At 41.9% G+C, this 57,671-nt stretch carries 55 protein-coding genes and 1 riboswitch; of the genes, 52 read left to right on the top strand and 3 right to left on the bottom strand.

Annotated elements, in window-relative coordinates:
- The first annotated feature begins 22 nt into the window (after positions 1-22).
- Positions 23-547: a hypothetical protein gene (locus KQI87_RS00455; RefSeq protein ID WP_055199793.1), complete on the top strand. Its 525-nt coding sequence runs from the start codon at positions 23-25 to the stop codon at positions 545-547.
- A 70-nt stretch (positions 548-617) separates the two neighbouring features.
- Positions 618-2,336 carry a leucine-rich repeat domain-containing protein gene (locus KQI87_RS00450; protein ID WP_216458433.1) on the top strand — a complete coding sequence of 573 codons (1,719 nt, stop codon included), beginning with the start codon at positions 618-620 and terminating at the stop codon, positions 2,334-2,336.
- Between the two features lie 402 nt (positions 2,337-2,738).
- On the opposite strand, the gene KQI87_RS00445 is transcribed toward KQI87_RS00450, so the two are convergent.
- Entirely contained in the window at positions 2,739-3,098 is a 360-nt protein-coding gene (locus KQI87_RS00445) for a helix-turn-helix domain-containing protein (RefSeq protein WP_216458432.1), read from the bottom strand.
- Positions 3,099-3,229: 131 nt separating this feature from the next.
- Between KQI87_RS00445 and KQI87_RS00440 the strand changes: the two genes are divergently transcribed.
- The 26 genes from KQI87_RS00440 (at position 3,230) to KQI87_RS00315 (ending at position 25,683) form a co-directional block, all read left to right on the top strand.
- Positions 3,230-3,496, top strand: coding sequence for a hypothetical protein (locus tag KQI87_RS00440; RefSeq protein WP_216458431.1), 267 nt, complete (start codon positions 3,230-3,232; stop codon positions 3,494-3,496).
- A 97-nt stretch (positions 3,497-3,593) separates the two neighbouring features.
- Positions 3,594-4,037 carry an IS200/IS605 family transposase gene (tnpA, locus tag KQI87_RS00435; protein WP_216458430.1) on the top strand — a complete coding sequence of 148 codons (444 nt, stop codon included), beginning with the start codon at positions 3,594-3,596 and terminating at the stop codon, positions 4,035-4,037.
- Between the two features lie 32 nt (positions 4,038-4,069).
- Entirely contained in the window at positions 4,070-5,395 is a 1,326-nt protein-coding gene (locus tag KQI87_RS00430) for an IS200/IS605 family accessory protein TnpB-related protein (RefSeq protein ID WP_216458429.1), read from the top strand.
- 250 nt (positions 5,396-5,645) lie between these two features.
- Positions 5,646-5,945 (top strand): hypothetical protein, encoded by a 300-nt coding sequence (locus tag KQI87_RS00425; RefSeq protein WP_216458428.1) that lies wholly within the window; start codon positions 5,646-5,648, stop codon positions 5,943-5,945.
- A gap of 361 nt (positions 5,946-6,306) precedes the next feature.
- Entirely contained in the window at positions 6,307-6,795 is a 489-nt protein-coding gene (locus KQI87_RS00420; protein WP_216458427.1) for a sigma-70 family RNA polymerase sigma factor, read from the top strand.
- Positions 6,792-8,237 (top strand): hypothetical protein, encoded by a 1,446-nt coding sequence (locus tag KQI87_RS00415; protein WP_216458426.1) that lies wholly within the window; start codon positions 6,792-6,794, stop codon positions 8,235-8,237. Before KQI87_RS00420 ends, KQI87_RS00415 begins: the two co-directional genes overlap by 4 nt.
- Before the next feature lie 78 nt (positions 8,238-8,315).
- A complete protein-coding gene (locus KQI87_RS00410) occupies positions 8,316-8,486 on the top strand; it encodes a hypothetical protein (RefSeq protein WP_216458425.1) in 171 nt (56 codons plus the stop codon).
- 365 nt (positions 8,487-8,851) lie between these two features.
- Positions 8,852-9,913 carry a sulfate/molybdate ABC transporter ATP-binding protein gene (locus KQI87_RS00405; RefSeq protein ID WP_216458424.1) on the top strand — a complete coding sequence of 354 codons (1,062 nt, stop codon included), beginning with the start codon at positions 8,852-8,854 and terminating at the stop codon, positions 9,911-9,913.
- 16 nt (positions 9,914-9,929) lie between these two features.
- Positions 9,930-10,730: an ABC transporter permease gene (locus KQI87_RS00400; protein ID WP_216458423.1), complete on the top strand. Its 801-nt coding sequence runs from the start codon at positions 9,930-9,932 to the stop codon at positions 10,728-10,730.
- Positions 10,731-10,869: 139 nt separating this feature from the next.
- A complete protein-coding gene (locus tag KQI87_RS00395) occupies positions 10,870-11,940 on the top strand; it encodes an ABC transporter substrate-binding protein (protein ID WP_216458422.1) in 1,071 nt (356 codons plus the stop codon).
- A 21-nt stretch (positions 11,941-11,961) separates the two neighbouring features.
- Positions 11,962-12,276 (top strand): thioredoxin family protein, encoded by a 315-nt coding sequence (locus tag KQI87_RS00390; protein WP_216458421.1) that lies wholly within the window; start codon positions 11,962-11,964, stop codon positions 12,274-12,276.
- Positions 12,277-12,326: 50 nt separating this feature from the next.
- The gene (locus tag KQI87_RS00385) at positions 12,327-13,829 is read left to right on the top strand and encodes an aryl-sulfate sulfotransferase (RefSeq protein ID WP_216458420.1); all 1,503 of its coding nucleotides are present in this window, start codon (positions 12,327-12,329) and stop codon (positions 13,827-13,829) included.
- 13 nt (positions 13,830-13,842) lie between these two features.
- Positions 13,843-14,742 carry an NAD(P)/FAD-dependent oxidoreductase gene (locus KQI87_RS00380; protein ID WP_216458419.1) on the top strand — a complete coding sequence of 300 codons (900 nt, stop codon included), beginning with the start codon at positions 13,843-13,845 and terminating at the stop codon, positions 14,740-14,742.
- A gap of 210 nt (positions 14,743-14,952) precedes the next feature.
- Positions 14,953-16,188 (top strand): O-acetylhomoserine aminocarboxypropyltransferase/cysteine synthase family protein, encoded by a 1,236-nt coding sequence (locus KQI87_RS00375; RefSeq protein ID WP_216458418.1) that lies wholly within the window; start codon positions 14,953-14,955, stop codon positions 16,186-16,188.
- A 101-nt stretch (positions 16,189-16,289) separates the two neighbouring features.
- On the top strand, positions 16,290-17,159 hold the full coding sequence (locus tag KQI87_RS00370; RefSeq protein ID WP_216458417.1) for a 4Fe-4S binding protein: 870 nt from the start codon (positions 16,290-16,292) through the stop codon (positions 17,157-17,159).
- Between the two features lie 12 nt (positions 17,160-17,171).
- Positions 17,172-17,423 (top strand): sulfurtransferase TusA family protein, encoded by a 252-nt coding sequence (locus KQI87_RS00365; protein WP_216458416.1) that lies wholly within the window; start codon positions 17,172-17,174, stop codon positions 17,421-17,423.
- Entirely contained in the window at positions 17,423-17,740 is a 318-nt protein-coding gene (locus tag KQI87_RS00360; RefSeq protein ID WP_216458415.1) for a thioredoxin family protein, read from the top strand. Before KQI87_RS00365 ends, KQI87_RS00360 begins: the two co-directional genes overlap by 1 nt.
- A gap of 30 nt (positions 17,741-17,770) precedes the next feature.
- Positions 17,771-17,977, top strand: coding sequence for a sulfur carrier protein ThiS (thiS, locus tag KQI87_RS00355; RefSeq protein ID WP_216458414.1), 207 nt, complete (start codon positions 17,771-17,773; stop codon positions 17,975-17,977).
- Positions 17,978-18,814 carry a HesA/MoeB/ThiF family protein gene (locus tag KQI87_RS00350; protein ID WP_216458413.1) on the top strand — a complete coding sequence of 279 codons (837 nt, stop codon included), beginning with the start codon at positions 17,978-17,980 and terminating at the stop codon, positions 18,812-18,814. It begins immediately after the preceding gene.
- A gap of 97 nt (positions 18,815-18,911) precedes the next feature.
- Positions 18,912-19,343 (top strand): M67 family metallopeptidase, encoded by a 432-nt coding sequence (locus tag KQI87_RS00345; protein ID WP_216458412.1) that lies wholly within the window; start codon positions 18,912-18,914, stop codon positions 19,341-19,343.
- Between the two features lie 250 nt (positions 19,344-19,593).
- Positions 19,594-20,535: a DMT family transporter gene (locus KQI87_RS00340; RefSeq protein ID WP_216458411.1), complete on the top strand. Its 942-nt coding sequence runs from the start codon at positions 19,594-19,596 to the stop codon at positions 20,533-20,535.
- 2 nt (positions 20,536-20,537) lie between these two features.
- On the top strand, positions 20,538-20,999 hold the full coding sequence (locus KQI87_RS16900) for an NUDIX domain-containing protein (RefSeq protein ID WP_216458410.1): 462 nt from the start codon (positions 20,538-20,540) through the stop codon (positions 20,997-20,999).
- Between the two features lie 78 nt (positions 21,000-21,077).
- Entirely contained in the window at positions 21,078-21,347 is a 270-nt protein-coding gene (locus KQI87_RS00330) for a hypothetical protein (protein WP_216458409.1), read from the top strand.
- 368 nt (positions 21,348-21,715) lie between these two features.
- Entirely contained in the window at positions 21,716-23,176 is a 1,461-nt protein-coding gene (locus KQI87_RS00325; protein ID WP_216458408.1) for an ABC transporter substrate-binding protein, read from the top strand.
- A gap of 73 nt (positions 23,177-23,249) precedes the next feature.
- Positions 23,250-23,549, top strand: a complete 300-nt coding sequence (locus tag KQI87_RS00320) for a response regulator (protein WP_216458407.1) — start codon at positions 23,250-23,252, stop codon at positions 23,547-23,549.
- 445 nt (positions 23,550-23,994) lie between these two features.
- Complete coding sequence (locus KQI87_RS00315; RefSeq protein ID WP_216458406.1) at positions 23,995-25,683, top strand: two-component system response regulator; 1,689 nt, start codon at positions 23,995-23,997, stop codon at positions 25,681-25,683.
- Positions 25,684-25,888: 205 nt separating this feature from the next.
- On the opposite strand, the gene KQI87_RS00310 is transcribed toward KQI87_RS00315, so the two are convergent.
- On the bottom strand, positions 25,889-27,472 hold the full coding sequence (locus tag KQI87_RS00310; protein ID WP_216458405.1) for a glucose-6-phosphate isomerase: 1,584 nt from the start codon (positions 27,470-27,472) through the stop codon (positions 25,889-25,891).
- 371 nt (positions 27,473-27,843) lie between these two features.
- Here KQI87_RS00310 and KQI87_RS00305 point away from each other — a divergent pair, with 371 nt between their 5' ends.
- The 9 genes from KQI87_RS00305 to KQI87_RS00265 all read left to right on the top strand — a co-directional run bounded on the left by KQI87_RS00305 (position 27,844) and on the right by KQI87_RS00265 (position 36,675).
- Positions 27,844-28,794 carry an ABC transporter permease gene (locus KQI87_RS00305; protein ID WP_025579672.1) on the top strand — a complete coding sequence of 317 codons (951 nt, stop codon included), beginning with the start codon at positions 27,844-27,846 and terminating at the stop codon, positions 28,792-28,794.
- 2 nt (positions 28,795-28,796) lie between these two features.
- Positions 28,797-30,155, top strand: coding sequence for an ABC transporter permease (locus tag KQI87_RS00300; protein ID WP_216458404.1), 1,359 nt, complete (start codon positions 28,797-28,799; stop codon positions 30,153-30,155).
- A 15-nt stretch (positions 30,156-30,170) separates the two neighbouring features.
- On the top strand, positions 30,171-31,178 hold the full coding sequence (locus tag KQI87_RS00295; RefSeq protein WP_216458403.1) for an ABC transporter ATP-binding protein: 1,008 nt from the start codon (positions 30,171-30,173) through the stop codon (positions 31,176-31,178).
- A gap of 1 nt (position 31,179) precedes the next feature.
- Positions 31,180-32,193 carry an ABC transporter ATP-binding protein gene (locus tag KQI87_RS00290; RefSeq protein ID WP_025579675.1) on the top strand — a complete coding sequence of 338 codons (1,014 nt, stop codon included), beginning with the start codon at positions 31,180-31,182 and terminating at the stop codon, positions 32,191-32,193.
- Between the two features lie 261 nt (positions 32,194-32,454).
- Positions 32,455-34,119, top strand: coding sequence for a peptide ABC transporter substrate-binding protein (locus KQI87_RS00285; RefSeq protein WP_216458402.1), 1,665 nt, complete (start codon positions 32,455-32,457; stop codon positions 34,117-34,119).
- A gap of 296 nt (positions 34,120-34,415) precedes the next feature.
- On the top strand, positions 34,416-34,919 hold the full coding sequence (locus tag KQI87_RS00280) for an NUDIX hydrolase (protein WP_216458401.1): 504 nt from the start codon (positions 34,416-34,418) through the stop codon (positions 34,917-34,919).
- A gap of 146 nt (positions 34,920-35,065) precedes the next feature.
- The gene (locus KQI87_RS00275; protein WP_216458400.1) at positions 35,066-35,398 is read left to right on the top strand and encodes a hypothetical protein; all 333 of its coding nucleotides are present in this window, start codon (positions 35,066-35,068) and stop codon (positions 35,396-35,398) included.
- A 4-nt stretch (positions 35,399-35,402) separates the two neighbouring features.
- Positions 35,403-35,591, top strand: a complete 189-nt coding sequence (locus KQI87_RS17435; RefSeq protein ID WP_216458399.1) for a diguanylate cyclase domain-containing protein — start codon at positions 35,403-35,405, stop codon at positions 35,589-35,591.
- A 64-nt stretch (positions 35,592-35,655) separates the two neighbouring features.
- A complete protein-coding gene (locus KQI87_RS00265) occupies positions 35,656-36,675 on the top strand; it encodes a M42 family metallopeptidase (RefSeq protein WP_216458398.1) in 1,020 nt (339 codons plus the stop codon).
- A 214-nt stretch (positions 36,676-36,889) separates the two neighbouring features.
- On the opposite strand, the gene thrH is transcribed toward KQI87_RS00265, so the two are convergent.
- Positions 36,890-37,492, bottom strand: a complete 603-nt coding sequence (thrH, locus tag KQI87_RS00260) for a bifunctional phosphoserine phosphatase/homoserine phosphotransferase ThrH (protein WP_216458397.1) — start codon at positions 37,490-37,492, stop codon at positions 36,890-36,892.
- Positions 37,493-37,898: 406 nt separating this feature from the next.
- On the opposite strand from thrH, the gene KQI87_RS00255 reads away from it, so the two are divergent.
- From KQI87_RS00255 to KQI87_RS17080, 15 genes are all read left to right on the top strand, one after another.
- Positions 37,899-38,402 (top strand): MarR family winged helix-turn-helix transcriptional regulator, encoded by a 504-nt coding sequence (locus KQI87_RS00255; RefSeq protein WP_294693155.1) that lies wholly within the window; start codon positions 37,899-37,901, stop codon positions 38,400-38,402.
- Positions 38,403-38,487: 85 nt separating this feature from the next.
- Positions 38,488-40,221, top strand: coding sequence for an ABC transporter ATP-binding protein (locus tag KQI87_RS00250; RefSeq protein WP_216458396.1), 1,734 nt, complete (start codon positions 38,488-38,490; stop codon positions 40,219-40,221).
- Positions 40,214-42,097, top strand: a complete 1,884-nt coding sequence (locus KQI87_RS00245) for an ABC transporter ATP-binding protein (protein WP_216458395.1) — start codon at positions 40,214-40,216, stop codon at positions 42,095-42,097. The genes KQI87_RS00250 and KQI87_RS00245 overlap by 8 nt, the downstream gene beginning before the upstream one ends.
- Before the next feature lie 599 nt (positions 42,098-42,696).
- A complete protein-coding gene (locus KQI87_RS16895) occupies positions 42,697-46,809 on the top strand; it encodes a DUF7604 domain-containing protein (protein ID WP_216458394.1) in 4,113 nt (1,370 codons plus the stop codon).
- A gap of 136 nt (positions 46,810-46,945) precedes the next feature.
- Positions 46,946-48,688, top strand: a complete 1,743-nt coding sequence (locus KQI87_RS00235; protein WP_216458393.1) for a SpaH/EbpB family LPXTG-anchored major pilin — start codon at positions 46,946-46,948, stop codon at positions 48,686-48,688.
- A 92-nt stretch (positions 48,689-48,780) separates the two neighbouring features.
- The gene (locus KQI87_RS00230) at positions 48,781-49,650 is read left to right on the top strand and encodes a class C sortase (RefSeq protein ID WP_253292278.1); all 870 of its coding nucleotides are present in this window, start codon (positions 48,781-48,783) and stop codon (positions 49,648-49,650) included.
- A 3-nt stretch (positions 49,651-49,653) separates the two neighbouring features.
- Complete coding sequence (locus KQI87_RS00225) at positions 49,654-50,541, top strand: class C sortase (protein WP_216458391.1); 888 nt, start codon at positions 49,654-49,656, stop codon at positions 50,539-50,541.
- Positions 50,542-50,565: 24 nt separating this feature from the next.
- The gene (locus KQI87_RS00220) at positions 50,566-52,080 is read left to right on the top strand and encodes a hypothetical protein (protein WP_216458390.1); all 1,515 of its coding nucleotides are present in this window, start codon (positions 50,566-50,568) and stop codon (positions 52,078-52,080) included.
- A 152-nt stretch (positions 52,081-52,232) separates the two neighbouring features.
- A riboswitch (cyclic di-GMP riboswitch) is annotated at positions 52,233-52,358 on the top strand.
- 154 nt (positions 52,359-52,512) lie between these two features.
- Entirely contained in the window at positions 52,513-52,797 is a 285-nt protein-coding gene (locus KQI87_RS00215; RefSeq protein ID WP_216458389.1) for a DNA repair protein, read from the top strand.
- A complete protein-coding gene (gene lepB, locus KQI87_RS00210) occupies positions 52,784-53,386 on the top strand; it encodes a signal peptidase I (RefSeq protein WP_216458388.1) in 603 nt (200 codons plus the stop codon). The genes KQI87_RS00215 and lepB overlap by 14 nt, the downstream gene beginning before the upstream one ends.
- A 46-nt stretch (positions 53,387-53,432) precedes the next feature.
- Positions 53,433-54,167: a hypothetical protein gene (locus KQI87_RS00205; RefSeq protein ID WP_216458387.1), complete on the top strand. Its 735-nt coding sequence runs from the start codon at positions 53,433-53,435 to the stop codon at positions 54,165-54,167.
- 193 nt (positions 54,168-54,360) lie between these two features.
- Positions 54,361-54,780, top strand: a complete 420-nt coding sequence (locus tag KQI87_RS00200) for a MarR family winged helix-turn-helix transcriptional regulator (RefSeq protein WP_216458386.1) — start codon at positions 54,361-54,363, stop codon at positions 54,778-54,780.
- A gap of 30 nt (positions 54,781-54,810) precedes the next feature.
- Complete coding sequence (locus tag KQI87_RS00195; RefSeq protein WP_216458385.1) at positions 54,811-56,145, top strand: MATE family efflux transporter; 1,335 nt, start codon at positions 54,811-54,813, stop codon at positions 56,143-56,145.
- Positions 56,146-56,391: 246 nt separating this feature from the next.
- Positions 56,392-57,405, top strand: coding sequence for a GTP-binding protein (locus KQI87_RS00190; RefSeq protein WP_216458384.1), 1,014 nt, complete (start codon positions 56,392-56,394; stop codon positions 57,403-57,405).
- A 114-nt stretch (positions 57,406-57,519) separates the two neighbouring features.
- A partial coding sequence (locus tag KQI87_RS17080; RefSeq protein WP_216458472.1) for a transposase occupies positions 57,520-57,671 on the top strand: 152 nt, incomplete at its 3' end.

Here is a 57,671-nt window from a genome sequence, read left to right as displayed (position 1 = left end):
CTTGATAAGAGAGGAAACAGACATGAATGATTTTTTGACAGAAAAAAATAAAAAAGCAGGGGTGTTGGGAAAACTGAAGTGGGTTCTTTGTGGCTTCTGCATACTTTTATCCCTGGGAGCCATTGGTGCATCGGAGAAGTATATTGGTGAAGGACGCTGGGGAATGGCAGCAACAGAGATCCTGCTCTGTCTGTTATTTTTATATCCGACTTTCAGGGAAGTTCAGAAAGCATTACGGAAGAAAAAAGCCAGGGAAATTGCCTGCTGGTTTGAATCTTATGCCCAGAATACGGTCTCATTTGAGAAACTTGAGCAGGAGCTGGGAAAAGGTGCAGTAAAAAAACTGGAAAAATTTATTGCCAGGGGATATATCCGGAATATCCAGATAGACAGAGAAGGAAATTATATTATGATTACTGCACCAAACAGACGTGTAAATGAAAAGATTTATATTACAGTTACCTGTACCAGCTGCGGTGCAAAGAATCAGGTAATAAAAGGACGTCTGAGCAATTGTGAATATTGCGGACAGCGTCTTAATTCATGATAAAAGCTCTATGAGTGGGAGGAGGAAAATGGTTATGTAACTAAAAGAAGGATTCAGAAAGGAGAAAGCTATGAAAAGTTTAAAAAGAGTGATGCTTCCGATTGTATTTTTGTGTGTTTGTCTTTTGTGTGCATGTGGTGAGAAAAAAACTGAAGAAGCAGCGCCTACGGCAACACCCACACCACTGCCGGAGTATAAAGAATATGATTATGGGGAGGGAAAATTTACGGTTACTCTTCCCTATGAAGCAGAAGAACCGACAGAAAAAGAGGGGTATCTGGAATTTGCAGATCCAGACGGGAAATGGACAATGACACTTGCACCCATAACAGCAGGGCAGATTTCAAATCGCATTACGGAACTTGAATATGCACAGAACGCCCGCGAAGGAGGAGCAAAGCAGGGAAAAACAGAAGAAACCACCATCAGCGGTATGAATGCAATTGTATTCAGCTCTAATCTGGATGAAGCTAAAAACGGACCGGATCAGACAGCAGTATATCTGGGAAGCGGAGAATATGCTGCAATTCTGAAATATGAGGATCATTATGTGGGAAACTGGGATGGTCTGAAGATTGAAGTAAAAACAACAGAGCGTTTTGATGATATCTATACTGTGATGGAAGATAAGCTGATACAGACTGTGATGAAGGGAATAAAATTCCAGGAAGGAATTGAGTATGAACAGGTGACTGCCAAAGGAATTTCCGTGAAACTGCCAACCCGGTGGCAGGGCAGAGAATATGCAGAGCTCTTTGTGAATGGAAAGATCCACTGTGCTTATGAGGGAAACCTGAATATTCAGATCGTCCACTTCCCGGATGCAAAGAAAAATGCAGAAAGAAAGGCAGACGGAGAAATAAAAGAAACAGATGTGGGAGAAAGCCATTATTATGTGGCATGCCGAAGGGAGGAAGGGGACATTACCCTTTACAGGGATCTGACAGATCAGTATATTATAAGCATACTGGTGAGCATTCCTGATTGTCCGGAAGAAGAACTCTGGAAATTCCTGGACAGGGAAGAGATGAAAACATTGCTGGAAAGTCTGGAGATTGACCTGGAACAGCTTGAGGAGGAACAGCAGGATAATGGCGGCTATGAGAAAAATGGCTATGAGGAGCTGAGTGGTTATACAGGAGAAGGAACGGAGCTTGTTCTGCCTTCCAGCATTGAAGACACGGTAATGAATGGTGTTGCTAGACTGGCATTTAAGGATAATACAAAGATTACTTCTGTTGAAGTTCCGGAAGGAATGCGCTATATTGACGTTTCAGCATTTGAGGGCTGCACCGGTCTGAAAAAAATAACACTTCCGGATTCTCTGACCTGGATTGGAGGCTATGCTTTTTCAGGCTGTACCAGTCTGGAAACTGTGGTTTTCGGTAATCAGGCAGTAGAAATTGACGGATCTGCATTCAGAGATTGTGTAGCCTTGAGAGATGTGGAACTGCCTGCCAGTGAAAATTATCTTTGGGATTCCGCTTTCAGTGGGGCAGGAGCCGGGGGATACATACATATAGGAGATGGTTCAACAGTAAAAGGCTGTTGCTTCATGGACACTGGATTTGAGGAAGCTGTCTTTGGAAAGGAATGTATTTTCGAAGGATTCGGAACCTTTTCCGGATCAAAAATCAAAAAGATCACATTGGGTGAAGGGATAACGGAATTACCGTCAGCATTTGCTTCCTTCTGTGATAATCTGGAGCAGGTAGATATGCCGGAAAGTCTGACGAAAATACCGGATGACTGTTTTTCGGCAAGTCCAAAGATGGAAAAAGAACAGTAGATTTATCAGATGTGCTCAATCAAAAATAGCGGCAGTGCTGCCGCTATTTTTACTTTATAGGAAAGACCGCCTGCGGCGCTCTCTTGAATTGAAAAATGCCCGCACGGAGGCGGGTACGACGACAAGACGGCTATTGGATCAGAAGATATAAAAGCCGCGAAATACTTAATGAGGAATATGGAAATGGATTTGCAGAGTTTTTGGTGCGGGCAATTCAGAATTTCTATAATAATAAATAATATGATGCGGCGGAGCTGTCAGTTTATAGTGGCTTAATGTTTTACATGTAGGTGTCAGATTAATCTGGCACCTTTATTAGGTTATCCACCAAAAGTACGCTTTAGAGCGTGTTTGAAAAATCCTTCCTGCAATCTGAAACACACTCTGGCGGGTGTAATTTTTTTATCTTTCGTCATCAAGAGTAACATCTGATAACGTCCTTGCATAAGCTGTAAGTCGTGCTAATTGGGTCGTGTTTAGATTCTTGCATGTTTCAATGAGAAAAAACAGAGATGGAGATTCACTTTGTTCAACGACTATTCTATTTGGAGATGGATCAGCAGATTTTCCAATAAGATAATCTGTAGATGTTGAAAAAACTTCAGCCATTTTAGAAATAATCTGTATAGAAGGGTTACGTGAACCAGCCTCGTATCGAAGATATGCAGGTTGCGAAATTTGTATTTTTTTAGCGGCCTCTTGTTTGGTTATTCCCAGTCTTAGTCGGCATTCTTTTAACCGTTCTTTATCTAAAATATCCATTGATCTTACTAATACTCCTATTATTGTTGAAATTATAATATTTTACATTGTAGCATAAATATATTGACAATACCATTGGTATATGATAAAAGATAAATATACCAATGGTATATTTGAGGGAGTGAAGGATAATGACAAAAGAAGAGATTGAAAAATTGATCAACAGTAAAAAATTCAGTAAAACAATTCGTTGTTATGGAGATGACAAGCTTGAGAATATTATTAAAGAAATATATTATGATGGTATGAGGGAAGGGTATGAATTGGCTAAATTTAGATTGAATTTGCTTAATGGTATGCCTTTTGGAGCAGCGGATGAATATTGGGATGATAATGCGGAAAATATCAGAAGCATTTTGGATTTATGTAAACAATATGAGAATTGTGGAAAACGGTAAAACGTGTAGTAGTAGTGATGAGTTAGACGCGCAAATTTTTTTATAAAACACCAGAACAAATGTTTACATAAGTAACTACATATGGTATGATGTTTATATGGAAAAAGATATATTTAATATAGATAAAAACAAACTTTCATATGGTAGGGGATATGTTTATTCTTTACAGTATCATCTTGTATGGTGCACAAAATACAGAAAAAAGGTCTTAAAAAATGGAATCGATACAGAATGTAAAGAAATGTTACAGAACCTTGCAGAAGAATATAAATTTGAGATCCTGGCAATGGAGGTGATGCCGGATCATATCCACCTGCTTGTGGACTGTAAACCACAGTTTTATATTTCCGATATGATCAAGATCATGAAAGGAAATCTTGCACGCCAGATGTTTCTTGTACATCCGGAGTTAAAAAAGGAACTGTGGGGTGGACATCTGTGGAATCCGTCTTACTGTGCCGTAACGGTCAGTGACAGGAGCAGAGATCAGATACTTGCTTATATCAAAGGACAAAAGGAAAAAGAAAAGAAGAAGGTCTGACAGAAGAAATTATTTAGTGGAGAGGAAAGAAGATGCGGACAGTATCCAGTTATGGCGTAGAATTACGAAAACAGAATATCCCGATCTGCCAGACACTGAAGATCTATAGGTCTGCGGTCAGTTATCTGACAGAAATATATGAGCAGGTGTGGGAAGAACTGAAAGAGATCCCTGATGCAAAAAGGCGGTTCAATGCCGCGGAGCATCTGGTACATACTACGAAAAAGAATTCTGCCTGCTTTGATTTTGATCTCCGTTTTCCAAAGATGCCATCCTACCTCAGAAGATCTGCAATCCAGCATGCATTGGGAAGCGTATCTTCTTACAAAACACGGATGGAGTTATGGGAAATGTCAGGGAAAAAAGAAGGAAAACCCCGGCTTGTATATGAGAACCATGCCATGCCCGTTTTTTACCGTGATGTAATGTACCGGGAAGGTACACAAGGAGATGAAGCATACCTGAAACTGTATGATGGTCATGACTGGAAATGGTTCCGTGTGCGGTTAAACCATACAGATATGGAATACCTCCGGAAGAACTGGTCCAGTAAAAAGGCATCTGCTCCGGCACTGGAGAAAAGACACTATAAATATTTCCTGCGTTTTTCCTATACAGAAGAAGTGATACTTACAGAAACACCGGTAAAAGAACAGATCATCTGCAGCGTGGACTTAGGAATCAATACCGATGCGGTCTGTACCATCATGCGGGCAGACGGAACTGTCCTGGGGAGAAAATTCATCGATCATCCCAGTGAAAAAGACCGGATGTACCGCACACTGGGAAGAATCCGGAGATTCCAGAGGGAACACGACGCTGCACAGTTACGGGGAAGATGGGCATATACGAAACGTCTGAATATAGAACTGGGAAGAAAGACTGCAGGTGCGATTGTAAAATATGCCGAAGAGAACCGTGCGGATGTGATCGTATTCGAATATCTGGAAATGCAGGGGAAGATATCCGGAAAGAAAAAACAGAAACTGCATCTGTGGAGAAAACGGGATATCCAGAAGCGTTGTGAACATCAGGCGCACAGAAGAGGAATGCGTGTATCCAGAGTCTGTGCGTGGAATACAAGCAGGCTTGCATACGATGGCTCCGGAAGCGTATCCCGTGACCCGAAAAATCACAGCCTTTGTGTATTCCAGACAGGAAAAAGATATAACTGTGACCTGTCGGCATCGTATAATATCGGAGCAAGATATTTTATCAGAGAACTTTTAAAACCCCTTCCGGAAACGGAAAGGTCTTTGCTGGAGGCAAAAGTTCCTGCAGTAAAGCGTAGAACCTCATGCATTTATGCGGATTTAAGAGAATTACATTTACAAATGGAAGCCTTAAAAGCAGCATAATTGCAGGCAGATATACAGCGGACTACCTGTATAATGTGGGAACCTGCCATGTCTGGCATAGTAAAATGTGCATAACTGCACTGGCCTAAGTTACAGGCGTATCCGCCGATATTTAGTCTGACGCCTAAAGCGTCTGGAAGCACGTGACTTCAGTCATGTGAGGAATTCACAAAGTAATAAGAGGTGAAATCTTGAGGGTTCATGGACAAAATTTCAGTGGGCAGATTTGGATTGTGAATATAATCGTGATATGGGAGAAACTAAAACAATATATATTAATGATTTTGAGTATAGTTTTGTTCCAGATCTGATTATTCATAGAAGAAAGAGTAACAAGAATAATCTTCTTGTAATTGAGTTTAAAAAGGAAAATGCAAGAGAAGAAGATAAAGAGTATGATAAAAAGAAATTAATAGCTTTGACTAGTGAGGAAAAATTCTTTAAATATAATTTTGGCTTATATGTTGAACTAGGAAGAAATAAGGTAAAGGTATCTGTTTATCAGAATGGAAATCTGTGTGAGGACTTAAGCTATAGTATTTCTTATTAGAAAATATTGGGAACAGTAACCATAGGAAAACAGCTGGGAAATTGAACATTTGATACTGCATCTGGAGAATCTTTCTATAGCGTAATAGGCGGACCATATAATTAAAATTACAAATATCATGTAAAGCATGAAATGCAAGTTGGATTAAAGAATGACCTTGATGGTCTGGTTTCCCAGACTATCAAGGATTTTTTTATAGAAGGGATATCTGGAAGATATAAAATCTTTGTACAATTGCACGGTGTTTTTATAGAATAAAAAATTTTTAAAATAATTTATCTAAACCAGGGATAATTTACAGCGCTGTCCGTCTAATCTATGTAAAAAGAAATGCCGGCAGACCAAAGAAGGTGGTGTTAAAGTGACCAGAGAACAATTAGGAACATTAATTCTCGACTCCGAGAGACAATTGTATTCCACTGCCAAAACAATTTTATCTGATGATCATGATTGTGCGGATGCAATTCAGGAAACGATTGTTAAGGCGTTTTCCAAGATTGAGACATTAAGAAATGATAAGTATGCCAAAACATGGCTGATCCGTATATTGATCAATGAGTGTTATACCCTTTTAAGAAAATCGAGTAGACTGGTACCTCTGGAAGGGATGAGTGAAATGGCGGAAACGAATGCAGATACGAATACGGACTACAGTGACCTGTACAAAGCACTGAACTCTCTGAAAGAAGAATTGCGATTGCCAGTTATCCTCTATTATATCGAAGATTTCAATATAAAAGAGATAGCACAGATCCTTGAGATAAGCGAAGGGGCAGTCCAGAAAAGACTTGCGAGAGCACGGGGAAAACTTAAGCGTGATTTACAGGAAAGTGAGGGACTGATCATATGAGATTAGAATATATGAAAAATAACATTCCTGAAACTCCGGAATTTATTCATCTGATGATCCAGGATGAAGTAAAAAAACAGCTTCAGGATATAAAAGTAATTAATATTCGAACAGGAAGAAAGAAAAAATGGACAGGCAAAAAAGTAGTTGCGGCAGTAGCAGCAGGCGCACTGGCTGCCTCAACAATAGTCTATGCAGGTACAAATTTATATCATATGTTTATAGAAAAACAGGGAAAATACAGTATTTCAATCGGACTTGAGACAGATGACAAAAATGGAAAGATTGATCTTCCGGCAGAAATCCATGACATAGATATTTCAACGGGATATATTCCGGAAGGTATGGAGTGGATCGACGAATTTCATCTGCAGTATCCAGAACATATAAATAATGGAGGATTCAGTTTTTCATCTGTACTTTTGGACAATGATGATATGGGAAAAGTAATACAGGACAAAAATGTGGTCGATTATGAAAAAAGGACTTTTGGCAGTTATGAGGGCGTATATCTTAAATTTAATAAACTCTGGGAAGAGTCTTATGATCAGAGAATTTATCTTTTTTGCCCGGATATATATCGTGTAATTACGATTTATATAGGTGACGATGTATTAAAAGAAGATGCTGTTAAAGTAGCTGAGAATCTTGAGATCACAGAAAATGAGACAATGATAGAAACTGCTGATCTGTATACCTGGAGTGAACTGGTGTCACCTGAAGAAACATTGACAGACGAAGCAATTACTTCTATTGAAGATGATAAACTGCCGATACATCAGATAGGTGATGAATTCACCATATCAGGAACAGGAGAAGACAGCAATGGCAACTATATAGACGACAGTAAGATTTCAGTTTGTGTAGATTCTATTCAGATAGCGGACGACCTGCAGCTGTTTGACCAGGATCATGTGCCGGAAAAATTGCTGGCTGAAGTTGGAGAAGATGGAAAACTGATAGATAATACGTTATCCTATGTTAAATCCGGCGACGGTATTAATTCTGTAGATGAGATCGTAAAAACAGAAAATGTGAAACAGAAACTTATTTATGCGACAGTTACTTATACAAACAGGTCAGACGAGGAAATCACTCATATGCTGTATCTTGGATCATTGATGTTGCTGAAGCATGAGAATGGAATTTATGAGATTTATGATCCGGGAGATCAGTCTGGCAATGGATTCGACCGTGTTATCTGGAGTGGCGGGGAAAAAACACCCGAAATGCAGTATTATAGTGTGTCCGAAGATTATGGAAATGGAGGAAACTATATTTCTTCCCTGAAACCTGACGAAAGTGTGCAGGTGGATATGGCCTGGATCGTGAATGAGAGTGATCTGGATCATATGTATCTTAATATCAATGGAGACGGAGCAGCATATGAATTTTCGGATGCTACGTTAAAGATGGGACTGGTAGATATTTTCCAGCAGTAAAAACTATATTATGGAATATTGAAATGTAATTTTCGAGACCTTTGTAACCGTACGGGAATTCCTTTTCAAACATATAGAATGGGAATCCATGAATTAAAGCAGTATGAATCATATACAAAGAAATTGACTGCAAATGATCAGCGGAGACTGGAAGTTCTGTTGGAAAAGAAAGAATATGAAACTGTATGGCCAGTATTAAAGTATATGAAAGAACATGGAAAAAAGCTGGAACAGGAAAGTATTTCTTAACTTTGTTGCAACGTTAAAGTGTAAATTTAAAGAACAGTTTGTTTTGATGGAACTATATGTCATTAAGGCAGGCTGTTTTTTTATATCGCTGAAGTACTCCGTTGCAGTTACAAACGCCAATAAATCAAGCAGCACCCCTGCCTGTTTTATCTCCTTAACAGTCAGCAAAACTAAAGTTATACAGCCTCAGAACTCTTGGCTATAGTTTAAAACAATAACTAACCCTACAAAACCCTTATAACCATATTTATTGACATTATAATTCATTAATGCTATTATTTTCCAAACAGAAAACATACTAATTCGATAGGAATAATAGGTAGAGTAGACAATAAAGCACACGCGAGAACAAAGGACGACGAGATATGTATATTGAATTAAAACACATCAATAAATCTTTTGGAGATTTTCAGGCTTCCAAAGATGTGAATATTGCAATTGAAAAAGGAAAACTGGTTGGTCTTCTTGGACCGTCAGGAAGTGGAAAGACAACGATTCTCCGAATGCTTGCAGGGCTGGAGCATCAGGATTCCGGCGATATCTGTATTAATGGAAATGTGGTAAACGATCTCCCATCCAGTCAGAGAGGAATCGGATTCGTATTTCAGAACTACGCCTTATTTCCTTATCTTACTGTATATGACAACATTGCTTATGGCTTAAAGATTCAGAAGAAAGATAAGAAATTTATCAAAAACAGAGTAGGAGAACTTCTGGATCTGGTAGGACTTCCGGGACTGGAAAAGAGATATCCGGATCAGCTCTCCGGTGGCCAGAGACAGCGAATCGCACTTGCAAGAGCACTGGCACCGAATCCTGAGCTATTACTTCTGGATGAGCCATTTGCAGCAATCGACGCGAAAGTACGACAGGAACTTCGAACCTGGCTGAGAGAAACCATTGATAAGATCGGAATCACAAGTATTTTCGTAACCCACGATCAGGATGAGGCCATTGAGGTAGCGGATGAGATCATCATCACCAATGAAGGCCGGGTAGAGCAGATGGGAGATCCGGTAGAGATTTATCTTCATCCGAAGACTCCATTTGTTGCGCAGTTTATCGGAAAATCCTCCATCATCGAAGAATACGGAAAATTAAAAGGATTTGATTCCATCGGACCTGGTACAAAAGCAGTCATCCGACCGGAATTTATAGAGATCAAGAATTCCAAAGATGTAATAGAAGAGAGTGCCATTTACGAACATGCAACAGTAGAACAGAGTATTTTCAGAGGTAATTACTTCGAAGTACTGTTAAATATCAAAGGAATCACCGTAAGAACTAATTCCCCTCTGGTCAACGGACCATTAAAGAGTGGCGATAAGGTATGGGTGCTCATCAATCAGATGTATGTCTTCGATGACAAGACAACAACAACACTGACAAACAAAGGACTGGATGCATCCAGCATGTACTATATCTAGGAAGGCGGCAGAGAATATGGCAGCACAGACAGTAAGCACAAAGAAAAAAGGCAATTGGGATCTGCCTCTGAAAATTATCAAAACAGGGATTGTATCCTGGCTGATCGTTTTTCTGATTTGGGGACTTGGATCCCTGCAGTATGATGAAATTTTTCTTCCGAGTCCGGCAGAGACCTGGGAGGCATTAAAAACACTGATAAAAGACGGAACCTTATGGGCGGATGTGGTAGCATCTATAAGCAGAGTATTAAAAGGCTGGGGACTTGCAGTTGTCACGGCAGTGCCGATCGGATTGGTAGTCGGACATTTCAAACCGATCCGCTGGATCGTAGAGCCGATCTTAAGCCTGTTTCGTTTCATTCCGGCCATTGCACTGACTTCACTGTTTCTGATGTGGTTTGGTGTGGATGATACTTCAAAAGTAGCACTGATCCTGTATGCAGCATTTTTCCAGGTGCTGGTCAATACAATCGCAGGAGTAGTTGCTACTGATCCATCTCTGATGGAAGCTGCATCCTGTATGGGCGCCAGCCGATTGAGAGTGTTTTTTACAGTGGTTCTGCCGTCCGCAGTTCCGAATATCTTCACAGGTATCCGACTGGGACTCAGCAGCAGTATCATTTGTGTAATTGCGGCAGAGATGCTGGTTGGCAACGATGGTCTTGGTTATCTGATCCAGAGTTCCAAGATGTACTATAAAACAGCCTGGGCATTTGCAGGAATCGTTACCCTGGCATTGATCGGATTCGTAGCAGATCGTCTGCTTCAGCTTTTCGGAACGACATTTTTAAAACATTTTGGTGTGAAAAAAGCGTAATGAAAAACGCAGTAAAAAAGTGTAATAAAAACGCTGAAAATGCAACGTAAAGAGGCGTAATGAAAGAAAAGCAGCCGCTGTAAAAGTCAGGAGAGCTGCGGTATATAAAATAAGAGGAGTACACAGGAGGGACGTTATTATGAAGAAAAGAGTTATCAGTCTGGCAGCTACAGCAGTGTTTATTCTTGGAGCACTTTCCGGCTGCGGCAGTACATCATCTTACAACAGCACACAGACAACAAAAGAGACAACAGAAGAAACCGCATCCTCCGATGCATCTACATCTGACGGGGATCTGGTAACAGTAAGAGATGCAGTCATGACCGGTCAGCTTGATCAGTATGCTACGGAAGTAGGATTATGGCAGGGGATTTTTGAAAAATATGGAATTGACCTGAAAACAACAGAATTTGTAGCCGGTATCAATACCATTGATTCTGTAGTCAGCGGAACTGCTGATATTGGAATGATGGCAGATTATGCGGCAGTTAACCGTCTGGGTAATACTCTTGATGCCACAGACCTGAAGATTTTTTCACAGCTTTCCGGTGGCGGCACAGCACAGTCAGGCGGATTGTATGTGGATCCGAAATATGCCGATGATCTTGAGAGTCTGGATGGTTCAGCAGGATTCATGTATCAGGAAGGAACAGTAACTTACTATTATGCAAGTAAGTGCATCGAATATCTGGGACTGGATGAGAGCAAACAGAATCTGATCAATACCGATTCTTCTCAGACCCGATTGGCACTGATCCAGAAAGGAAGCGCATCCGCAGTATATGCGAATGGCTCCGAGGCAAATTATATTGAAGATGCCGGATGGGTTCTGGCAGCAACTTCTCAGGAAATCGGCATCCAGACAGGAACCTACTTCCTGGCAACAGATAACTATATTACCGAAAATAAAGAGGTGCTTGCAAAATTCCTGCAGGCGATCGACGAAAGTACACAGTATATCAATGACCATCTGGATGAAACCGCAGAATATCTGGAAAGTGATCTGGGAATCAAAGCAGATGATTTTAAGGCAAACTGGGAGAACTACAGCTTCACACCTGGATTTTCAGAGGAAGCAACACAGCATCTGGAAGATATTGAGAAATGGGGCTTCGAACATGGAAGTTTCCCGAAAGATTACAATGTTCGTGATTTTATCACTACTGAAGCAGTAGACATTGCATATCCGGACCAGGCAACAGCTGAATAAGCAGACAAAGGAGAAATCATTATGATACAGGAACTGAACGTAAACAATTTTGATCAGGAGATTCAGAAAGACAAACCAGTGGTTGTAGAATTCTATACCACTGCATGCAGCCATTGCAAAAAACTGGCAGGTGCATTAAATAAACTTTCCGAGGAAAAGGGAGACGATGTTTTCTTTGGTAAATGCAATATTGACCAGGAAGCACTGTTGCAGAGCAGATTTGATATTTCAGCAGTACCGACATTGTTATTTATCAAAAACGGAGAGATTAAAAACAAACTGGTGGGTGAAGTTCATCCGCTGATCATACAGGAAGAAATTAAAAAACTGGCATAGAACAAAAAAGACAGAAGAAATAAAGATTAAGAAACAGGAGGCAAAAGATCATGGGTTATCCAAGCGTATTTCCAACAGGAGTTTTAGTATATAACAAAGAGAAAGCATATAACGGTTACACAATTTATCCATCAGCAAAGGGAGCACTTCTGATCGACATGAACGGAAATGAAGTGAATCTGTGGGCAGGTCTTGGCGGATTTCCAAACAAGATTCTTCCGGGTGGCTATGTAATGGGAACTACCGGAGAACGTGGTGGAAAATATGCATATCAGGATCAGCTGGATCTTGTGCAGGTAGATTATGACGGAAATATCGTCTGGAAATTTGATCATAATGAACTGATCGCAGACCCGGGAAAAGAGCCGACCTGGCAGGCAAGACAGCATCATGATTATCAGAGAGAAGGAAACACTGTTGGATATTATTATCCGGGCGGAGAGCCAAAAACTGACAGTGGAAACACAATTATCCTGACACATGAGAATGTATACAATCACGAAATTTCAGATAAAAAACTGATTGATGACAAGATTATCGAAGTAGACTGGGAAGGAAATATCCTCTGGAGCTGGCGTGCTTCTGATCATTTTGAAGAATTTGATTTTGACGAATCTGCAAAGAATGTACTGTCCCGTAATCCGGGACTTCACGGAGAAGCCGGCGGCGACTGGATGCATATTAACTGCGTATCCGTACTTGGAGAAAATAAATGGTACGATGCAGGCGATGAGAGATTCCATCCGGACAACCTGATCTTTGATGCGAGAAATGCAAACATTCTGGCAATCATCAGCAAGAAAACAGGAGAAATCGTATGGCAGATCGGACCTGATTTTTCCAAGACAAAAGAGCTTAGAAAATTAGGCTGGATCATTGGACAGCATCATTTCCACATGATTCCAAAAGGTCTTCCGGGAGAAGGAAATCTGCTGGTATTTGACAATGGTGGAGAAGGTGGTTACGGAAATCCAAACCCATCCGCACCAACCGGAAACAACAACGCACACAGAGATTACTCCCGTGTTCTGGAATTTGATCCGATCACACTGGAAATCATCTGGCAGTATACGCCACTGGAAGCAGGAAACCTGTTATTCACCGATGCTTCCAAATTCTACAGCTCCTACATCAGTTCCGCGCAGCGTCTTCCAAATGGAAACACACTGATCACAGAAGGTTCTGACGGACACCTGATCGAGGTAACACCGGAGCATGAGATTGTATGGGAATATGTAAATCCTTACTTTAAAAATATCGGTGGAAACTTCAAGATGAACATGGTTTACCGTGCATACCGTGCACCGTATGAATGGGTACCGCAGGCAACTCATGGTGAAGAAGTGTCAATTGAGCCGCTGGATGTGGAAACTTTCCGTGTGCCGGGAGCATCTAAGGGAGCAGGAACCGGAAAAGTGACCGTAGTTGCAGGAGTAGATCCAAATCGTTCCAGTGTAACCGGAATGAACGGAGATGATGACGACAGTGATGATGAGAGACTTGATTTCTGCGTAGCTTCTGTAAAGAAGGGTGATCTGAAAGAAGAGAAATAAGGGAACGAAAGATATGACATATGACGTAGGTATCATCGGCAGCGGTCCGGCAGGTTTAAGCGCAGCCATCTATGCAAAACGGGCAAATCTGTCAGCCGTAGTGATAGAAAAAGAATATGAGGGAACCGGACAGATTGCGGAGAGCGGCCAGGTAGACAACTACCTGGGACTGCCGGGGATCAGTGGATATGATCTGGGAGAACAGTTCCGGGAACATGCAGTAAAATTTGGAGTATCTTTTCTGGAGCAGGAAGTAACAGAGATAAAAAAAGAAGACTCTGCAGTTTTTACAATTATATTTGAAGACGGATCGTCAGTAGAAACCAAAACTGTAATCTATGCAGCAGGGGCGACACCGCGAAGAGCGAATATTCCGGGAGAACAGGAATATTCAGGAAAGGGCGTTTCCTATTGTGCAATCTGTGACGGATCTTTTTACAGGGGTAAAAAAGTCGCTGTTCTTGGCGGCGGAGATACAGCACTTGATGATGCTGTTTATCTGGCAGATCTGGCAGAACAGGTATATGTGATCCACAGAAGAAAAGAATTCCGCGGTGCAGCCACAACAGTGGAAAAACTGAGAAAAAAAGAAAATGTTACGTTTGTACTGGAACATCAGGTAAAAGAAATTACCGGAGCAGAGAAAGTAAACGGAGTGGTTCTGGAAGACGGAACTGCGATAGCAGTGGATGGTGTATTCGTAGCTTACGGATCAGTACCGCAGACAAATCTGGTGAAAGAACTTGTGATACTGGATGCAGCAGGTTATGTGAAAGCAGAGGAAACAGGAGAAACCAGTCTGGCAGGTCTGTATGTGGCAGGAGATGCACGAACCAAGAAACTTCGCCAGGTAGTAACCGCAGTTTCGGACGGTGCCAATGCAGCAACTGCAGTGGTGGAATACCTGAAATAAAGTTATAGTTGAACGAAAATATTATTACAATTACAGCAGGTAATTTAACCAGATCAAATAGCGAAGTGGATTACAAATATCTGCCAGCTAATTGATTCTGGTTCGTAACTGTAAAGAGAATAAGCAGTTACAGATCAAAGACAAAACAGGAAAGTAACGATCTGCGGGAATGATCCGAAAAGACACGTTACTGAGAGAGGAAAAAAGAGTATGAGTTTTAATACAGACCTCCTCCATGCAGGAGTGGATCGGGAAGCAAAGGGAGCAACTCTTACCCCGATCTATCAAAGCAGTGCGTTTGAACAGGATACCGCCGCAGATCTGGAAAAAATATTTGAAAATAAAGCGCCGGGATTCTGTTACACCCGTGTAGGGAATCCAACAGTAGCTGCATTTGAAAACAGGATCACAAAACTGGAGGGTGGCATGGCTTCTATCGCCTGTGCTTCCGGTATGGCGGCTATTATGAATGCTATTTTAAATATCGTGCGAAGCGGAGATGAGATCGTATCTTCCGCAAGCCTTTACGGAGGATCCATTGATCTGTTCCGTGATATTGAAGAGTTCGGGATTACAACACGGTATGTAAAGAACAATGACTGGGAGGCAATCGAGGAAGCAATTAATGAGCATACGCGCCTGATTTTTGCAGAGACGATTGGAAATCCCTGTTTAGACGTAACAGATGTGGAGCGATTGGCACAGATTGCTCATGAACATAAGATTCCGTTGATCCTGGATAATACCACAGCAACGGCTTATCTTTTTCAGGGAATTAAACACGGTGCAGATATTGTGGTCAATTCTTCTTCCAAATATATCAATGGAAGTAGTAATTCCATCAGTGGTATCCTGACCTACAGCGGAAAATTCAAATGGGATCCTGAGATGTATCCGCAAATTGCAGCTTACAAAAAGTTTGGCTCACTTGCATATATCGCAAGACTGCGAAACAGTCTCTTCAGAGACACCGGAGCATGTCTGGCACCGATGAATGCTTACTTAAATCTGATCGGTATGGAAACTCTGGGATTGCGAATGGAGCGACAGTGTGATAATGCGCTGGCGCTGGCACAGTGGCTGGAGAATACTTACTCATCTATTACCGTTAATTATCCGGGATTGAAAAGCAGCAATTGGAATGAAATCGCAGAGAAGCAATTTACCAGAGGATATGGAGCAATCCTGACTCTCCGGGTGGGAAGTAAAGAAAAAGCATTTGCATTGATTGATGCACTGAAAATTCCGTATACACTTTCAAATATCGGAGATACGAAGACACTGGTGATCCATCCGGGATCAACGATCAGTCTTCACAGTTCAGAGAAAGAAAAAGAAGATGCTGGTGTTTTTGAAGACTTGATCCGTGTGAGTGTGGGAATCGAAGATATTGAAGATCTGAAAGCAGATTTCGCTCAGGCAATTGAAAAAATCTGGGAGTTATGATACATTTCGCTCAGGCGATTGAAAAAATCTAAGCGTTATGATACATTTCACTCAGACGATTGAAAAAAACTGAGAGGTATGATACAAAGGAGAGAGAAAAAATGGCACAGAAAGTAGATTATGCAGCCTTAAAAAAGGGCGGCTATATGAGACAGAAACAGAAAGGTTATGGCTCCTTGCGATTGGCAGTGATCGGCGGTAATCTGACTGCTGAAAATATCAAAGCTGTAGCAGAAGTAGCAGAAAAATACGGTCGTGGTTATGTACATATGACATCCCGTCAGGGAATAGAGATTCCGTTTATCAAAGTGGAAGAACTGGCAGAAGTTAAAGAGGCACTGGCAAAAGGCGGCGTTGGAACTGGTGTATGCGGTCCTCGTGTCCGTACTATCACGGCCTGTCAGGGATCAGAAGTCTGTCCGAGTGGATGCATCGATACTTACACACTTGCAAAAGAACTGGATGCCAGATATTTCGGACGTGAGCTTCCTCACAAATTCAAGTTCGGTGTTACCGGATGTCAGAATAACTGTCTGAAAGCAGAAGAAAATGATGTCGGGATCAAGGGCAGTATGAACATCGAATATAAAGAAGACGACTGCATTTCCTGTGGCGTATGTGTAAAAGCCTGTCGACAGGACGCACTGAAGATGGTGGACGGTAAAGTAGAACTGGACACCCAGAAATGTAATCACTGCGGCCGCTGTGTAAAGAGCTGTCCGGTGGATGCATGGGAAGGAACTCCGGGATATATCGTATCCTTTGGAGGAACTTTTGGAAATAACATCTATAAAGGAGAAGAATTGCTTCCTCTGATCCCGGATAAGGAAACTTTGTTCCGTGTAACAGATGCAGCAATTACTTTCTTTGAGAAAAATGCAAATCCAAGCGAACGTTTCCGCAAGACCTTGCAGCGTGTGGGAGAGGAAGATTTCCGCAAACAGCTGAAAGATGCGTATGAGGGACACTGAAAGGAGAAAACGATGGCTGAATTAGATTTTGAAGTGACCGATGAGGTTGATATTACTGATAAAGTATGCCCGCTGACTTTTGTAAAGGCAAAAGTAGCAATTGAAGAACTGGAAGATGGAGAAATCCTTGCTGTCCGCATGAATGATGGAGAACCGGTGCAGAATGTACCGCGCAGCATGAAGGAAGAGGGACATAAAGTACTGAAATTAGTCGATAATGAAGATGGCACTTACACCATGTATGTAAGAAAGGTGGAAGAATAATGGCAGCACGGGTAAGCAAAGCAGATTTTGAAGAAAAAGTATTAAAAGAAGCGCTTCCGGTTCTGGTAGATTTTTATTCTGATTCCTGTGTGGTATGCAAAAAACTGGCGCCGGTTCTCGGAAATGCGGAAGATGATTATGAAGATAAGATCAAAGTCTATAAAGTAAATACAAACTTTGATGCGGAACTGGCAGAGCAGTATGAAGTGCAGGCAAATCCGACGCTGATCTTTTTCCAGAATGGACAGGCGAAAGACCGGAAAACAGGAGCGCTGAAACAGGCAGAATTAAACAGCTGGATTGAAGAACAGCTTTAAGAAGATAAGCAGACATAAAGGAGAAAAGATATGGTTATCACAGTAGCAGGAGAGAAAAAAGAAGTAAAAGACGGACTGACACTGCCGGAATTGATCGAGCAGGAAAATGTAGAGACACCGGAGTATGTAACCGTTTCTATTAATGACGAATTTGTTGCAACAGAGGACAAAGAGTCTACTGTACTGAAAAAGGGAGACAATGTAGAATTCCTGTATTTCATGGGAGGTGGATGCTAAATGGCAATGACAGATGAACAGATTGAGCGTTATTCCCGCCACATTATTCTGAAAGAAGTGGGAGCAAAGGGACAGAAGAAGCTCATGAAAGGCAAAGTGCTGATCATCGGAGCCGGTGGTCTTGGTGCACCTGCAGCTATGTATCTGGCAGCAGCAGGCGTAGGAACCATTGGTATCGTGGATGCAGATGAGGTGGATCTTTCCAACCTGCAGAGACAGATTATCCACAGCACTGCAGATATCGGAAAAGCAAAAGTAAAATCAGCAAAAGAAACCATGAATGCCATGAATCCGGATGTAGAAGTAAAGACTTACCGTATGTTCGTGGATGCGTCTAATATTCGTGAACTGATCCGTGATTATGACTTTATCATTGACGGAACAGATAACTTTCCGGCGAAATTCCTGATCAATGATGCGTGCGTATTGGAGAAGAAACCATTTTCTCATGCAGGTATCATTCGTTTCAAAGGTCAGCTGATGACTTATGTACCTGGAGAAGGACCATGTTATCGCTGTGTATTCAAGAATCCGCCGCCAAAGGACGCAGTACCTACCTGTAAACAGGCTGGTGTTATCGGAGCAATGGGTGGTGTGATTGGTTCTTTACAGGCGATGGAAGCAATCAAATATCTGATCGGTGTAGGCGATCTTCTGACAGGATATCTTCTGACTTATGATGCACTGACAATGGAATTTCGCAAGATTAAACTGCCGAAGGATACTCATAACTGTGCGGTATGTGGAGATCATCCGACAATCCTGGAGCCAATCGATTACGAGCAGGAAGTCTGTGAGGAGACTGCAGGTCGTTTTGCGACAAGAGATGAACAGTAAATAGATCAAGTTCCAACCTACTACTTATCATTTTTTGTAATTGAAACAGGGGACTTACTTGACTCGGTTAAGAACCAGGCATAAACAGGAGAGAAATATGGCGATAATAAGAATGAGAGATCATCTTTATGATGAGATAGTTAATTATGCAAAAGAACATCTTCCGGAAGAAGCCTGTGGACTTCTGGCCGGTGCAGAGACCGAAGAGGGAAGAGAAATCAAAAAAGTATATTTCCTGGAAAATAAAGATCATGCCGAAGACCACTTTACTTTGGACCCAAGAGATCAGATGAATGCGATCAAAGATATGCGTGCCAATGGTCTGAAACCGCTGGGAAACTGGCATTCCCATCCGTTGTCTCCATCCCGCCCGTCCGTGGAAGATATTCGTCTTGCCTTTGACTCAAAAGCAAGTTACCTGATCCTGTCACTGATGGCAGACTATCCGGTGTTGAACAGTTTTCATATCGAAAACGGAGAATGGACGAAAGAGGATCTGAGGATTTATTCTGAGGAATATTATTTTTAAAGATTTACAGATTGGATTACAGAAGCAGAAATGTTTGAAGCGAGTTTATTCGTGGAGAGCATTTCTGCTTTTTAATTCAAATAAATCAATAAGTTTTCTGCATTAATTGTGAAAAGTAATAGATAGGGATTGGCTTGTAGCAGGATGAGTAAGTGGTAAAGCAGGGAGTTCCAAAAATCATTAACAACGGGTCAAAAATCTATGATACAATAGAAAAAGTGAAAAACAAATGAAAAGAGAGAAAACAAAAATGACACAAAAACAAAACACATTAACAAAAACCGGAATCGTAGCACTCCTTGCATGTATTTGCTGTATCCTATGGGGTAGCGCAATTCCGCTAATTAAAACAGGCTATCGCCTGATGCAGGTAGATTCCGCAGATACTGCAAGCCAGATTGTCTTTGCGGGAGTTCGTTTTACACTGGCGGGAATCCTGGTACTGATCTTTGCATCAATCAGAGAAAAGAAAGTGATGATCCCAGATAAAGAGATTCTGAAATATGCAGTTCCAGTATGTCTGGCACAGACAGTTGGACAATATTTCTTCTTTTATATAGGTGTTGCACATACATCAGGAGTAAAAGGCGGCATTATCACTGGACTTGGAAATTTTATCGCAATTCTGATGTCCTGTCTGATCTTTCGTAATGAACGAATGACAGGCAGAAAAATAGCAGGATGCGTTCTGGGATTTGCCGGAGTTGTTGTGATCAATCTGATGGGAAATTCCCTGGATATGGGATTTAAGCTGACTGGTGAGGGATTTATTCTGATTGCGCAGTTATCTTATGGAATTTCCACGGTCCTGATCAATCTATTTTCCAGAAAAGTATCTCCAGTAGTGCTGAGTGGAACGCAGTTTGCGATGGGAGGAATCGTTCTGACTCTGATCGGAGTGGGAATGGGCGGACATCTCGGAAATGTTACTGTAGGAGGTGTGGCAATTATATTTTATCTGGCAATGGTTTCTGCAGTGGCCTATACACTTTGGTCTGTACTGCTTGCATGGAATGATGTTTCGAAAGTTGCAATCTTTGGATTTGTCAATCCGTTGTGCAGTGTGATTCTGTCTGCTCTGATACTTGGTGAGGTGAAGCAGGCATTCAATATTGGAAGCCTGATAGCTCTGCTCCTGGTTTGCGCGGGAATTTATATTGTTAATTGCAAAGAAAATAAGAGGAAAATTTAATAATGTCACAAAAGAATCATGAAATAACAGATGGACGCTTAGTACAGACAGATAAGAAATATTCCCATTTAAAACTGAGACAGAAAGAAAAAATTGCAGAAGCTGGAATATGGGTTCCTTATGGAGAGGTCTTGAAGCATTACAAATCAAAAAGATCTAATGTTAACAAGCGGGTTAAAAGATTATTTAATGAAAAAGGGGAAAACTATATAGATCAGGCTTGCTTCATGAATATGTGCATGATCTGCGACAATGCAGGAAATGTCCTGGCACTGGACAAAGTAAACGACAGCTACACTGGAACAACCTTCCCCGGTGGACATGTGGAGAAGAACGAAATATTTAACGATTCTGTAATCCGCGAAGTCTGGGAAGAAACCGGAATCTATCAGATTGGAGCAACGATTGGAGTTCACACAGGCCCGTATCCTATTGGAATTGGAATTATAAAACATGCGGAATAAATGATAAGAGAAAATTTTAAAGATTAAAGTCATGCAGATATTCGCTAAACAGATGACAATCGGAAAGGAACTTAACTTATGTACTATGTACCAGACGGCACCAAAGAGTGCGGATACTATGAATGTAAAAAATGCGGCAACCGTTTTCTGTCCATGCAGACCATGAAAAAAATCCCATGTCCGGACTGCGAAGCGGAAATTGATTATGAGATCGGCCCTGATGAATCCCTGGAGGATGTATTGGATACAGCAGAACTGATCGAGAAGATTGAAGGCGAAGAAGAAGTGGAAAAGATGGATGCACTTCTGAGTCTTGCAGTAACCGGTGGAGATTATAACTGGATCTGACCCAAGTAAAAAAGTCCCATGAATATATTACAGTAAGAAGTAATATATTCGTGGGACTTTTGACTTTCAATACCTTTTTTGTATGTTCTGATTTTAAGCTTTTTTGCTATCAATTTGGTCATAAGTTTTATGGTCATAAGTTTTACTGATAATATTTGACCAATGAATAATAGGATCGTATAATGAAATTATATATGCAAATTTGCTGTCCGGATTTTGCGGCAGATTATGAAAATATGTAAGAATGGCAGATAAAACCGCAGTACAGGATTGTGGCAATTACATTATTTTCTGGAATTGCTATGGATTTGAAAGTACATATATCACGCACACTTGAATAATCACAATAAGCAGGGGAGAACACAATTATGAAAAAGAAAGTATTAATGAGCGTACTGGCACTTTCCGTGTTTGCAGCAGCTATGACAGGCTGTGGAAGTTCAGACAAAAAAGGCGTAAAGCTTGATCCTGACACCCCGGTTTCACTGACTGTATGGCATTATTATAATGGAATGCAGCAGGCAGCTTTTGATGCTCTGACTGAAGATTTCAATGCCACAGTTGGTAAGGAACAGGGAATTTATGTGAAGGGTTACAGTCAGGGATCTGTTTCAGATCTGGAGAAGGCGATCACAGATTCTGCAGACGGAGTTGTTGGTGCGGAAAAAATGCCGGATATTTTTTCCTCTTATGCAGATACCGCTTATTCAACTCAGAAGAAAGTCGGACTTGCAGATCTGACTCAGTATTTCACAGAGGATGAACTTTCTAAATATGTAGATTCTTATATCGATGAAGGATATTTCAACAATGATGGTGCACTCTATCTCTTCCCTGTAGCCAAATCTACAGAGATCATGATGATCAATAAGACTGACTGGGAGCCTTTCGCAGAGGAAACAGGTGTGACAGTGGATGATCTGAATACGATTGAAGGTGTTGTAGAAGTTGCGCAGAAATATTACGAGTGGACTGATGAACAGACCCCGGATGTGCCGGATGATGGAAAGGCATTCTACGGAAGAGACTCTATGGCTAACTATTTCATTCTGGGTATGAAGCAGATGGGAACAGACATCTTTGAGGTAAAAGACGGAAAAGTAACGTTTAATACAGATAAAGAACAGATCCGCCGTTTATGGGATAATTATTATGTTCCATACATGAAAGGCTATTTTGCATCCATGGGTAAATTCAGATCAGATGATGTAAAGACAGGAGATATCCTTGCTTATACAGGATCTACTGTATCTGCAATGTACTTCCCGGATAATATAGAAGGAGACGACTCTTCTTATCCGGTAGATTTTATTGTCTGTGATGTTCCGATCATGGAGGGCGGTGAGAATTATAAGGTTCAGCAGGGTGCAGATATGGCTGTCACCAAATCAGATGAGAAGCATGAATATGCTTCCTGTGTTTTCCTGAAATGGCTTACACAGAAAGAACAGAATCTTCAGTTTGTATGTGAATCTGCATATCTTCCGGTACTTAAAGAAGCCAATACAGTTGAGGCTCTGGATAAAGTAATTAAAGATAATTCCATTGATATCAATGATAAAGCTTATGAGTGTCTGAAAACAACAATGGAGAGTTTTGACAATACGAAGTTCTATACACCGTCCTGTTTTGATAGCAGTTACAATGCAAGACAGGTACTGGAATACAATCTTTCTGATAAGGTAAAAGCTGACAAGGAAGCTGTTGAACAGGAAGTAGCATCAGGCACTTCACGTGAAGAAGCAGTGGCACCATATATCACGGACGAAGCATTTGATGAATGGTATGACAGCTTCTGCCAGGCATTAAATGACTCTGTTGCGGAGTAGAAGTCTTTGACTATCTATATGAGGGATAACCGGTTTTTACCGACGGGAAGCAGGCTTCCGCATTATTCGTGAGATGCGGAGCAAGAGCGCAGAGGATGGACAGATTGCACTGGACATGATGAAAGCATCTGCACCGGGGTATTATGATATGATCCTTATGGACATTATGATGCCGAATATGAACAGACTGGAAGCAACCAGACAGATCAGAAAGCTTTCACGTCCAGACAGCAAAACCATACCGATCGTTGCCATGACAGCAAACGCATTTGCAGAAGAGCAGAGACAGTCTGTGGCAAGCGGAATGAATGCTCATCTGTCGAAACCGCTGAGTATGGAGAAACTTCAGGAAACATTGAAGGAGTTTCTATAATGTGATCAGCATAAATTCGCGCCATATGTCTTGGGTTTCTGCGATTTTGTTCACAAGAAGCACTTTGTGATATGTTACAAGCGAACAATAACAAACTTGCCGGGTATGTTTGAATATTTTTAATGTTAGAATATTTTGGAATAAGGCCTTGCAAGATTATGCAAAATAATGTAAAATTATAGAGTCAAAGTACATAAATATTAATGTATGATTTTTTATAACTTAGGATGTTTTAGCGTAGTAGAAATCGTGAGGTTACAGGGTCTAAATTGTAGAAATCTCTGACAGGAAACGAGAGTAATACATCTGGCCGGTTATTTTAAGAGACATTAGAAGAATAAACAGATCATCAATGAATTTTAAGCGTCTCCGGCGTAGATATCCGGAGATGTTTTTGTTTATAACAGCTCCATTGCTGTAGGTCTGAAGGGAGTAGAAGCGAAGTATGAGAAAAGATTCTGACAATGTAAGACTGTTAGAGCCTGGAGAAGCACCGGCAAAAAGAAAAATTCTGGTTGTAGAGGATAATGAACTGAACCGCGAGATTCTTTCTTCTTTTCTGGAAGAGAAATTTGATGTTATTCTTGCAGAGAATGGAGAAGAAGGACTTAAGATCCTTGGTGAGCACTACAGGGAATTATCAGTAGTACTGCTTGATATTTGCATGCCTGTATGTGATGGTTTTGAATTTCTCAGAAGGAGAAATAAAGATAAATTACTGTCAACCATACCGGTTATCGTTATGACAGGAAGTAATTCCAAAGATGCGGAGATTCAGTGTCTTGATCTGGGGGCGGTTGATTTTATTCCGAAACCTTATAATTTTAAGATAGTGGTGGGCAGGATCAACAGTGTAATTAAGCTGCGTGAGTCTGTTCTGACACTTACAGCAGTAGAACATGATGAACTTACAGGAATTTATACCAGACAGGCATTCTTTTATCATGCAAAAACTCTTCTGAAAGCTAAGGCAGAGGAGAGGTTTCATCTGATAGTTGCTGATATCAGAGATTTTAAACTGATCAACAGCAGCTATGGGGATAAAATTGGAGATGAAGTTTTATGTTATCTGGCAAAGACTTATACAAAAATGTTCAGAGATGGTCTGGTATCCAGATACGGAAGTGATCAGTTTGTATGTATGCCCTATGGTGACTGGGATTTATCTCTGGAAACAATGAAGAAGCTGACAGAGGAAATTGCAGAGAATGCTCCGATCCCGAATCTGATGATCAAATATGGTGTTTATGAAGATGTTGATACATCTCTTCCAATTTCCGTAATCTGTGACAGAGGCTTTATGGCGATCAGAAGTATCCGCGATAATTATGAATACAGCATTGCTTACTATACAGAAGAGATGAATCAGAAGCAGATGCAGGACCGTGCTTTGGAGAATCGGTTTGAATCTGCGATCAGCAATAAAGAATTTGTGGCATATTTCCAACCAAAATATGATGTGAAAATAGAAAAAATCGTAGGAGCAGAATCATTGGTGCGTTGGATTAATTCGGATGGTTCCATGGTAATGCCGGGAGATTTTATTCCATTGTATGAAAGAGACGGACTGATCGTAAGGCTGGATGAATATATATTCAGACATGTTTGTGAATTTCAGCGTGAACTGATGGAGAAAGGGCAGGAACTTCTCCCAATTTCAGTAAATCTGTCACGTGCAAGTATCCACTATATAGGTGTTGTGGATCGTTACGTAGAAATTGTAAAGGAGACAGGACTTCCGTTTTCCTGTGTGCCGATTGAACTGACAGAAACAGCTACATTGAATAATGTAAAGATCAGAGATTTTACAGAGAGGCTGGTAAATGCAGGATTTGCATTACATATGGATGATTTTGGATCTGGTTATTCTTCGCTGATCACATTAAGTGAATTGCCATTTAATACTCTGAAGATTGATAAGAGTCTGATTGACTGTATTGGTCAGCAGAAAGGAAGGATGGTTGTGCAGCAGGTTATTATCCTTGCTCATGGACTGGGAATGAATGTGATCGCAGAAGGTGTGGAGACTGCAGAACAGGTGGAACTTCTGCGGGAGATGGAATGTGATGATATTCAGGGATTCTATTATTCCAGACCATTGCCGAGAGAGGAATTTATAAAAAAACTTGGTTAAATCAAGTGAGTTTTTAGTTTTAATTAGGAAAAGAAACAAATAATAGACAGAGAAACAACATATATAAATATTAGCAATCTAAAAAATCATTGTGCAGAATACCAGAAAAGATATTTGTCTAGGAATTTGTACAATGATTTTTTGTGTTATAAAAAAACCGGGAAATCATGATCAGATATGATTTCCCGGGTCTGACTTGCTCGAATTAGATATTTAACAGATCACTGTAAACTTTCAGTGCGCCGTCAGTTTCGTGTGCAAGAACACGTTTTGCAAGGACTTTACCAAGCTGTACGCCTTCCTGGTCGAAGCTGTTGAGGTTCCAGATGAAGCCCTGGAACATGATCTTGTTCTCGAAGTGTGCGAGTAATGCACCGAGAGCTGCAGGTGTAAGTTCTTCGCCTACGATGATACTGGAAGGACGTCCGCCCTTGAAGTTCTTGTTCAGGTTCTCATCTTCTTTACCGCATGCAAATGCTACGATCTGAGCAGCAACGTTCGCGCAGAGTTTCTGCTGGCTTGTGCTGTTCTCGATATCTACGTCTACACCAAGCTGGCTCTTCTTGAAGCCGATGAACTGAAGCGGAACAATGTCAGTTCCCTGATGTAATAACTGATAGAAGGAATGCTGTCCGTTAGTACCTGGCTCACCGAAGATAACCGGTCCTGTTACATAATCTACAGGTTCACCGAAGCGGTTTACAGATTTACCGTTGGATTCCATGTCACACTGCTGTAAGTGTGCAGGGAAACGGCTTAATGCCTGAGAGTATGGGAGAACTGCTGTTGCAGGATATCCCTGTACGTTTCTCTCATAAACACCGATCAGTGCATCCAGCATATCCGGATTCTCAAGGATGTTCTTATTAGTAGCAAGCTTGTCCTCAGCAGCAGCTCCGTCAAGGATCTGTGCAAATACTTCAGGACCGAATGCAAGGGAAAGGATCGCACCGCCTACACCGGAAACAGAAGAGTAACGTCCGCCAATATAGTCATCCATGAAGATTGCTGTCAGATAATCCTCGCTCTTAGCCAGAGGAGATGTCTCACTTGTTACAGCAAGCATATGTTTGGATGGATTTAATCCTGCTTTTACCAGAGCGTTCTTGACGAATGCTTCGTTTGTCAGAGTTTCAAGAGTTGTACCGGATTTGGATACAACGATGAACAGAGAATGAGCAAGGTCTACTGAAGCAAGGACAGCAGCTGCATCATCAGGATCTACGTTGCTGATGAATTTTGCTTCCATTTTAAACGTGTTGTTTGCTTTTGCCCAGTTCTCAAGAGCGATATATAATGCACGAGGACCTAAGTCACTTCCGCCGATACCAATCTGTACGACTGTTGTGAATTTCTCGCCGTTTTCATTAGTGATCTCACCTGCGTGAACTTTATTTGCGAAGTCAGCGGCTTTCTTCTGCTGTGCTACGTAGAATTCACGTTTGTCAACACCGTCTACAACTACAGCGTCACCGAGCTGAGTTCGTGCAAGGTGATGAAGAACCATACGTTTCTCTCCTGTATTGATCACAGTGCCGTTGTATAATTCCTGGAATTTGTCGATAAGCTGGGCTTCGTCTGCCAGATCTGCAAGTGCGTTCAGGACTGTTTCGTCAACCTGTTTTGCGGCATAGTTATAAGCCAGGCCGGCTGCCATTGGTGCGCTGTACTTCTTTACACGTTCAGCACCATTTTCGCCTGTCATGGCCTCTGCGATATTTACATGACCCTTCAGACCGGCAAGCTTACTGTAGGAAGCAAGAGTGTCCAGATTTTTCCATGTTGCCATAATAATATTCCTCCTTTAAATGACTGTAGCTGTATGGCTGCAGTTGCTAATATTGATTATACTGAATAAATGTTTTAATTTCAATGCAAGGATGCAGGGATTTTAAATATATTTTCCAGTTTACCGGAATGTTATTTCTGAAAAATTTAGATTTTTTATAAATATTTAACAAATTAAAGCGTAAGCATTTTCCAGTAGTATTAGCTTGAAACGGTATGAGAAAGTATGGTATAATTTCTTTTATATCTGCACAGCTAGAATACATACGAATAATAGCAGAAAAACAGTTACTGTTCCAATGTTGCTAAGAACAGTAACGAAAATATCTCCACAAAGCGAAAAGCAATATATAAGGAAGAAAGGAAAAACATATGGCTAACGCTAAATACTTCTTAAAGAGATTTGCAATGGCATTGCTTACGATCTTTCTGGTAGCATGCCTTACATTTCTTCTGATGAACGCTGTGCCTGGAAGCCCGTGGCTCAGCGAGAAAACGCCATCTGCCGCAACCCTGGCAGCGCTGAATGCAAAATATGGCCTGGATAAGCCTGTTCATGTTCAGCTTTTCATGTATCTTAAAAATATTCTGCATGGTGACTTTGGCGTGTCCCTGAAGATGCAGAAAAACCGCGCAGTTCTGGATATCATCGTTGAGATGTTCCCGGTATCTGCCAAAGTAGGTGCCCTCGCTCTGTTATGGGCGATCATCGTAGGTGTACCACTTGGATGTCTCGCAGCATTTAAGAGAGGTAAGCTCACAGACAGTATCCTCAGAGTTATCTGCACTCTGGGTATCTCCATGCCGAGTTTCGTAGTTGCATCTGTTCTTCTTGTAACACTCACAGGTGACGGAGCACTGAATCTGTTCCCGTCCATTTTTGATGCGTCACAGGGGATCAGAGCCTACATACTTCCGTGCTTTGCATTGGGATTTTACCCGATGTGCTATACTGCACGTCAGACCCGTTCTGCTATGCTGGATTCCTTAAGCCAGGAATATATCAAGACAGCCAGGGCAAAAGGTCTTAAGAATAAGAAGATCATCTTCAAACATGCATTAAGAAATGCCCTGATCCCGGTTATTACTTACCTGGGACCGCAGGTTGCTTTTACTTTATGCGGTGGTTTCGTAGTAGAGAGTGTATTCTCTATCCCGGGACTGGGACGTTATTTCGTACAGTCTATTCAGAACCGTGACTATCCGGTTATCATGGGAACTACTATTTTCCTTGCAACATTTATTATTCTGATGAATCTGGTCGTAGACCTCCTCTATAAGGTAGCTGACCCGAGAATCAGCCTGACAAAGGGAGGAGACTGATCATGGCAGAGAATAAGAAGATCAAGAAATGTCCGGTAAGTCTTCAGCCGGATATTGAGAACCTTCTTCAGGACTTGACACCGGATGATTTTGCTTCGGCTTCCAGTCAGGAGAAAGAAGATTTCATCCAAGACCGCCAGAGTGTATCTTACTGGAAAGATGCCTGGAGAAGATTAAAGAAGAATCTTGTGGCGATGGTCGCACTTGGAGTTATTATATTCCTGTTTCTGTTTGCGTTCGTCGGACCACTTCTGATCCCATATGGATATGATGAATTTAACGATGGCGCTGAGAACCTGTTTCCATATCATTACACACTGGAAGACCAGCAGCGTGTAGATGAAGAGATTGCATCCAGAACTCAGAGTGAGGTTGTTGATGTTGATTCAATGATCGAGCAGGCTAAGGCAGAGGCGGAAGCCAAAGGTGAGAAGTTTACAAAAAAAGATGAAGCAATCCTTCGCGCAAAAGCAAAAACAGCAGCAAAGAATGATACAGCGAGTGAGTCTGAAGAGAGCACAGACCCAGATACAGTCCGCAAGGAACTGGGAATTAAGAAACATATCTTCGGATATTCAAAGAAAGAACTTGAGCGTAAAGCAGCCGGCGAGAAAGTTTTCCCACATGTCTTTGGAACAGATATGTACGGACGTGATATTCTTGTCCGTGTTATGTATGGTGCACGAGTTTCTATGTCAGTTGGTGTATTTGCCGCACTTCTCGTACTGATCATTGGTGCTTTATATGGTGCGATCTCCGGTTACTGTGGCGGCAAGGTCGATGCAGTGATGCAGCGTATCGTAGAGCTGATCTATGCAGTTCCTGAAATGCTGGTCGTACTTCTGATCGCAACTGCACTGAAACCGATCCTGACAGAATATATCAACTCCCCGGGCGGTGGTCCGCTGAAGTCATTTGCCAATGTACTTGGTCCGAACCTGATCTCCATGTTCATTGCTTTCGGTCTTCTGTACTGGGTAACTATGAGCCGTATCATCCGTGGACAGGTACTTCAGCTGAAACAGCAGGAATATGTAACAGCAGCCAGAGCACTCGGTGCTTCAGGCGGACGTATCATCCGTCGTCATCTGCTTCCGAACTGTATCGGACAGATCGTTGTAACAACCTGCCTGCAGATCCCGTCTGCGATCTTCCTGGAGTCATTCCTTTCCTATCTTGGTGTTGGTGTATCTGCACCGCTTCCAAGCCTTGGATCTATGGCAACAGACGCATTAAGCGGTATGTATACATACACTTACAGACTGATCGTTCCGTCTGTAGTCCTCAGTGTAATGATTCTTGCATTTAACCTGTTCGGTGATGGTCTGCGCGATGCACTTGACCCGAAACTTAAGAAATAAGAGAGGAGGAGAATCATGTCTGAACAGAAACATAAATTATTGGAAGTTAAGGACTTAAAAGTCTCCTTCTTTACACCGGCCGGTGAAGTTAAGGCTGTAGGAGGAATCTCCTACGACCTGGACTACGGCGAAGTTATGGGAGTAGTAGGAGAGTCCGGTTCCGGTAAGAGCCAGGAAGCCTACTCTATTATGGGACTTCTTCAGTCTCCTGGTAAGGTTGTCGGAGGTTCCATTACTTTTGAAGGACAGGATGTCCTGTCTTTTACCAAAGATCAGATGACAGAATTCCGCGGCAGTAAAGTAGCGATGATCTTCCAGAACCCGATGACCTGTTTAAACCCGGTTTACACCATTGGAAATCAGTTAGTAGAAGCACTTCGCGCTCATGATAAAAAGATCAGCAAGGAAGAAGCTGAGAAGCGTGCCATGGAAATGATGGAAATGGTTGGTATCAACAATGTACAGAAGCGTATGAAACAGTATCCTCATGAGTTCTCCGGTGGTATGCGCCAGCGAGTTATGATCGCCATGGGTCTGATCTGTCATCCGCAGCTTCTGATCGCGGATGAGCCGACCACAGCTCTGGATGTTACGATCCAGGCACAGATCCTTGACCTGATGAAAGACCTGCAGAAGAAAACAAAAATGGGAATCATTTTTATCACTCATAACCTTGGTGTTGTTGCGGATATCTGCGATAAGGTTTCCGTTATGTATGCAGGCCGTATCGTTGAACAGGGCCCTGTTGATGATATTTTCTATGAACCTGCGCATCCGTATACAAAAGGACTTCTGCGTTCCATGCCTCGTGTAGATGCAGAGAGTTACGAACGACTGATCCCGATCGAGGGTACTCCGGTCGATATGCTGAATCCGCCGGAAGGCTGTCCTTTTGCACCACGCTGTGAGCATTGCATGAAGATCTGTCTGAAGAAGATGCCTCCTTATGTAGAAGTAGGCGAGAAACACCGTTCAGCCTGCTGGCTGCGTGTTCAGGAACTGATGGGCAAGGAGGAGAACTGATATGGCAAATGAAGAAAAGAAACTTGTCGAGATAGAGAATTTACGTAAATACTTCCCGATCAAGGGAACAAACGGTCCAGGTGTTCAGGCAGTTCAGGATGTTTCCCTCTATATTAAGAAAGGTGAGACATTAGGACTGGTAGGAGAGTCCGGATGCGGTAAAACAACTCTGGGAAGAACCATTCTCAGATTGTATGAGCCAACCGGTGGTAAGATTATCTATGACGGTCAGACAATTTTTGACAATCCGTTGGACAAAGACGGCAAACCACTTGGCAAAGCGAAATCTGTAAACATGCTTCCTTACCGTAAGAAAATGCAGATTATTTTCCAGGATCCATCCGCATCTCTTGACCCTCGTATGACAGTCGGAGAGATTATCGGAGAGGCTATCGACATTCATAAACTGGCTGCAAATAAAAAAGACCGTGCGGATATGATCAAAGGTCTACTTGCAAGAGTAGGATTAAATACCGAGCATGCAAACCGTTATCCTCATGAGTTCTCCGGCGGACAGCAGCAGCGTGTCGGCATTGCCCGTGCACTTGCCGTTAAACCGGAATTTATCGTATGTGATGAGCCGATTTCCGCATTGGACGTTTCTATCCAGTCACAGGTTGTAAACATGCTGGAGGATATGCAGGCAGAAATGGGACTGACTTACCTGTTTATCGCTCATGACTTGTCTGTTGTGCGTCATATTTCAAACAGGATCGGTGTTATGTATCTGGGATCTCTGGTAGAACTTGGTGAGAGCTATGAGCTGAACCGTCATCCGATCCATCCATATACACAGACGCTTCTTTCAGCAGTTCCGGTACCGGATCCTAAGCTGAGCCGTACCAGAAAGCGTATCATCCTTGAGGGAGATGTGCCAAGCCCGATGAACCCGCCGAGTGGATGCCGTTTCCATACCAGATGTCCATATGCGACACAGAAGTGCCGTGAGGAGATGCCACAGTTCAAAGAGCATGAACCTGGACACTGGGCAGCATGTCATCTGCTGGATAAATAATACAGTCAAGCGGATATTCGCCTGACTATTTATCAGAGTATTTACAGAATACGAAAAAATATAATGTAAACTGGTGAGTAATGCTGAAATAAATAGAAAGAATAAAAAATAGGAAATAATTAACAAAATTATTGTTGCAATTATAGTAAAAAATCCGAAAGAAAAAGCTTAACATAGGTATTTGATTCCTGTATAATGGAATTTATAATACAAATCGCTGACTTCTCATACAGCGAAAACCATAATAAAGGAGGACAAGTAATGAGAAAGGCAAAAACAATTATGTCTCTGGCTCTGTCAGCAGCTATGGTTACAAGCATGGCAGCTACAGCACCTGTAATGGCAGCAGAGAGCGAATCAACAGACGGATTTAATCTGAATCTCTGTATCGCATCTGAACCACAGAGTATCGACCCTGCACTGAATACAGCAATGGATGGTTCTATCATGTGCCACCATATGTTCGAAGGTCTGATCAAATGGGCAGACGACGGTGAAGGAAATGCTGTTACAGTTCCAGGACAGGCTGAATCCTGGGATAAAGAGACAAACGATGACGGAACAGTAACTTATACTGTACATCTTCGTGATGGTATCAAATGGTCTGACGGACAGGCCGTAACAGCAGGAGACTTTGAATACTCCTGGAAACGTCTGGCAAACCCGGAAACTGCAGCAGACTACTGTTACATGATCGACATGGTAAAAGGATATGCAGAGGTAGCTGACGGAAGTGCGGATCCTGACACACTTGGAATCAAAGCTACAGATGATACAACACTGCAGATCGATTTAACTTATGACTGCCCGTATTTCGAAGAGATCATGGCATTCCCGGCAACCTTCCCTGTTCGTAAAGACATGGTAGAGGGAAGCGAGAACTGGACATTTGATCCTGCAACTTATATCAGCAACGGACCTTACAAGATGAAAGAATGGTCTCATAACTCCTACATTCTTATGGAAAAGAATGAGAACTACTATGATTATGAGAACCTTGGACCGGACACAATTAAATTTGCACTTCTGGACGACAACAACGCGATCCTTAAAGGATACAACAACGGAGAACTTGATTTCATCGAGAACCTTCCTGTAGACGAAGTTGCTACTTACCTTGCATCCGGAGAACTTAACATCGCAGACTATATCGGAACATACTATGTATGCTTCAATACAGAAGATGAAGTATTCTCTGATCCTGCAATCCGTAAAGCATTCTCACTTGTAATCGATCGTAACTACATCGTAGATAACGTAACTCAGTCCGGTGAAGTTCCTGCAACAGGATATGTTCCATCCGGTATCTATGATGCAGACGGAGCAAGCGGAGATGACTTCCGTACAGTAGGCGGTGAATATTACAGCGTTTCTGAAGATGATTATGAGAAGAACTGTGAAGAAGCACGTCAGATCCTTGCAGATGCAGGATATCCAGACGGCAAAGGCTTCCCGACAGTTGAATATCTGTACAACACAGATGACAAACACAAAAAGATCGCTGAAGCACTCCAGAACATGTGGCAGAAAGAACTTGGCGTAACTGTTAACCTGGACAACCAGGACTGGAACGTATTCCTTCAGAACAGAAAGAATGGTGACTTCCAGATCGCACGTAACGGATGGATCGGTGACTACAATGATCCTTGTACATTCCTTGATATGTGGTATACAGGTGGCGGAAACAACGATGCTCAGTACTCTAACCCGGATTACGATGCACAGATCGATGCAGCAAAAGATACTTCTGATCAGACAGAACGTATGAAAGCATTCCACGCAGCAGAAGATATCCTTATCGGTGAAGACAATGTGCTGGCTCCTCTGTATTTCTATACACAGCCATACATGCTGAAAGAGAATATCAAAGGTATGTATTACACACCACTTGGATACTTCTTCTTTGCATACGCAACACAGGAATAAGATCTGAGACAGGAATGAGTCTGGAAACGGACAGAGAAAGTAGTTTCGCATTCCTGCATAAAAATGCATAATTTTGAAAGTAAAAACAGCTCTGTGCGGAAGAGTTTAAGACTCTCCGCAGGGGCTGTTTTTGTTTTAGAACAGGAGATGGTAAAGTTTTCAGGCTGCCACTTTTTTATGATAAAAAGGTAAAATAAAAAACTAAATTTTACAGTATATGTTTGCATAAAAATCTATAAGATGATATGATTATGAATAAACGTTACAATAGCAATCTTACAGGGAGATAACTGGAAATGGAATTTTGGGATATTTATGATGAGAATAAGAAACCTACAGGACGTACCATGAAGAGAAATGACTGGTGTCTGAAGGACGGAGAGTATCATCTGACTGTGCTTGGCGTAGTAGCCAGACCGGATGGTACTTTTCTAATCACTAAACGTGTCATGACGAAAGCGTGGGCACCTGGATGGTGGGAAGTATCCGGCGGCGCTGCACAGGTAGGAGAGGAATCTTATGAAGCTGTTCTGCGTGAGGTGAAAGAGGAAACAGGACTGGATGCCCGAAACGCAGAAGGTGGTTATCTTTTTACGTATAAGAGAGAGAACCCGGGTGAAGGAGACAATTATTTCGTAGATGTGTACCGTTTTATCATGGACATTGATGAGAATGACTTACATTTACAGACTGAAGAGACAGACGGATATATGTTTGCCAGTCCTGACCAGATCAGAGAATTTGCAGCAGATGGAAAATTTCTGCATTATGACAGTATAAAAAAGGCATTTGAGATGTAAATATATGCAGAGATCCGTGGGAAAACCTTCCGGATGCTGCTTATGATATAAAGAGAAATGCAGCATCCGGAAGGTGATTCCTGAGAGGAAAGATAATGAAAAATATAATAAAGAACAGTCAGAAAAGGTTCGGGAGAATAATCCTGGTGATTATTAATATTCTTCTGATCCTGGCGGCGGTTCTGTCTTCTCTGGTTTATTCCGACCATATCAGGAATGAAAAAACGCAGATGCAGATAGATGCGTTTTGTTCCACTATGGAAGGAATGAAGCAGGTTTCCGGAAACTATCTGAAGATGGAGAAGGGATATGCAGAGAACTGGGCAAATTCCATGAAAGCCTATAATTTCCTTGAGTTTATCCGTTCTTATAATTTCAAGAATTATAACGAGGTAAATGATCTGGAACAGAGGCTGCTGACCACGGATAAGGGGCTGATGATCTATAAGAATTCCAAGGGAGAGGACTGTTACTGGTGAGAGAATGGGAACTGCTTACGGAGATCAGATCATCCGTGGAGTAGCGGAGTGTATTCGTGCAAGTCTCAGAACAGGGGAGCAGGTTTACCGTATTATAGGAGATGAATATCTCGTCTTTCTCCGAACACTGAGGGCGCTTTCTTTCTGCCGTGATATAATCAAATCAAACTGCGAAGCAGTTATTCGGTTATGAGCAAATAGCGGAGCGGATGATTTTATCCGCTTAATCAAGTATGAAATGATGAGAGGAAAAAAATATGGAAAAAAATCTTGAGTTTATCGGGGAACAGTTAAAGAAATTAACTGCAATCCCAAGCCCGTCCAGCTATACGGAAAAGGCGGCAGAGTATCTGATGGAAACACTGAAAGAAATGGGATATGAGCCGGAGCTTTCCAATAAGGGAAATGTGCTCGTGACGATCGGAGGAGAGGGAAATCCGCTGGTCCTAGCATCTCATATTGATACTCTTGGTGCAATGGTACGCTCCATAAAAGATAACGGACGCCTCCGCCCTACAACTCTGGGCGGACATCAGTGGAGAACTGCTGACGGTGAGAACTGTACTGTTCATACGAGAGACGGCAGGGTTTATACAGGGGTTGTGCTGAATACAGAACCATCTGCGCACGTGGCAGATGAGAAAGTGGAACAGACAGAAGAGAATATGGAGATCCTGCTGGATCAGAATGTAGAAAACAAAGAGGATATCGATGCACTGGGAATCCAGGTAGGAGATATCATTGCTATGGATCCGCGGACTGTGATCACAGAGAGTGGATATATCAAGAGCCGTTTTCTGGATGATAAGCTTTCTGCAGCAATCCTGCTGGGACTGGCGAAGGCAGTGAAAGACGAAGGGCTTACACTGCATCGTAAGGTATCATTGCTTTTCACAGTATATGAAGAAGTTGGACATGGCGGAAGCTATGTACCGGCAGATACAGCGGAAATGATTTCTGTAGATATGGGATGTGTGGGTGCTGATCTTGGATGTACAGAGCGTATGGTATCCATCTGCGCCAAAGATTCCGGCGGTCCGTACAATTATAATCTGATCACTGCACTGGTCAATACAGCGAAAGCACATGGTCTGGATTTCGCGATCGATGTTTATCCGCATTATGGATCTGATGTGGAGGCAACTCTCCGCGCAGGATATGACATCAGACATGGCCTGATCGGACCTGGGGTTTATGCTTCACATAATTATGAGAGATCTCATATGGATGGAGTGAAGAATACGTATGAGCTTGTGAAGGCGTATGTGACGGAATAAAAAATAAAGCAGCTGTTCTTTTATATGTTTTTTGGTAATTGGAATATTGGACAGGAACTGCTTTATGAGGTTAAATTACAAAAAATCTGCAGGAGATATCATATAATGGATATCTTATCTGCAGATTTTATTATTTGTGGATATTTATATTAATGAAATTTCCCGTTCCAGATGTGAAATATAAATAGCAATAATATTTTGATATAAAGCTGATTTATTTCATTGCATTCTTAATAGCAGCCAGCAGCTCGTCATATTCTTCATAAGCCGGAATCTCCGGATAATCTGCTTTAATCTTATCTGTGCTACGGAACAGGAATCCTGCCTTGCTTGCCTGGATCATACCGAGGTCATTGTAGGAATCACCGCTGGCGATCGTATCAAATCCGATAGACTGCAGAGCCTTTACAGTAGTTAACTTGGACTGCTCGACTCTCATCTTAAAGCCTGTGATCTCACCATTCTCTGCGACTTCAAGTGTATTGCAGAACAAAGTAGGTCTGCCGAGTTTCTCCATCAGAGGTGCTGCGAACTGTGTGAAAGTATCGCTGATCAGGATTACCTGAGAGAAAGAACGAAGTTCATCCAGAAATTCCTTAGCGCCTGGAAGCGGGTCTATCTTTGCGATAACGTTCTGGATCTCTTTCAGTCCAAGTCCGTGCTCTTTCAGAATTCCAAGTCTCCAGTTCATCAGCTTATCATAATCCGGTTCATCACGGGTAGTTTTCTTTAATTCCGGGATTCCGCTTGCTTCTGCAAACGCGATCCAGATTTCTGGTACTAATACGCCTTCTACGTCAAGACATGTAATATACATAATGATAGTTCCTCCTCTTGTCTGCTTACTGTCCGCCTTTTATCCGTTGACTTATCCGGAATAATAAATTGGGGGATAGTGACGGATAGACAGTAATGTTGTTGACTTTTGCATTTTATCGCTGTACTTAATGAAAATATCTTACCATATTCTTATCGGGGTTGCAATTGCCAAATTGCAAAGAGCGAAGATAGAAAATCCGAGATTTATTGTAAAGTTTTATCCGGAAAATTTTCTCAAAAAGAAGTTGACAATTCATATAAGTATCCCTATAATAGTAAAAAGTTAGGACGCGAACTATTAGGACGCTAACTAATTGAAAAGTTATGAAATTTCCCATCCATAGATTTTGTTATATACAGAGCTTTACTGGTGGGATTTTATCAGCTTAAAGGAGGTGTGAAGTGTGGATGAAGAGTTAAAGATTAAGGTAGAAGATATGCACATGGGAAGACTGATCGGTATTCTTTCTCATCAGATGGCGCGAAATGGCAGTAATCCGTCGATCGTAATGAAATCGGATGAGCTGACTGCGATGCAGAAACATGTGCTGAAGTTTATTCTTCTGGAAACTTTGCACCGAGATCTTTATCAGAAGGATATTGAAGAAGAATTCCAGATACGGAAATCGACAGCAACAGGTACCCTTCAGCTGATGGAGAAGAAAGGTTTTATTTACAGAGAATGTGCAAAGCAGGATGGACGTCTGAAACGGATCATACCGACCGATAAGGCGAAAGATATCCTGCCGGCGATCCTGGAGCATATCGATGAGACAGAACGATGTCTGGAAAGCGGAATTCCGAAAGAAGAAGTAGCGGTGTGCAAGCGGGTGCTGTGGATGATGCACAAGAATCTGGAAGAGATGCAGCGCAAAGAATGTAGCGATGCAAAAAAACAGCAAAGGTAAAAATCATAACTATTAAATATTTCTGCAATTGGCAGACTACGGAATGGTTATGGAAAATTTATAATTAAGGAGGACATCGACAAAGATGAATAAGAAACTTTTACGTTCCGTCCGGGAATATAAGAAGCAGTCTGTACTGGCTCCGATCCTTGTAATCCTGGAAGTATTGATGGAAGTTCTGATTCCGCTGGAAATGGCGAAGATCATCGACGTAGGTATTGCAAACGGCGATATGAGCTATATCATCCAGCGTGGAGTCATCCTTGTTGCCATGGCAATGCTTTCTCTTTTCTTCGGCGTACAGGCCGGAAATATGGCAGCAGTTGCAGCAGCAGGATTTGCCAAGAATTTACGACATGATATTTTTTACAAGGTGCAGGATTTCTCCTTCAAAAATATCGATCACTTTTCAACTTCAGGTCTGGTTACACGTATGACAACAGATATCACCAATGTGCAGCAGGCATATATGATGAGTATCCGTCTCCTTGCCAGAGCACCGTTTATGATTATTCTGTCATGGATCATGACATTGACCATCAATAAACCGATCGCGATGCTGTTCCTGGTTGTGGTTCCGCTTCTGGGCGGTGTACTGATCTTTATTGCAAAGAAAGCACATCCGCACTTTATCAAGGTATTTGATGAGTATGACATCCTCAACAATTCCGTGCAGGAGAACGTAAACGCATCCCGCGTTGTGAAAGCTTTCGTAAGAGAAGATTATGAAGTTGAGAAGTTCCATGGAATTTCCAAATACGTTTACACACTGTTTACCAAAGCAGAGAAGATTGTTGCATGGAACTCACCGGTTATGATGTTTACCATGTATACAGTGATCATTATCATTGTTGCTATCGGTGGAAAAGGAATCGTGTTCGGCAGTATGGAAACCGGTGAACTGACAAGTATCATTGTTTATGCACTTCAGATCCTGATGTCTTTGAACATGGTAACTTTCGTATTTGTTCTGCTGATGATCTCAGAAGCATCCACTGAGCGTATCACAGAAGTTCTGGATGAAGTTCCTGAAATGCAGGACAAAGCTGATACAGTGAAGACGGTAGCTGATGGTTCTATTGACTTCAATCATGTAGATTTCAGCTATGCAGGTGAGGGCGGAAATCTTTCCCTGAAGGATGTAAACCTTCATATTAAATCAGGCCAGACCGTAGGTATCATCGGTGGAACCGGCAGTGCCAAGTCTACTCTGGTACAGCTGATCCCGAGACTCTATGATGTCACAAAAGGTAACGTTCAGGTTGGCGGCGTAGATGTCCGCAACTATAACCTGGAAGTACTTCGTGATCAGGTTTCCATGGTACTGCAGAAAAACGTGCTGTTTTCAGGAAGTATTTATGAAAACATCCGCTGGGGTGATGAGACAGCCAGTGATGCCGAAGTTCAGCGAGTATGTAAGCTGGCGCAGGCAGACGGATTCGTCAATGAATTCCCGGATGGCTACAACACTATGATCGTTCAGGGTGGTAACAACGTATCCGGTGGCCAGAAGCAGCGTCTGTGTATTGCCAGAGCACTTCTTAAGAAACCGAAGATCCTGATTCTGGATGACTCTACCAGTGCGGTAGACACCAGAACAGATGCTCTGATCCGTAAGGCTTTCCGCGAGGAAATCCCGAACACAACAAAGATCATTATCGCACAGCGAGTTTCTTCTATTGAAGATGCAGACCAGATCATTGTACTGGATGACGGTAAGATCGTAGGCGTAGGCGCTTCAGAAGAACTGCTGAAGACAAATGACATTTACAGAGAAGTATATGAATCACAGGTCAAAGGAGGCGGAGACGATGAATAAGAAGAAAAAAATAGATCAGAATACCATCCAAACTGCCAAAAGACTTCTGAAATATATGACAGGAACGCATAAGATACAGTTTGTCATTGTATTTATCTGCATCTTTATCAGTTCCGTAGCAAGTATTGCAGTATCTCTGTCCCTGAAATTCCTGCTGGATGATTTTATCATTCCGCTGATCGGACAGACAGATCCGAATTTCGCAGAACTTTATAAAGCACTTGCAGTACTTGGCAGTATTTTTGCACTGGGTGTAATTGCTACCTTTATCTATACCAGAATGATGGTTTTCATTGGACAGGGTGTACTCAAGAGTGTCCGTGACGATATGTTCGAGCATATGCAGACTCTGCCGATCCGCTACTTTGACCAGAATACAAACGGATCTATCATGAGCCTTTATACCAATGATACTGATACTCTGAGACAGATGATCAGCCAGGCAATCCCGCAGGCACTGATGGCACTGTTTACGATCATTGTTACTTTTATTTCCATGTTACTGTTAAGTCCGCTACTTACGATTCTGGCAGTTGTGATCATCTTTATCATGCTGAAAGTAACCAATAAGATTGGTTCCAACAGTGGTAAATACTTCATCCGCCAGCAGGTAGCTCTGGCAGATGTGACCGGATTCGTGGAAGAACGAATGAACGGACAACGTGTGGTAAAAGTTTTCAACCATGAAGACAAATCAAAGGTAGAATTTGATAAGCTCAATGAGGCACTCTTCGAGAGTTCTGCAAATGCCAATAAATACGGAAACATGATGGGGCCTGTAATTGGTAACATCGGTAACCTGCAGTTCGTACTGACAGCAGTGCTTGGCGGACTTCTCTCTGTAACAGGTGTCGGCGGGATTACTCTTGGTGTTATGGCTTCTTACTTACAGTTTACAAAGAGTTTCACCCAGCCATTCATGCAGGTGGCACAGCAGTTCAACGCTATCGTTATGGCACTTGCAGGTGCAGAACGAATCTTCAAACTCATTGATGAGAAACCGGAAGAGGATGAAGGTTATGTAGAACTGGTTAATGCAAGAAAAGATGCCAATGGTAACATTACTGAATGTAAAGAAAGAACAGGCATGTGGGCATGGAAACATCCACATTCTGCTGACGGTTCTGTTACTTACACAGAATTAACAGGAGATGTCCGTTTCGAAGACGTTACATTCGGATATAATCCGGATAAAGTCATTCTGAAAGACATCAGCCTCTTCGCAAAACCTGGTCAGAAACTTGCTTTCGTAGGTTCTACTGGTGCAGGAAAGACAACCATCACCAACCTGATCAACCGTTTTTACGATATTCAGGAAGGTAAGATCCGCTATGACGGAATCAACATTACCAAGATTAAGAAAGATGACCTGAGACGTTCTCTGGGAATCGTACTTCAGGATACCCATCTGTTTACAGGAACCATTAAGGAAAACATCCGCTATGGTAAACTGGATGCAACAGACGAGGAAGTATACGAGGCAGCAAGACTGGCTCACGCAGACCAGTTCATCAAGATGCTGCCGAAAGGTTATGACACAATGTTAAGCGGAGACGGCGAAGAACTCTCTCAGGGTCAGCGCCAGCTTCTCTCCATTGCTAGAGCAGCCGTAGCCAACCCACCGGTACTGATCCTGGATGAAGCAACATCCAGCATCGATACCCGTACAGAAAGTATCGTACAGAAAGGTATGGACAACCTCATGAAAGGTCGTACTGTATTCGTAATCGCCCATCGACTCTCAACCATCAGAAACAGCGATGCCATTATCGTACTGGACCATGGCAAGATCATCGAAAGAGGCGACCATGAAGACCTCATTAAGTTAAAGGGAACGTATTATCAGCTTTATACTGGTAAGCTAGAACTGTCTTAAGGACTTAGACAGATGGAGGAGTGGTTATCTGGTGAGAGTTGATTGATAATTACTTCTATAATTATTATAAGGGACATAGCAGAATCGATTCTGTTATGTCCCTTAAATTATTATTGCTGTAAAGCCCAAAATGTGCTAATATACTTACAAAGCATTTCATTTCTTTTTTCTGAAAAGGTTTAATGCCTTTCTAATATCATTTCTGCCTTCTGGCAAGTCATTAAGAAATCTCGATGCTTTATTCAGACAACTATAAAAAGCAGGGATATTTTAGAGGCAGGAGACATTATTGCTGATATTATGAATGAGTTCGAGCTTAATGAGAAAGAAGCTAAAGATTATTATAAAGAGGCTCTTGATAAGATTAATGGCGTACAGTCAGAAGAGTAGAATAAGCAGAAATCTGCGACTGCTGTAATATTATTTTAGATTTTAAAGAAAACGGAATAAAGATGCCAGAGTGTATCGAAAAGTCTTGACCGCAATTATCTCAGAACATGAATAATTGCGGTCTTTTTTTGTGCGTACTGCATAGGATTTATATGGAGATATCCAAGGACGGGTCTGGCAATCATGTATAGAAAGGCAGGGAGAGCAGAGTGAAAAAGAAAAAATATGATTGGCCAAAGCGATGTTTAAGTCTTATGTGTGTACTGGTGCTTGTCAGCATGATCATACTGCAGAGCGTTCCGGTCACATATGCATCCGATAATGAAGAAGCCTGGCAAAACACCGGGCAGGATGCGTTTACATCAGAACCTGAAGAGAATGAAGCACCACCTGAAGAAGGAACAGAAATCGGAAACCAACTGGTAGATGGAATTTTCTCCGACGGAGGAGCCGAGAACCCAGTGGAGAATCCAACAGAAGAGGCATCGGATAACAATTCCGAGAACAGTAATCAGGGAAATCCAGATATTTCCCAGACTCCATCCTCCGGATCAGAACAGGAAATCAGCTCAGAAAATCCGGACGGCAAACAGTCAGATCTGGAAGCTAATGCGAATCCTCAGGAGGAAAATGAGGATATCTGGAAAATCAGCATTTCCAGTGCAGATCTGACCGGTGACTACGCAAAGGACATCACAGCAATTGCCAGAACTCAGCTTGGCGTACAGGAAAATAGGGACAACTTTATCACAGCAGAAGATGGAATCGTTCATAACTATTCCCGCTACGGTCAGTGGGCAGGAGATCCATACGAAGAATGGTCCGCAGCTTTTGTAAATTTCTGCGCACACTATGCGAATATTCCGCAACAATATCTCCCTAAGAGCGAAAAAGTATCGCAGTGGGCAGAAATCCTCAATAGCACTTACGGATTAGTGAAAGATGACTACAGTCCTAAAGAAGGTGATCTGGTATTCTTCCAGACAAATATACATGCAGATGGAAACATCCAGATTCAGACAGAAACTCCTGCACATACAGGTATTGTGACAAGTGCAGACACTCAGTATGTGTACACGATTGAAGGAAACTGTGGCGGAGAAGTAAGAAGCCAGCAGTATCCATTAGACGATTCTCAGATTTACGGCTATCTGAATATGGATAAAGTAAAAAAAGCCGCTGGTCTGCTTCCAGAAGAGCTGGAGCCAGCAAACGAAGTTACACAGATTCCGGAAGAGCCGCAGCCAACGGAAGAATTAACACCTACACCTGAAGTGACAGAAGCTCCTTCAGACTCTGCTATGCAGTATGAAGACGAAGATGTCATCATCACGGTAGAAGCAGAACCTGGTGTGATTCCGGAAGGCAGTACATTATCTGTAACTCCAATTGTGTCAGACGAAAATGATGCTGATAAACAGGCTCAGTATGAAGCAGTAGCTGATAAACTGACCGAAAAAGCAGAAAAAGAAGATTATGATCTGGCCGGTTTCCTTGCATATGATATCAGCTTCATCGACGCAGACGGAAATGAAACAGAGCCGTCCGACAATGTAAAAGTTTCCATAAACTATAAAAAAGCACAGGCCCCGGAAAATATTGTCACAGATGAAAATACAGAACTCAAAGTTATGCATCTGGAAGAAAACAGCGAGGGTGAAGTGCAGCAGGTAACGGATTTATCTGATGAAGATATGGAGAATGATTCTACAGAAGCAATAATTGAAGCTGATGATGATCAGAATGTAGAGAAAGTGGAATTCAGTGCAGACAGTTTCTCTACTTTTGCGATTACATGGGTTAGTTCTGGAAGGATATGTTTCAACATTACAGTGCATTATGTAGACGAAGCGAAGAATGAAATTACTGGATCACAAAACAGTAATGTATCAATTACTGGAGGAGAAACAATTAAGTTTTCTGATTATGCAGAGAAAATCAGCGGGTACAAATATATTGGAGCAAGAATTGATGATGGCGAACAAGGAACATATGCAGATTCTCTTACAGCACAAAGATCAGGAAGAATAAGGAAATGCATTTTTAAATGGGGGTCTATGAAGGTTAAGGAACTAAGTTCTTCATCCAATGACACATCGACCAAGACTATAGATGTTTACCTGATATATAGCTCAACATCACACACAAGTACAAAAGCAACACTTTCTCATGATAAATACATTAAAAAAAATGCTGCTAACAACACATACGATATTACTTTAAATGTAGCAGGGACTGTTGGAAGTGAGATTTCAAAAAAGAAACTTGATATTGTTCTGCTCATGGATATATCAGGCAGTATGAAAGGAAGTAAATTATCAGATGCGAAATCAGCAGTCAGAAGTCTGACGGATAAACTGAACGATAGATTGGATAAAATAGATGTCAATTATAAACTGGTTACGTTCAGTAATAGTGCAGATATCCGTACATCAGACTGGGTCTCAGGACCGGATCTCTATGCAAGAGTCACTGGTTTAAGTGCTGATGGTGGAACAAACTATGATGACGGTTTATCAAAAGCAGCTACAGCGGTATCCACAGGTGCAAGAGTAGATGCTGATAAGATTGTTATCTTTCTGACTGACGGAGAACCGACATATTATAATGCTAAAAATGGATATGATGGTCCTGGTAGTTGTGCAAATGAAGCTACGTATAAGGCTGCTATTACTTCAGCAGGGCAGATTGTCTGTGACAGATTTATGGCAATCGGGCTTGGACTCGGGAATGTGGACTGGGAAGATGATGAGTCATTTGAAGGAAGACCATCTACCGGGCAGGAGCTGTTGCAGAATGTAACGGATGCGACGAATGCCACAGTCCAAGATTCAGCAATAGATTTGGAGAAGTCAGAAGAGCTTCCACAGAAATTTAAAGACATTGCAGAGGACATTCTGACCTTCTATTGCAAGAATGTCACGATAACCGATACATTAAGCCAATACGTAGATGTAACAGATACCAGCAAAATCGAGCTGAAAATAGCGAAAAGAACAGACAGCGCATACGCACAGCAGGGTGACACCGTTCAGATCGATCTGACAGATGAAAATCTGCTCAGTGAAAATGGAAAATCAGTGACAGTAAACGGTGAGGTACTTGGCACTGTGCACTATAACGCACAGAATAAGCAGATAACCTGGAGTCTGGGAGAAGATTATCAGTTAAAGAAAGATCTGTATTATTACCTGACAATTACAAATGTACAGCCTAACAGGACAGCAGAAACTTCCTATTTAAATAATGGGGGAAACTATGGCAACAGCATTGGAGATGCGAATACGGATGCAAGTGAAGATGGATTCTATGGAATCTCAGGCGAAAATTCATCCGGAAAACCAGGTTTTCCATCCAACAACACTGCAACGGTAACATATACAGAAACAAAAACAAATCAAACAGACACACAAAATTATGCAGATCCGGTTGTTCAGGTTGATCCGAACAAATTGGAGAAGCAGGTAACGTTTTCAAAGGTTTGGAAAGACGGCAGTAATTATAAAGAGACAAGAAAAGATATCATTGAACTGAAAGTGCAGTATCAGCCCGAAATCGCAGGAACAGAAGAATCCTGGCAGGATTATACAGGCAAATATAACATTGGAGAGAACGAATATTCCAATGAGAATTTCTTCATGTCCGCTTCTAATGTAGATTCAGAGCATTCTGATACATGGAAGGTTACGATCACGAAATTGCCCGCATATCTTACCGCAGGCGATACAAGTGTCCTTGTCAGATATCGTGTAACAGAAGTGAATGTGCCAGAAGGCTACACAATGGAGCAGACATCCGATTCAGAGGTTACCAATACTCTGAACTGGAAAATCATAAAACAGGATTCTGAAACAAAACAGGGACTTAGCGGTGCTGAATTTGAACTGCGGGACAGCAGCAATACACTGATCGCTACCGGCGTATCCCAGCAGGAGTCAGACAATACAGCACTAGGGGAAATAACATGGACTTTCAGCAACAGCAAAATTACCAAATTCAGTGAGTTGTCAAATGAAGAGATTTATACATTAACAGAAACAAAAGCCCCATCCGGATATGTGATCCACAGTAATGCATGGAAATTGAAATTCCAGGATGGTGTTCTGAGAAATGTAGATAATGGCGCTTCCATTGAAAAGAATGACAGCTCCAATGAGGTAATCTGCTATATCGGAAATGCCCGAGTCTATGAACTTCCAAACTCCGGCGGTTCCGGAATATATATGTTTGCAATCAGTGGTGCAGCATTGATGACAACTGCGCTTCTGTTGTTAATAAACAATAAGTGGAAGGAGGACAAAGCAAGGGTCAGCAGTAACTGATGATTAAAAAGATATGGTAACTGTTCAGTAATTCGCAAAACAGCAGATTGCTGAACAATTACAGGACATCAATAACACACTTTCAGAAAAGTAGCGGAAAACATGAAATCGATACATGCGAAAGGAGAGAATATTGATGAAGAATTATTTGAAAAAAATTGGCGCACTTTTGATGGCGGTTATTATGGTAGTAACGATGTGCGTGACAGCATTTGCAGCTGATTCAGAAACAGGAACAGATCAGCCGGCACAGCCAACGGTAAAGACAGCAACCGGAACTGGGTCGGACAGAGGTGTAATTACAGCAGAAGGAATAAAAAAAGAGTCGGGTATTACGGTCTACGCATATCAGATTGTAAAAGCAGACTATGATGAGACAAATGGAAACTTTACGGGTTATTCAAATGTTTATAAAAAGTCAGACGGCAGTGATTACATCTCAACTATTACAAGTGCTGATCCTGCAACACTGTCAGCTCTTGCACAGGTAGTTAAAAGCGACTCTATGGTTCCAGATAGCAGATATCCGATGAAGGCAGATGCGACCGGAGAAGTTTATACTGCTACCGTACCAGTAGGAAGCTATCTGGTTTTAGTAGAAGGAGCGGAAGCTGTCTCCTATAACGTAGCAGTTGTTTCCGTATTCTATACAAATCAGGCTGGTACCACAATTATCAGTGAGGGAAAAGTAAACTATCTTTCCGAAGGAAATACCTGGGTAAAGAGAAACGATAAACCTGAATTAACCAAGAAAATCGTTGAAAGCGATAGTGAGAAAGATCACAACAGCGCAAACATCGGCGATACAGTTAATTATAAGATGACAATTGACCCTGTTCCAGACTACAGAGGAAAGTATCCAAGATTAGACGTAGTTGATACCTTAAGCAAAGGCTTAACTTATAAAGATGGTTCTCTGAAAGTATATCTTGCAGGAACAGGAGATGATGGAAAAGAAACAAAAACAGAACTTACAGAAGGTACAGCATATGTAAAAACAATAGGAAATTATGATGCGAATAATGGTACAACAATTACGGTTGATTTTGTAAAGCATGAAGCTGGAAAAGATGATCAGTACCTGTTAACTTCTTATGCTGGCAGAAAAATCATCATTGAATATAGCGCAGTATTAAATGAGAATGCAGAGCTCAACGAACATGGAAATAAGAACAGTGCAACATTAAATTATTCCAAGGACTCTAACACAAACAATGCAGATGGTTCTGATATTAAGAACACCTATACTTATACTTTTGACATTAAAGGAAGCACAGAAGGAAATACTTCCTTGACAGACAAACTCATTGTGAAAACGGGCGAAGATGAGTGGACAAAGGAGGATGGCGATCAGCATATAACTGATAAGAAACCACTGGCAGGAGCAGAATTTACATTATATACAGATGCAGATTGCACAAAAGTATATTCTAATAAGAAAACTGACGGCACAACATATTTTAACGGTGTGACAACATCAGACACAACTGGTCAGCTTAACATTTATGGCCTCTCATTTGGTACTTATTATCTGAAAGAAACAAAGGCACCTGGAGATTATACTCTGAACTCACATGTATTCAAGATTGAGATCGCAGCCGGAGAATGGAACTCCGACAATACTCTGAAGAGCTGGACGATTACAATTGATGGTAAGACTACAAATACATTTGTAGCTACGAGTAAAACTGTTGAAATTAATGGAACTACTACCAAGGTGATCAATCCAACAGAAATCAAGAACACCAAAACAGCAGAACTCCCATCCACAGGTGGAATGGGCACCTATCTGTTTACAATCACAGGTGTAATGATCATGGCAGCAGTAGCAGGAATGTTCCTTGTAAGCCGCAGAAGAGACCGTGAGAATCAGCTCTGATGTGAGCAATATCTGGAACGCTGTATAAAATGGTGGTGTCTGCGTCAGCAGGCATCACCGTAAATAAATAGAACAACAGTATGGAGAACCCTATGAGTGATAAGAAAAAGAAACTTAGAATCAAATATATCGGATTTTCTCTGCTGTTTCTCGTAGGTCTGTCCATATTGCTGTACCCGATGATCAGCAGTGCCTGGAACAAACGCAGGGCCGGGCGGCTGATCACAGAATATAGCAGTTCAGTTACAGCGGATACAGACAAAAAAGAAACAGACAGTATATGGAAAAATGCGCAGGAATATAACGAACAGCTTGAACAGGAAAGCGTTCCGGATGCATTTTCCGTAAGGGACGGAAAAAGGGACAAAAAATATGAAAGCCTTTTGAACTTCAATGGAGATGGAATGATGGGTTCTGTAGAAATTCCTGTAATAGATGAAAATATTCCTCTTTATCATTATACAACAGACAAAACTCTTTCTAAAGGAGCCGGTCATCTTTTCGGAAGCAGTCTTCCTGTTGGCGGACCGGGGACTCATTGTGTCATTTCTGCACACAGAGGTCTGCCAAGTGCGAAACTCTTTACAGACCTGAATTTGTTAAAGGAGGGAGATGTATTCTATTTACATATTCTGGACAGAACACTCGCTTATGAGGTAGATCAGATTCTTACTGTTCTTCCAGCTCAGACAGATTCTCTGGGAATCACCCCGGGAAAGGATTATGTAACACTGGTTACCTGTACCCCTTATGCTGTGAATACGCACAGACTGCTGGTAAGAGGACACCGCATCACAGTAGAGGAGGCCGGACAAATCGAAAAAACAGAAAGCAGGATCAGTGGATTTCATAATCCCAACCCTGTCATTCTGACCCTTTGTGTAATAGGTGGAATTGTTCTTGCTGTAATTTTTGTGACAATAGTTGACCGTCTGGAAAGCAGAAGATTCCGCAGGAATTAGAACATGGAAAGAAAGAGACGAAAAAGAAATAAAAAAATCAAGTATCTGATCATGCTGATACTGTTTCTTATTGGAGCAGGGATTTTTCTTTATCCTACTATCAGTGATATGTGGAATCAATATCGAAATGTCAGGCTGATCACAGAGTATGATACGTCAGTAACTGATCTGTCAAAAAGCGAATATGCCAGATTATGGAAAGAAGCGAAGGAATATAATGCAGAACATCCGGTGAATTCCATTGTGGATGCTTTCGATGAGAGTGATCAATATGTTCTGACTCATCCCTATGATCAGGTTCTTGACCCGGATGGAAACGGTCTGATGGGAAGTATTGAGATTCCTAAGATCAATGTAAAAATTGCCATTTACCATGGACTTGGGAGCGATATTCTTGAGAAAGGAGCAGGACATATAGAAGGAACCAGTCTTCCAATAGGAGGAAAAAACACGCATGCAGTGCTGGCTGCACACAGAGGTCTCCCGGGGGCAAAACTCTTTACGGACCTCGACCAGATGGAAATCGGAGATAAATTCTATCTGCATATTCTGGGAAAAACACTGGCTTATAAAGTAGATCAGATCAAGACAGTCCTTCCTGATCAGACAAAAGCGCTGGATATTGTAGAAGGAGAAGATCATGTAACCCTGCTGACCTGTACTCCATATGGAGTCAACACACACAGGCTTCTTGTAAGAGGAATCCGAACCAGATATGTGGAAGAGGAAAATGAAAAAAGTGAAACAGTCCCACAGAAACTTGCACAGACAGATCCTGTGAAACTGATGAAATCAGGTCTGTTAATATTTATATTGCTGGTGGGTGGATTATGGATATTTTTACATTACAGAGACAGGAAAAGACAGGATAACAGAAGCAATCATTCATAAATTTAAGCAAGGAGGCATAATGCGATGAAAAACCTATTCCGTAATATTCTGACTTCCCTGATGCTGATGACAGTGCTGATATCTGCACTGCCAATAACAGGGCTGACCTTTGTCAGAGCAGACACCTACATTTCCAACAGGCAGGGAAGCATTCAGGCTATACTGATGTCCCAGGCAGACAGCAGCGGAAAGCAGACTCCCTATCCCGGCATCAGTATGAAACTTTATCAGATAGGAAATGCGAGTGAAAATAACGGAAACGTAAACTTCACTCTGGATTCCCGCTTTGCAGTCTCCGGCATTACAATGGATTCACTTACAACTGCGGACAAATGGGCAGCTGCAGCCCAGACCCTGGCAGGTCTCGCCGGTTCTTCAGGAATAAATGCCATAGAAGGAACCTCTGATGCGCAGGGTCAGATCCTTTTCAACAATCTGGAACAGGGTGTCTACCTTCTGGTGCAGAACAGCGGTCAGGACCGGCTCATCATTTCACCGTCCCTGCTCACCGTACCTTTACAGGAAAACGGTCAGTGGATTTATGATGTAAAAACCTATCCGAAATTTATTCCGGACAATATCAAAGAAGACATCAGCGTGACAAAACGCCTGTATTCAGTAACAGAGGATTCTCAGATCATTCCTCTTTCAGCAGAAGACGCTACATTTAAGATTGGTCTTTACACAGATAAAGAAGGAACCATTCCATTCCGGGATGATTATGAGCAGGACATTAACATCAAGGGCACCACAAGCGGAACCGCAGTCTGGAAAGATGTTCCGGCAGGCACCTATTACGTATTTGAACTTGATGAAAAAGGAAAACCGATCGCAATCAACCAGCAGGTCTATGTAGATGAAGAGAATTCCTGGATGTACAACGTAAAAGATGCAAACGAAGATGAAAACAACCAGATTATCGTAAGCAGATCCGGTTCATCCGGAAACATGTATGTAGACAACTACTTCTACTATCTGCCGCACGGCTACTATCAGAACTGCACCATTAAGATCAGCAAAAATGTCCTGAAAGACGGAAAGAAGACAACTGTAGATGATACCTTCTACGCAGGAATTTTTGAAAAAGACAGTGATGGACTTCTGATCCTGGTAAGTAATGTAGAACTGGAACAGAATGATACCATAGAGTTGAACATCCAGCTTCCGGAAGAAGATATCCCGGAGGAGATTACCTACACAATTAAAGAAACCGACAAGAACGGAACCCCTGTAAGCAAAAAGAAATTTCCATATACAGTCAGCGGAGAAGGCGAGATCACTCTGAAAGAGAGCGATGGCTATGAGGGAGAGGTTACACTGACCAACAGCCTGTCAACCGTTACTCCGACCGTAACGCCGGTCAATAACCAGCCGTCACAGAATAATAATACTTCTGTTACAGTACATCAGACTACCAGCACAAATGTGACCTCACCAAAGACTGGAGACAATACCAAGATCATACTGTGGACTGTGATCCTGGCAGCAGCTGCAGCAGGAATCGTGATCGCCTACAACAAAATTACAAAAAACAAGTAATTACGACAGGTTCTGACACATAAAGCGAGTTTCGAAAATGTATTACTAAATTTGTGCAGAATTTTATACAAAATTTAATACTTTTGGACTGGACGTGTAAAATGGGTTGTGGTAGAACACAAACAAATCAAAGATGTTGAAGCATGAAAAACGAATAAGAGGGGCAAACCTGATGAGAGTCAGGGACGCAAAGCTAGGAGCCTTCAGGAACAGAAGACACAACATTTAAGATAATTACGACATAGCAAATGTGTGAAAAAGGTAGTTCGGTTGCAATTATTCCCATTAAGGGAATAATTGCAGCTTTTTTATTTCATATAAAACTACTCTGTAATGATTTTATAAAAAAAAATATGGGCTTCAACTGGAAATTTAAGGAATAGACTGACAGACAATGTCAGATATCCTGAGAATGAAAAAGGATATAACAAAATGACTGAAAAAGAATTGCGGCGTCTGAGCCGTATGGATTTACTGGAAATGCTTCTGGAGCAGAGTAAAGAAGTAGAGCAGCTCCGGGCAGAACTGGAAACAGTTAAGAAGCAGCTGGAAGACCGCAGGATCATGGAACAGGAAGCAGGTTCCATCGCAGAAGCAGCACTCAGACTGAATAAAGTTTTTGAAGCAGCACAGCAGGCTGCAGACCAGTATCTGGAGAATATCCGTACTCAGGCGGAGATTTCACAGAACGGAGAGACAGAGAATGAAGCAGAATAAGAAGAGAAGAGAAATCACTTCTATGCCTTCGGTAGAACTGCTGGAAAAAGAAGTAAACCGTAAGAAATATCAGAAGCGGTATTTTGCAGTACTCCGCAATACGATCTATACACTGCTCACAGTAGCAGCTGCGGCAGTTCTTGTGGCAGTACTGGTTTTACCGGTGCTTCAGATTTACGGAAGTTCTATGACACCTACCTTACATGAGGGGCAGATCGTAGTTTCGCTGAAAGGTTCGGATTTCAAACAGGGCGATGTGATTGCCTTCTATTATAATAATAAGATTCTGGTGAAGCGACTGATCGCAGGACCGGGAAGCTGGATCAATATTGACAAAGACGGAAACGTCTATGTAGATGACCAGCTGCTGGATGAACCGTATATGGCTGGTAAGGAGAAAGCACTTGGCGATTGTAACATCGAGCTTCCATATCAGGTTCCTGACGGACGCTATTTCGTAATGGGTGATCATCGTTCCACATCAATAGACAGCCGAAATACAGCAGTAGGCTGTGTGGCAGAAGAACAGATTGTCGGAAGGATCGTATTCAGCATATGGCCGCTGAACACGATCGGTAAAGTTTCATAAGCTGACCGAAAGGTCAGAACACAGAGGAGAGGGAGGAAGATGAGATATGAAAGAGTCTCTGCTCAGGCAGGCAGAGAAATTAAAACAAAAGAATCATGATCATAAATGCTGGCAGAAAGCAGTCAGCATTCTTGCATGTGTGGTTGTGTTCTGTACAGTATATGCGCTGATTCTTCCTGCTGTTACAATGGAGAAAACCGCATACTGCGGAAAAGAAGAACATACACACACAGAGGATTACGTTAAGATTCCGGATGGATTCTATATGGAAAGACTGCTGTGGATTGAGAAGAAGGTGCTCAAAGACGGCAGTGAGATTACTGCAGATGATACCTTCTATGCAACAGTTAATGAAGTAAATCCAAATACAGGTGATGAGACAACGCTTATAACTGTTGAGCTGACTCAGAACGATAAAGTTATGGTTTCCTTCCCTGTAACTGATTTGGAAGATGTAGATACAGTACATACATACAGGGTATTTGAGTCTGACGCAGATGGAAATCCGGTTGATAAGAGTACGTTTGGATATGAAGTAGGTGGTGAAGGCAATATTGAATTCGTTGACAGTGATGATAATGAGAAGACGATCACCATCACGAATACAGTGATCACGACTACACCGGACGTAACGCCAGGCGTCACACCGGGTGGCTCTACATCAACAACACCGAAGAAAGTCAAGACAGGAGATAACACACCGATCGTTATGTGGATGGTGGTTCTGTTTGTAGCTGCTGCGGCGGTTGGATTTGTGATCGGACGTAAACGGAAGAAATAAATATAATGGTTAAAGAAGAGCATTGCTTTCTGAAGATTAAGAGGTTTTCAGATAGCAATGTTCTTTTTGGTTGACAATGTTAGACAATTGTTCTAAAATACTTAGGAACCGAAGTAATGATCAAATGAGATAAGTATGACAGATTTTATATTGCAGAAGTAAATGTGATTTAGAGAGAAAGGATGTGAAATATATGCAGACAGGAAAGATGATCAATCAGATTTCCAACCGGCTTCGCAGGAGGTCCCGTGCAGTACAGGAAGCTATTGGGATCAGTGGGGCGAAGGGGAATATTCTGAATTATATTCTGGTGGAAGCGGAGACGCACTCGGTTTACCAGAAGGAAATTGAGAAGGAATTTGGCCTGCGGCCATCTACTGCGACAGAAGTGCTGAAGAATCTGGAGAAAGACGGGCTGATCTGCCGTGTTCCGGAAGAGCAGGATGGGCGGTATAAGAAGATTATTTTTACAGAGAAAGCCGAAGCGATCAGAGAGACTTTGAAAGTTGAGATTGAAGGGTCAGAGCGTTTGCTGCTGGATGGAATTTCGGAGGAAGAGAAGCAGGAATTTCTGAGGATCGCACAGAGGATGCTTGAGAATCTGGATCGATAGGATCATATTAGACAGGAGTGATAAAAAACAATGGATGAAAATGAATTAATGAGCAGTATGAAGGTATCGAAAGCTGTAGCAAAAATGGCGATTCCAAGTGTGATCAGCAGTCTGGTCACAGTCGTCTACAATATGGCAGATACCTTCTTCGTAGGTCAGACCGGTGATCCTTTGCAGGTAGCTGCGGTCAGCCTGACAAATCCTATCTTTATTCTGCTGATGGCTTTTGCCAATATGTTCGGAATGGGTGGAAGTGCAGTGGCATCTATGGCGATGGGAGAGAAGAATGATAAAAGAGTAAAGAATACATCTTCCTTTGTGACTTGGGCATCGTTGGCAGTTGGTGTTGTGTTTGGGCTGATCCTGATATTCTTTATGCAGCCAATTCTTCACTTATTTGGCGCAAATGAACAGACTTATGCGTTTGCAAAAGGTTATACGTTACATATCTCTTATGGTGCACCGTTTATCATCTGGTCTGCTGCGGCCAGTTTTGTAGTCCGCGCAGAGGGCGCCAGCAAGGAAGCGATGATCGGAAGCATGATCGGTACAGTGGCAAATATCGTGCTGGATCCTGTATTTATCAGTGGTTTTGGAATGGGGGCAGCAGGTGCGGCTATTGCCACAACAATTGGAAATATTCTTGCAAGTATTTACTATATCTGGTATTTCCTGAAGAAAAGCAAATGTTTTTCAATCAGTCTGAAGTACTTTACAGTTAAGAATCAGGTCATGTCCAGAGTATGTTCCATTGGACTTCCGACGGCAATCTTTTCCGCATTAATGAGTGTTTCTACAATCGTGCTGAACCAGATCCTCGTTGCATATGGAAATGCACCAGTTGCTGCGATTGGAATTGTATTTAAAGCAAATATGTTTATCACATTCCTGCAGATGGGCCTGGCAAATGGTGTGCAGCCGCTGTTTGGTTATAACTATGGATCAGGCGACAGGAAACGTTTTATAGAAGTGGAACGATTTACAAAGAAGTGCTGTCTGATTGTAGGAATCCTTGCGACTCTTCTGTTCTTTGTCCTGCGTCAGCCAATCATTCGGATGTTTATCAGTGATGAAGAGGTTATTTACCATGGAGTGAAGATGCTTATCGCATATATGCTCTCCGGACCAGTGATCGGAATCCTTTTTGTAAATATGAACTGCATGCAGTCTGTAGGAGATGCCCTTCCTGCAACAGTACTGTCTGTACTCCGTCAGGGTGTGCTTCTGATCCCGTTACTGTATCTGCTGAATGCAATTCTGGGACTGAATGGTGTAATCTATGCACAGGCACTGACTGATTATGTGGCAGTAATATTATCCATTTATCTGTGGAAACGGAAGAAAGATAAGATGAGTATGGAATAATGTATTGTTTGTATACGTAGAAATAAATGGTGACATAATGGACTGACACCATTGGCACTAATCTGGCACCATTTATATTATTGAGAAAACGTAACGTCTGCGGGCGTTGCGTTTTTTGCGTTATGATGCTATGATTTGAAAAAAGATTTTAACCGAAAATTGTAAAGAAGTTATTCGGTTATGAGCAAGTAACTGATTTGAATTGTTATGTAAATAAAAACTATAACAGCAAAGGAGAGACTGGAAATGGTAAAAGTAGACTTAATTACAGGGTTCCTTGGTTCAGGGAAGACGACGTTTATCAGAAAGTATGCACAGTATTTGATGGATACAGGAAATAATATAGGAATTCTGGAGAATGATTATGGGGCTGTGAATGTGGATATGATGCTACTTCAGGATCTGATGGGAGATAACTGCGAGTTGGAGATGATTTCCGGTGGATGTGATAAGGACTGCCACAGAAGACGTTTTAAGACGAAGCTGATCGCTATGGGGATGTGCGGATATGACCGTGTGATCGTGGAGCCGTCGGGGATTTTTGATGTGGATGAGTTCTTTGATATTCTTCATGAAGAGCCGCTGAACCGCTGGTATCAGATTGGGAATGTGATCGCGATCGTGGATTCTAAGCTGGAGAGTGATCTGTCAGATGAGGCGGATTTTATTCTGGCTTCGGAAGTGGCAGATGCCGGATGTATTGTGATGAGCAAGAGCCAGGATGCAACGCCGGAGGAAATCCAGGGGACGATTGAGCATGTGAATTGTGTATTGGAAAAGGTGCATTGCAGCAGGAGATTTGGAAAAGATTTTGATGGCAGTGTTGAAGCAGGAGTTACCAACAATGTTATCCACAAAAACTGGGATGAGATGTCGAAAGAGGACTTTGACCGGATTGCATCTTGTGGATATGAGATGGCAAGCTACCGGAAACCGGAGTTTGAGGCAGAGGATGCATTTACTTCTCTGTACTTTATGAATGTAAAAATGGCGGAAAAAGAGTTACGGGAAGCCGCTGAGAAAATCCTGTCTGATCCAGCATGCGGACATGTGTTCCGTATGAAAGGATTTATGAGAGTAGATGACGGGGAGATTTCTGAAAAGGCTGATCAGACGCAGGAAAATGGGCAGCATTGGATTGAATTAAATGCGACTAAGAATGAAATTACAATTCGCCCGCTCCATGTAGGACAGGAGGTTCTGATTGTGATTGGTGAAGGGCTGCAGGAGGACAAAATCAAGTCGTACCTGAAAATTTGAATAACTGCGCGTCGCATTCTTGTTACTTCCAGTGATGAGTTAGACGCGCAAATTTTTTTACAAAACAACAGAACAAATGTTTACATAAACCAATACATATGGTATAATATTTATATGGAAAAAGATATATTTAATATAGATAAAAATAAACTTTCATATGGTAGGGGATATGTCTATTCCTTGCAGTATCATCTTGTCTGGTGTACAAAATATAGAAAAAAGGTTTTAAAAAACGGAATCGATACAGAATGCAAAGAAATGTTACA

It is taken from the genome of Blautia sp. MSJ-9 (assembly GCF_018919065.1).
In the GTDB taxonomy this organism is placed as follows: domain Bacteria; phylum Bacillota; class Clostridia; order Lachnospirales; family Lachnospiraceae; genus Blautia_A.
The sequence above is the reverse complement of the archived record's forward strand: the minus strand, read 5'-3'. Positions and strand labels throughout refer to the sequence as shown.

Coding starts and splice junctions, on each gene's coding strand:
- KQI87_RS00370 (WP_216458417.1), top strand. CDS start 16,290: ATGGCACAGAAAGTAGATTATGCAGCCTTAAAAAAGGGCGGCTATATG.
- KQI87_RS00345 (WP_216458412.1), top strand. CDS start 18,912: ATGGCGATAATAAGAATGAGAGATCATCTTTATGATGAGATAGTTAAT.
- KQI87_RS00190 (WP_216458384.1), top strand. CDS start 56,392: ATGGTAAAAGTAGACTTAATTACAGGGTTCCTTGGTTCAGGGAAGACG.
- KQI87_RS00300 (WP_216458404.1), top strand. CDS start 28,797: ATGGCAGAGAATAAGAAGATCAAGAAATGTCCGGTAAGTCTTCAGCCG.
- KQI87_RS00365 (WP_216458416.1), top strand. CDS start 17,172: ATGGCTGAATTAGATTTTGAAGTGACCGATGAGGTTGATATTACTGAT.
- KQI87_RS00245 (WP_216458395.1), top strand. CDS start 40,214: ATGAATAAGAAGAAAAAAATAGATCAGAATACCATCCAAACTGCCAAA.
- KQI87_RS00295 (WP_216458403.1), top strand. CDS start 30,171: ATGTCTGAACAGAAACATAAATTATTGGAAGTTAAGGACTTAAAAGTC.
- KQI87_RS00250 (WP_216458396.1), top strand. CDS start 38,488: ATGAATAAGAAACTTTTACGTTCCGTCCGGGAATATAAGAAGCAGTCT.
- KQI87_RS00450 (WP_216458433.1), top strand. CDS start 618: ATGAAAAGTTTAAAAAGAGTGATGCTTCCGATTGTATTTTTGTGTGTT.
- KQI87_RS00415 (WP_216458426.1), top strand. CDS start 6,792: ATGAGATTAGAATATATGAAAAATAACATTCCTGAAACTCCGGAATTT.
- KQI87_RS00425 (WP_216458428.1), top strand. CDS start 5,646: ATGGGAGAAACTAAAACAATATATATTAATGATTTTGAGTATAGTTTT.
- KQI87_RS00325 (WP_216458408.1), top strand. CDS start 21,716: ATGAAAAAGAAAGTATTAATGAGCGTACTGGCACTTTCCGTGTTTGCA.
- KQI87_RS00430 (WP_216458429.1), top strand. CDS start 4,070: ATGCGGACAGTATCCAGTTATGGCGTAGAATTACGAAAACAGAATATC.
- KQI87_RS00290 (WP_025579675.1), top strand. CDS start 31,180: ATGGCAAATGAAGAAAAGAAACTTGTCGAGATAGAGAATTTACGTAAA.
- thrH (WP_216458397.1), bottom strand. CDS start 37,492: ATGTATATTACATGTCTTGACGTAGAAGGCGTATTAGTACCAGAAATC.
- KQI87_RS00220 (WP_216458390.1), top strand. CDS start 50,566: ATGAAAAACCTATTCCGTAATATTCTGACTTCCCTGATGCTGATGACA.
- KQI87_RS00200 (WP_216458386.1), top strand. CDS start 54,361: ATGCAGACAGGAAAGATGATCAATCAGATTTCCAACCGGCTTCGCAGG.
- KQI87_RS00375 (WP_216458418.1), top strand. CDS start 14,953: ATGAGTTTTAATACAGACCTCCTCCATGCAGGAGTGGATCGGGAAGCA.
- KQI87_RS00380 (WP_216458419.1), top strand. CDS start 13,843: ATGACATATGACGTAGGTATCATCGGCAGCGGTCCGGCAGGTTTAAGC.
- KQI87_RS00230 (WP_253292278.1), top strand. CDS start 48,781: ATGAGTGATAAGAAAAAGAAACTTAGAATCAAATATATCGGATTTTCT.
- KQI87_RS00215 (WP_216458389.1), top strand. CDS start 52,513: ATGACTGAAAAAGAATTGCGGCGTCTGAGCCGTATGGATTTACTGGAA.
- KQI87_RS00395 (WP_216458422.1), top strand. CDS start 10,870: ATGAAGAAAAGAGTTATCAGTCTGGCAGCTACAGCAGTGTTTATTCTT.
- KQI87_RS00320 (WP_216458407.1), top strand. CDS start 23,250: ATGCGGAGCAAGAGCGCAGAGGATGGACAGATTGCACTGGACATGATG.
- KQI87_RS17435 (WP_216458399.1), top strand. CDS start 35,403: ATGGGAACTGCTTACGGAGATCAGATCATCCGTGGAGTAGCGGAGTGT.
- KQI87_RS00445 (WP_216458432.1), bottom strand. CDS start 3,098: ATGGATATTTTAGATAAAGAACGGTTAAAAGAATGCCGACTAAGACTG.
- KQI87_RS00235 (WP_216458393.1), top strand. CDS start 46,946: ATGAAGAATTATTTGAAAAAAATTGGCGCACTTTTGATGGCGGTTATT.
- KQI87_RS00305 (WP_025579672.1), top strand. CDS start 27,844: ATGGCTAACGCTAAATACTTCTTAAAGAGATTTGCAATGGCATTGCTT.
- KQI87_RS00410 (WP_216458425.1), top strand. CDS start 8,316: ATGGGAATCCATGAATTAAAGCAGTATGAATCATATACAAAGAAATTG.
- KQI87_RS00440 (WP_216458431.1), top strand. CDS start 3,230: ATGACAAAAGAAGAGATTGAAAAATTGATCAACAGTAAAAAATTCAGT.
- KQI87_RS00315 (WP_216458406.1), top strand. CDS start 23,995: ATGAGAAAAGATTCTGACAATGTAAGACTGTTAGAGCCTGGAGAAGCA.
- KQI87_RS00225 (WP_216458391.1), top strand. CDS start 49,654: ATGGAAAGAAAGAGACGAAAAAGAAATAAAAAAATCAAGTATCTGATC.
- KQI87_RS00360 (WP_216458415.1), top strand. CDS start 17,423: ATGGCAGCACGGGTAAGCAAAGCAGATTTTGAAGAAAAAGTATTAAAA.
- KQI87_RS00205 (WP_216458387.1), top strand. CDS start 53,433: ATGAAAGAGTCTCTGCTCAGGCAGGCAGAGAAATTAAAACAAAAGAAT.
- KQI87_RS00195 (WP_216458385.1), top strand. CDS start 54,811: ATGGATGAAAATGAATTAATGAGCAGTATGAAGGTATCGAAAGCTGTA.
- KQI87_RS00455 (WP_055199793.1), top strand. CDS start 23: ATGAATGATTTTTTGACAGAAAAAAATAAAAAAGCAGGGGTGTTGGGA.
- tnpA (WP_216458430.1), top strand. CDS start 3,594: ATGGAAAAAGATATATTTAATATAGATAAAAACAAACTTTCATATGGT.
- KQI87_RS00340 (WP_216458411.1), top strand. CDS start 19,594: ATGACACAAAAACAAAACACATTAACAAAAACCGGAATCGTAGCACTC.
- lepB (WP_216458388.1), top strand. CDS start 52,784: ATGAAGCAGAATAAGAAGAGAAGAGAAATCACTTCTATGCCTTCGGTA.
- thiS (WP_216458414.1), top strand. CDS start 17,771: ATGGTTATCACAGTAGCAGGAGAGAAAAAAGAAGTAAAAGACGGACTG.
- KQI87_RS00285 (WP_216458402.1), top strand. CDS start 32,455: ATGAGAAAGGCAAAAACAATTATGTCTCTGGCTCTGTCAGCAGCTATG.
- KQI87_RS00265 (WP_216458398.1), top strand. CDS start 35,656: ATGGAAAAAAATCTTGAGTTTATCGGGGAACAGTTAAAGAAATTAACT.
- KQI87_RS00385 (WP_216458420.1), top strand. CDS start 12,327: ATGGGTTATCCAAGCGTATTTCCAACAGGAGTTTTAGTATATAACAAA.
- KQI87_RS00405 (WP_216458424.1), top strand. CDS start 8,852: ATGTATATTGAATTAAAACACATCAATAAATCTTTTGGAGATTTTCAG.
- KQI87_RS00330 (WP_216458409.1), top strand. CDS start 21,078: ATGTACTATGTACCAGACGGCACCAAAGAGTGCGGATACTATGAATGT.
- KQI87_RS16900 (WP_216458410.1), top strand. CDS start 20,538: ATGTCACAAAAGAATCATGAAATAACAGATGGACGCTTAGTACAGACA.
- KQI87_RS00400 (WP_216458423.1), top strand. CDS start 9,930: ATGGCAGCACAGACAGTAAGCACAAAGAAAAAAGGCAATTGGGATCTG.
- KQI87_RS00390 (WP_216458421.1), top strand. CDS start 11,962: ATGATACAGGAACTGAACGTAAACAATTTTGATCAGGAGATTCAGAAA.
- KQI87_RS00280 (WP_216458401.1), top strand. CDS start 34,416: ATGGAATTTTGGGATATTTATGATGAGAATAAGAAACCTACAGGACGT.
- KQI87_RS00310 (WP_216458405.1), bottom strand. CDS start 27,472: ATGGCAACATGGAAAAATCTGGACACTCTTGCTTCCTACAGTAAGCTT.
- KQI87_RS00350 (WP_216458413.1), top strand. CDS start 17,978: ATGGCAATGACAGATGAACAGATTGAGCGTTATTCCCGCCACATTATT.